The 55484-nt window shown below is 64.6% G+C and carries 37 protein-coding genes, 1 other RNA gene and 3 pseudogenes (1 of these 41 only partly in view); 10 read left to right on the forward strand and 31 right to left on the reverse strand.

What is annotated here, in order from left to right; genetic code table 11:
* The 6 genes from AC0AII_RS08065 to hisS all read right to left on the reverse strand — a co-directional run.
* Nucleotides 1–1032: the 5' portion of an amino acid ABC transporter permease gene (locus AC0AII_RS08065; RefSeq protein ID WP_490446753.1), read on the reverse strand. 159 nt of this gene lie to the left of the window's left edge; the window shows 1032 of its 1191 coding nt (coding positions 1–1032); the start codon lies at nt 1030–1032; its stop codon lies beyond the left edge, outside the window.
* A 6-nt stretch (nt 1033–1038) separates the two neighbouring features.
* Nucleotides 1039–1716 carry an amino acid ABC transporter permease gene (locus AC0AII_RS08070; RefSeq protein ID WP_024627819.1) on the reverse strand — a complete coding sequence of 226 codons (678 nt, stop codon included), beginning with the start codon at nt 1714–1716 and terminating at the stop codon, nt 1039–1041.
* Between the two features lies 1 nt (nt 1717).
* Nucleotides 1718–2548 carry a glutamate ABC transporter substrate-binding protein gene (locus AC0AII_RS08075; protein WP_186279459.1) on the reverse strand — a complete coding sequence of 277 codons (831 nt, stop codon included), beginning with the start codon at nt 2546–2548 and terminating at the stop codon, nt 1718–1720.
* Nucleotides 2549–2591: 43 nt separating this feature from the next.
* Nucleotides 2592–3407, reverse strand: a complete 816-nt coding sequence (locus AC0AII_RS08080; protein ID WP_269748547.1) for an amino acid ABC transporter ATP-binding protein — start codon at nt 3405–3407, stop codon at nt 2592–2594.
* A gap of 183 nt (nt 3408–3590) precedes the next feature.
* Complete coding sequence (aspS, locus tag AC0AII_RS08085) at nt 3591–5393, reverse strand: aspartate--tRNA ligase (RefSeq protein WP_313839360.1); 1803 nt, start codon at nt 5391–5393, stop codon at nt 3591–3593.
* A gap of 39 nt (nt 5394–5432) precedes the next feature.
* Nucleotides 5433–6818: a histidine--tRNA ligase gene (gene hisS, locus AC0AII_RS08090; protein ID WP_490446754.1), complete on the reverse strand. Its 1386-nt coding sequence runs from the start codon at nt 6816–6818 to the stop codon at nt 5433–5435.
* An 84-nt stretch (nt 6819–6902) separates the two neighbouring features.
* Between hisS and AC0AII_RS08095 the strand changes: the two genes are divergently transcribed.
* The gene (locus tag AC0AII_RS08095) at nt 6903–8402 is read left to right on the forward strand and encodes a DUF349 domain-containing protein (RefSeq protein WP_490446755.1); all 1500 of its coding nucleotides are present in this window, start codon (nt 6903–6905) and stop codon (nt 8400–8402) included.
* Nucleotides 8403–8587: 185 nt separating this feature from the next.
* Here the strand turns inward: AC0AII_RS08095 and AC0AII_RS08100 are convergent, their stop codons facing one another.
* From AC0AII_RS08100 to AC0AII_RS08110, 3 genes are all read right to left on the reverse strand, one after another.
* Complete coding sequence (locus AC0AII_RS08100) at nt 8588–10948, reverse strand: RelA/SpoT family protein (protein ID WP_232342002.1); 2361 nt, start codon at nt 10946–10948, stop codon at nt 8588–8590.
* 83 nt (nt 10949–11031) lie between these two features.
* Nucleotides 11032–11496, reverse strand: coding sequence for a dUTP diphosphatase (dut, locus tag AC0AII_RS08105; RefSeq protein WP_144086008.1), 465 nt, complete (start codon nt 11494–11496; stop codon nt 11032–11034).
* Entirely contained in the window at nt 11496–11789 is a 294-nt protein-coding gene (locus tag AC0AII_RS08110; RefSeq protein WP_101432216.1) for a DUF4193 domain-containing protein, read from the reverse strand. The genes dut and AC0AII_RS08110 overlap by 1 nt, the downstream gene beginning before the upstream one ends.
* A gap of 167 nt (nt 11790–11956) precedes the next feature.
* Here AC0AII_RS08110 and sepH point away from each other — a divergent pair, with 167 nt between their 5' ends.
* Nucleotides 11957–12991 (forward strand): septation protein SepH, encoded by a 1035-nt coding sequence (gene sepH / locus AC0AII_RS08115; protein WP_490446756.1) that lies wholly within the window; start codon nt 11957–11959, stop codon nt 12989–12991.
* Here sepH and AC0AII_RS08120 read toward each other — a convergent pair whose 3' ends face one another.
* A complete protein-coding gene (locus tag AC0AII_RS08120) occupies nt 12992–14215 on the reverse strand; it encodes an alkaline phosphatase family protein (protein ID WP_490446757.1) in 1224 nt (407 codons plus the stop codon).
* Between the two features lie 114 nt (nt 14216–14329).
* Here AC0AII_RS08120 and AC0AII_RS08125 point away from each other — a divergent pair, with 114 nt between their 5' ends.
* Nucleotides 14330–16966: a DNA gyrase/topoisomerase IV subunit A gene (locus AC0AII_RS08125; RefSeq protein WP_490446758.1), complete on the forward strand. Its 2637-nt coding sequence runs from the start codon at nt 14330–14332 to the stop codon at nt 16964–16966.
* A 17-nt stretch (nt 16967–16983) separates the two neighbouring features.
* Here the strand turns inward: AC0AII_RS08125 and AC0AII_RS08130 are convergent, their stop codons facing one another.
* The 4 genes from AC0AII_RS08130 to AC0AII_RS08145 all read right to left on the reverse strand — a co-directional run bounded on the left by AC0AII_RS08130 (nt 16984) and on the right by AC0AII_RS08145 (nt 26569).
* Entirely contained in the window at nt 16984–21903 is a 4920-nt protein-coding gene (locus AC0AII_RS08130; RefSeq protein WP_490446759.1) for an ATP-dependent helicase, read from the reverse strand.
* Between the two features lie 48 nt (nt 21904–21951).
* Nucleotides 21952–24300, reverse strand: a complete 2349-nt coding sequence (locus AC0AII_RS08135) for a DNA gyrase/topoisomerase IV subunit B (protein ID WP_490446760.1) — start codon at nt 24298–24300, stop codon at nt 21952–21954.
* Nucleotides 24301–24430: 130 nt separating this feature from the next.
* On the reverse strand, nt 24431–25831 hold the full coding sequence (locus tag AC0AII_RS08140; protein ID WP_490446761.1) for an RNA polymerase sigma factor: 1401 nt from the start codon (nt 25829–25831) through the stop codon (nt 24431–24433).
* 114 nt (nt 25832–25945) lie between these two features.
* Nucleotides 25946–26569, reverse strand: coding sequence for a DUF4192 family protein (locus AC0AII_RS08145; protein ID WP_490446762.1), 624 nt, complete (start codon nt 26567–26569; stop codon nt 25946–25948).
* 166 nt (nt 26570–26735) lie between these two features.
* On the opposite strand from AC0AII_RS08145, the gene AC0AII_RS08150 reads away from it, so the two are divergent.
* On the forward strand, nt 26736–27962 hold the full coding sequence (locus AC0AII_RS08150) for a polyprenyl synthetase family protein (protein ID WP_490446763.1): 1227 nt from the start codon (nt 26736–26738) through the stop codon (nt 27960–27962).
* Nucleotides 27955–30153, forward strand: a complete 2199-nt coding sequence (locus tag AC0AII_RS08155) for a protein kinase domain-containing protein (protein ID WP_490446764.1) — start codon at nt 27955–27957, stop codon at nt 30151–30153. The genes AC0AII_RS08150 and AC0AII_RS08155 overlap by 8 nt, the downstream gene beginning before the upstream one ends.
* 12 nt (nt 30154–30165) lie before the next feature.
* Here AC0AII_RS08155 and AC0AII_RS08160 read toward each other — a convergent pair whose 3' ends face one another.
* Nucleotides 30166–30864 (reverse strand): lysophospholipid acyltransferase family protein, encoded by a 699-nt coding sequence (locus tag AC0AII_RS08160; protein ID WP_101432207.1) that lies wholly within the window; start codon nt 30862–30864, stop codon nt 30166–30168.
* 48 nt (nt 30865–30912) lie between these two features.
* On the opposite strand from AC0AII_RS08160, the gene AC0AII_RS08165 reads away from it, so the two are divergent.
* On the forward strand, nt 30913–31458 hold the full coding sequence (locus AC0AII_RS08165; protein WP_490446765.1) for a hypothetical protein: 546 nt from the start codon (nt 30913–30915) through the stop codon (nt 31456–31458).
* Nucleotides 31459–31554: 96 nt separating this feature from the next.
* Here the strand turns inward: AC0AII_RS08165 and trpD are convergent, their stop codons facing one another.
* The 4 genes and pseudogenes from trpD to hpf form a co-directional block, all read right to left on the reverse strand.
* Nucleotides 31555–32655 carry an anthranilate phosphoribosyltransferase gene (gene trpD, locus AC0AII_RS08170; protein WP_198189457.1) on the reverse strand — a complete coding sequence of 367 codons (1101 nt, stop codon included), beginning with the start codon at nt 32653–32655 and terminating at the stop codon, nt 31555–31557.
* A 230-nt stretch (nt 32656–32885) separates the two neighbouring features.
* A pseudogene (locus AC0AII_RS08175) lies at nt 32886–33080 on the reverse strand (SEC-C metal-binding domain-containing protein); the annotation flags it as partial.
* Nucleotides 33081–33286: 206 nt separating this feature from the next.
* Nucleotides 33287–35846: pseudogene (gene secA, locus AC0AII_RS08180) on the reverse strand (preprotein translocase subunit SecA); the annotation flags it as partial.
* A gap of 238 nt (nt 35847–36084) precedes the next feature.
* Nucleotides 36085–36768, reverse strand: coding sequence for a ribosome hibernation-promoting factor, HPF/YfiA family (gene hpf, locus AC0AII_RS08185; protein WP_490446766.1), 684 nt, complete (start codon nt 36766–36768; stop codon nt 36085–36087).
* 177 nt (nt 36769–36945) lie between these two features.
* On the opposite strand from hpf, the gene rnpB reads away from it, so the two are divergent.
* Nucleotides 36946–37322, forward strand: an RNA gene (gene rnpB, locus AC0AII_RS08190) — RNase P RNA component class A.
* A gap of 50 nt (nt 37323–37372) precedes the next feature.
* Here the strand turns inward: rnpB and AC0AII_RS08195 are convergent.
* From AC0AII_RS08195 to AC0AII_RS08230, 8 genes are all read right to left on the reverse strand, one after another.
* Nucleotides 37373–38425, reverse strand: a complete 1053-nt coding sequence (locus AC0AII_RS08195; RefSeq protein ID WP_490446767.1) for a DNA-processing protein DprA — start codon at nt 38423–38425, stop codon at nt 37373–37375.
* A 231-nt stretch (nt 38426–38656) separates the two neighbouring features.
* Nucleotides 38657–39571, reverse strand: coding sequence for a regulatory protein RecX (locus tag AC0AII_RS08200; protein WP_490446768.1), 915 nt, complete (start codon nt 39569–39571; stop codon nt 38657–38659).
* A 4-nt stretch (nt 39572–39575) separates the two neighbouring features.
* On the reverse strand, nt 39576–40730 hold the full coding sequence (gene recA / locus AC0AII_RS08205) for a recombinase RecA (RefSeq protein WP_313839335.1): 1155 nt from the start codon (nt 40728–40730) through the stop codon (nt 39576–39578).
* A 228-nt stretch (nt 40731–40958) separates the two neighbouring features.
* Complete coding sequence (locus AC0AII_RS08210; protein WP_024627845.1) at nt 40959–41192, reverse strand: DUF3046 domain-containing protein; 234 nt, start codon at nt 41190–41192, stop codon at nt 40959–40961.
* Between the two features lie 145 nt (nt 41193–41337).
* Complete coding sequence (locus tag AC0AII_RS08215; RefSeq protein WP_372338668.1) at nt 41338–41856, reverse strand: helix-turn-helix domain-containing protein; 519 nt, start codon at nt 41854–41856, stop codon at nt 41338–41340.
* Between the two features lie 166 nt (nt 41857–42022).
* Nucleotides 42023–42592, reverse strand: coding sequence for a CinA family protein (locus AC0AII_RS08220; protein ID WP_144085992.1), 570 nt, complete (start codon nt 42590–42592; stop codon nt 42023–42025).
* On the reverse strand, nt 42589–43194 hold the full coding sequence (pgsA, locus tag AC0AII_RS08225) for a CDP-diacylglycerol--glycerol-3-phosphate 3-phosphatidyltransferase (protein WP_490446769.1): 606 nt from the start codon (nt 43192–43194) through the stop codon (nt 42589–42591). Before pgsA ends, AC0AII_RS08220 begins: the two co-directional genes overlap by 4 nt.
* A 107-nt stretch (nt 43195–43301) precedes the next feature.
* Nucleotides 43302–46025: a DNA translocase FtsK gene (locus AC0AII_RS08230; RefSeq protein ID WP_490446770.1), complete on the reverse strand. Its 2724-nt coding sequence runs from the start codon at nt 46023–46025 to the stop codon at nt 43302–43304.
* A gap of 101 nt (nt 46026–46126) precedes the next feature.
* On the opposite strand from AC0AII_RS08230, the gene AC0AII_RS08235 reads away from it, so the two are divergent.
* The gene (locus AC0AII_RS08235; protein WP_490446771.1) at nt 46127–46837 is read left to right on the forward strand and encodes a Fic family protein; all 711 of its coding nucleotides are present in this window, start codon (nt 46127–46129) and stop codon (nt 46835–46837) included.
* Nucleotides 46838–46847: 10 nt separating this feature from the next.
* On the opposite strand, the gene AC0AII_RS08240 is transcribed toward AC0AII_RS08235, so the two are convergent.
* From AC0AII_RS08240 to miaB, 3 genes are read right to left on the reverse strand one after another with little or no spacing between them, the layout of a single operon-like run.
* On the reverse strand, nt 46848–47369 hold the full coding sequence (locus AC0AII_RS08240) for a MerR family transcriptional regulator (RefSeq protein WP_490446772.1): 522 nt from the start codon (nt 47367–47369) through the stop codon (nt 46848–46850).
* Between the two features lie 34 nt (nt 47370–47403).
* Nucleotides 47404–48408: a tRNA (adenosine(37)-N6)-dimethylallyltransferase MiaA gene (miaA, locus tag AC0AII_RS08245; protein ID WP_490446773.1), complete on the reverse strand. Its 1005-nt coding sequence runs from the start codon at nt 48406–48408 to the stop codon at nt 47404–47406.
* Nucleotides 48395–49813 carry a tRNA (N6-isopentenyl adenosine(37)-C2)-methylthiotransferase MiaB gene (gene miaB / locus AC0AII_RS08250; RefSeq protein ID WP_258326537.1) on the reverse strand — a complete coding sequence of 473 codons (1419 nt, stop codon included), beginning with the start codon at nt 49811–49813 and terminating at the stop codon, nt 48395–48397. The genes miaA and miaB overlap by 14 nt, the downstream gene beginning before the upstream one ends.
* Nucleotides 49814–49907: 94 nt before the next feature.
* Between miaB and AC0AII_RS08255 the strand changes: the two genes are divergently transcribed.
* Nucleotides 49908–50657: a GTP pyrophosphokinase gene (locus tag AC0AII_RS08255; RefSeq protein ID WP_110412679.1), complete on the forward strand. Its 750-nt coding sequence runs from the start codon at nt 49908–49910 to the stop codon at nt 50655–50657.
* A gap of 120 nt (nt 50658–50777) precedes the next feature.
* Here AC0AII_RS08255 and AC0AII_RS08260 read toward each other — a convergent pair whose 3' ends face one another.
* Nucleotides 50778–51617, reverse strand: a complete 840-nt coding sequence (locus AC0AII_RS08260) for an aldo/keto reductase (RefSeq protein ID WP_490446774.1) — start codon at nt 51615–51617, stop codon at nt 50778–50780.
* A gap of 285 nt (nt 51618–51902) precedes the next feature.
* Between AC0AII_RS08260 and AC0AII_RS08265 the strand changes: the two are divergent.
* Nucleotides 51903–55484: pseudogene (locus AC0AII_RS08265) on the forward strand (RCC1 domain-containing protein); the annotation flags it as partial.

The raw sequence follows: 55484 nt of genomic DNA on the forward strand, positions 1-55484 counted from the left end.
CTGGGTCCGGTCATAGCCCTGGATGTAGCGGGTCTTCCTCCAGTGCTGGATGGAGGCGTTCGATCCACGGTGATGGGCGTGGTACTGCAGCGGCGCGCCGCCGTACCGGTCCTCGTCAACCTCCTTGGCCACGGCTATCTGGTTGACGTTGGAGGGATCCATGATGGCCACCGGCGCCGCCGGCTCCACAAAGTCGGCTGGGGCGGCAGTGCGCTCCTGCATCTTCGTGGGCAGCCAGCGGGCAAAGTGGGACAGCAGGAAGCAGACGAAGAAGTAGACCACCGAGGCCACCACCAGGGTCTGCAGGATGTTGAAGTACATGGAACCCAGACGACGGGACTCCTGCAGCAGATCCGTGTACATGATGATGGAGCCCAGAGCCGTATCCTTGAGGACCACGACCAGCTGGGTCACAGCCGCCGGCAGCATGGCGTAGACGGCCTGCGGAACCTCGATCTGCATCAGCGACTGGGTCCTGGTCAGCCCCAGGGCCAGGGAGGCTTCGCGCTGACCGTTGGGCAGGTTGCCCACGCCCGAACGGATCAGCTCAGCCACCACGGAGCCGTTGTAGAGGATCAGGCCCAGCACGACGGCCCAGTAGGAGGCCTGGCTGATTCCGGCAAAGGCAAACCAGCGCCAGAAGAAGATCATCATCATCAACACCGGAACGGCCCGGCAGAACTCCACTATGATGCCTGAGACTGCCCTGACCAACCCGTTGGGCAGCAGACGGCCGATGCCGAAGATGAACCCGAAGATGACCGAGCCGATCACTGCAACGACCGAGGCCTTGATGGTCAGCCAGAGCCCGGGCAGGTAGAAGTCGGACCAGGCTTCGTAGTCCAGGGCCGGACGCCAGAGCTCCCAGCTCAGCTGGTTCTCACCCTCCGGCGGGTTGTGCAGCCGCATCAGCACCAGGATGACCACTACGGCGAAGATGACGGCAGCTATCCAGTTGGCGATTCGTATGGTGCGCCGGCCCTTGGGACCGGGCTGATCGAAGAGCAGCGAGCTCTCATTGTCCTGTGCCATGGCCGCTCACCTCCTCACTGCCAGCTTGTTGGACAGGTACGTGGTCAGCGCCCCGATAGGCAGGACCAGAATCACGTATCCCAGGGCGAAGATCAGGAAGATGGCCACAATGGCGTTGGCGTGGAACTCGATCATCTCGCTCATCAGGGAGGAGCTCTCGGAAGCCACGGAAGCGGCTGCAGCCACGGTGGAGTTCTTCAGCAGGGCGATGAAGGTGTTGCCCAGGGGCGCCACCGACCCGCGGAAGGCCTGGGGCAGAATGATCTGTGAGGCCGACTGGAAGAAGCTCAGCCCCAGAGCGCGGGCCGCCTCGGCCTGGCCCAGGGGCACCGTGTTGATGCCCGAGCGCAGGGACTCGCAGACGAAGGCCGCCGTGTACAGGGACAGGCCCGTCACCGCCAGCCAGAAGAAGTTGACGGAGAATTCCGGGGAGAAGCTGATTTTGAGCTGGGCGAAGGCCCCCAGGACCATGAAGACCATGATGATGGTCAACGGCATGTTCTGGAAGAACTCCACATACCCTCGGCCGACGGCTCGCAGGGAGGAGATGGGCGAGATGCGCATGATCACCAAGATGATGCCCAGGATCAGCGAGAAGAGGGCCGACCAGAGGGTCAACTGGATGTTGACCCAGAAAGCTGCCGGGATGTCGTAGTCGGAAAACAGTTCGATGATGGTTGACATCTCACTCTCCTTCCGTGGGCTTGGGCGGATTGAAGCGTGGGTCGGGTTTGTAGTGGGTGCCCCGGGTGTTGTTCTCCAGCGCCCGCTGCCAGGAGCCGTTGGCTTCCATGTCGGCCAGGGCCGCGTTGATCTTGTGGGCCAGCTGGGTATTGCCCTTCTTGATGCCCACACCGTAGTACTCCTGGGTGAAGGGCTTGCCCACCAGCCGCAGTCTTCCCCGGGAGGCGGAGGCCAGGCCGGCCAGGATGATGTCGTCGGTGGTGACCGCATCGACGATGCCGGAGAAGAGGGCGGTGGCGCATTCGGCGTAGCCGGGCTGCTCCATCAGCTGGACCTCCTTGGCAAACTTTTTCTTGACGGTGACGGCCGAAGTGGATCCGGTCACCGAGCACAGCCGCTTGCCGTTGAGATCCTCGGGGCCGCGGATATGGTGGTCCTCCTTGCGCACCAGCAGGTCCTGGCCGGCCACGATGTAGGGCCCAGCGAAGGAGACCGCCCGCTTGCGCTCGTCCGTTATGGAGTAGGATGCCAGGATCATGTCCACGTCGCCGTTCTGGAGCATGGCCTCCCGCTGCTTGGAGGGGGCCTCCTTCCAGACGATGTCGTCGGCGCTGTAGCCCAGCTTGTCAGCGATGTAGGTGGCCACGTCCACGTCGAAGCCCACATAGGTCCCGGCCTTCTTGAAGCCCAGACCGGGCTGGTCGAACTTGATGCCCACCCGGATCTTGCCTGCCTCCTTGTCGGAGCCGCAGGCCGCCAGGGAGACCAGGCAACCCAGAGCGCACAGGATCGCGGTCAGATTCCTTGCCAGCCGTTTCAGCGGCCGGCCCATGCCATGCATGCTTGCATTCATGCGGATACGCTTCCCTCCTGCTTCAGTGGGTCAGAATCTTGGACAGGAAGTCAGCGGCCCGCTGGGTCTTGGGGTGGTCGAAGAAATCGTCGGGATCGTCCTTCTCCAGGATTCGCCCATCGGCCATGAAGACGATGTGGTCGGCCGCCTGACGGGCAAAGCCCATCTCATGGGTCACGCAGATCATGGTCATGCCCTCCTTGGCCAGCTGGATCATGACATCCAGCACCTCGTTGACCATCTCGGGATCCAGCGCTGATGTGGGCTCGTCGAAGAGCATGATCTTGGGCTGCATGGCCAGAGCGCGGGCGATGGCCACACGCTGCTGCTGCCCGCCGGAGAGCTGGGAAGGCATCTTGGAGGCTTGGGATTCCACGCCCACCCGGGCCAGGAGGTCCATGGCCAGGTCCTCGGCATCCTTCTTGGGCATGTGGCGCACCTTGATGGGCGCCAGGGTCATGTTCTCCAGGATGGTCTTGTTGGCGAACAGGTTGAAGGACTGGAAGACCATGCCCACCTCGGCCCTGAGCCGAGCCAGGTCGCGTCCCTCCTGGGGCAGGGGCTCCCCCTCGATCCTGATGACGCCGGAGTCGATGGACTCCAGACGGTTGATGGTCCGGCACATGGTGGACTTGCCGGAGCCTGAGGGTCCGACCACCACCAGCACCTCGCCGGTGTCGACCTGCAGGTTGATGTCCTTGAGGACGTGCAGGCTGCCAAAATGCTTCTCGACGTGGGCCAGCTCGACCAGCGGCCCGGACTTGTCCTTGACGGGGCGATCCGAGGCAGGTTTTTCCGGCAGAATCCGCTCCGACGGCTGTTTGGTTGTTTCGCTCATATTGGGCAGTTTACTCATCCTTTGTTGCAGAACGGCCATAGAAACGGTTCTCCGGTAAAGCAGCGGCAAGAGCAAACCCCGGCCGACTGGTCCGCAGCACATGACCAGGCATACATAAGAAGGGCCGGAACCCCGCAGGATTCCAGCCCTTTACGACTCTCGTCGATCAGCGGCGGGATGCGCTCAATCGGCATCCTCCTGATCCGGCTCCCAGTCCACGCCGGTCTCGGCGCGTTGCTGGTCGGAGATGGGCGCCGGAGCCCCGGTCATGGGATCCTGGCCGCCGCCGGACTTGGGGAAGGCGATGACATCGCGGATGGAGTCGGCCCCCGTCAGGATCTGTGCGGTCCTGTCCCAGCCGAAGGCGATGCCCGCGTGGGGCGGAGCGCCGTACTTGAAGGCATCCAGCAGGAAGCCGAACTTCTCCTGGGCCTCCTCGGGGCCGATGCCCAGCACCTTGAAGATCCTGTCCTGGATGTCGTCGCGGTGGATACGCACCGAGCCGCCGCCCATCTCCTCGCCGTTGCAAACGATATCGTAGGAGTCGCTCATGGCATGCTCGGGATCCTTGTCGAAACGGTCGATCCAGTCGGCCGAGGGCATGGTGAAGGGGTGGTGCATGGAGGTCCACTTGGAATGGCCCACGGCCACATCGTCGTCATCCGGGTCGTCGGTGGGCTTGAAGAGCGGGAAGTCCACCACCCAGGTCAGGGCGAATTCGTCGGGCTTGAGCAGCCCCTGGCGGCGGGCGATCTCCACGCGGGCCGCACCCAGCAGGGTCTGCGAAGCCTCACGGGGACCGGCTGCGAAGAAGACGGCATCGCCATCCGAGGCACCCACGGCCTCCTTGAGGCCTTGGCGCTCGGCATCAGACAGGTTCTTGGCCACAGGGCCTTTCAGGGTGCCGTCGCCGGTGAACTGGACGTAGGCCAGACCCTTGGCACCCCGCTGGCGGGCCCACTCCTGCCAGGCATCGAACTGCCTGCGGGGCAGGTTGGCCGCGCCCTGGTAGACCACGGCGCCCACATAGGGGGCCTGGAAGACGCGGAAGGGGGTGTCCTTGAAGTAGTCGGTCAGCTCGACGATGGGGTTGCCGAAGCGCAGGTCAGGCTTGTCTGAGCCATACTTGTCCATGGCCTCCTGCCAGCTGATCCTGGGGATGGGCAGGGTGACCTCGAATCCTGCAGCCTTCCAGACCTCGGCGATGACCTGTTCGGCCATGGCCATGACGTCCTCCTGGGAGGCGAAGCTCATCTCGATGTCCAGCTGGGTGAACTCGGGCTGCCTGTCGGCACGGAAGTCCTCGTCGCGGTAGCAGCGGGCGATCTGGTAGTAGCGCTCGAAGCCGCCCACCATCAGCAGCTGCTTGAGCAGCTGGGGGGACTGCGGCAGGGCATACCAGGATCCGGGCACCAGACGGGCCGGCACCAGGAAGTCGCGGGCACCTTCAGGGGTGGACTTGATCAGGGTCGGCGTCTCGATCTCACAGAAGTCCATCCTGTCCAGGGCGGCACGGGCGGCACGGTTCATGGCGGCCCTCAGGCGGATGTTGCGCTGCATGGAGGGGCGGCGCAGATCCAGATAACGGTAGCGCAGCCGCACATCCTCGCCGGGCAGCTTGTTCTCGGCCTCGTTCTCCAGGGCGGTGGACACCTGGAAGGGCAGGGCGGCCGACTTGGCCAAAACCTCGATCTTGTCGGCCACGATCTCGATGTGCCCAGTGGACAGATGCTCGTTGTCATTGCCCTCGGGGCGTTCGCGGACCTTGCCGGTGACCTGGATCACGTACTCGCTGCGCAGGGGGCGGGCCTCTTCCTCGTCGTAGATGACGATCTGCACCAGACCGGAACGGTCACGCAGGTCGATGAAGGCCACGCCTCCGTGATCCCGGCGGCGATCCACCCACCCGGCCACCGTCACCTGGCGACCGACCATATCCTGCGTGACATCCGTGGCGTAGCTCGTTCTGTAAGCCGACTGGCCCATGCTTTCCTGTACCTCCATAATGCTCGGCCTGCCCCTGCGTCAGGCCTGGTATTCCACACTCTGCCGGGCATACAGGCTATCCGGCGTCCACGACACCAGGTCGGCCGGAACCTGTTCGCCGGTAATGATGTTCTTGACCTGGTCGCCCTCCTGCTGGCCCTCCTTGGCCGGGAACCAGACATATGGGATGCCCAGGTGGTCGGCATAGCGGATCTGCTTGCCGATCTTGGCTGCGGTGGGAGCCACATCGGCAGCGATCCCCCTGGCCCTCAGGTCCTGGGCGATGTGGTTGCTGGCGGTGCGATCCTCCTCATCCCAGACGGCGACCATGACCGCCGCTGGGGAGACCCGGGAGGCCTGGGCCCCCTGGGCCAGCAGGTAGGAGAGCAGGCGCGAAAGTCCGATGGACAGCCCCACACCCGGGTAGGTGCGGTTGCCTTGGCTGGCCAGGTTGTCGTAACGGCCGCCTGAGCAGATGGACCCCAGGGACTGCGCCCCCTCCAGGAAGGTCTCGTAGACCGAGCCGGTGTAGTAGTCCAACCCGCGGGCGATCTTCAGATCGGCGATGACCGAGCCCGGCCGGATGCGCGCGGCCTCGTCGATGATCATGGCCAGCGTCTCCAGCCCCTCAATGGCCAGGGCATACGCAGGAGACTCCTTGTCGATGCCAACCTTGTCGACCAGGGCGTCGAAGCGCCGGCGCAGCTGCTCGCCATCGTCGGCGGTCAGCTCGGCCAGATCCAGGCAGGCCCTGGCCTGGTCCTGGTTGGCGCCGCACTCACTGACCAGCAGACTGGCCACCTCGTCAGGGCCGATCTTGTCCAGCTTGTCGATCTCGCGCAGAACGCCTTCGATGTCCTCCAGGCCCAGACCCCGGTAGAACCCCTCGGAGAGCTTGCGGTTGTTGGCGTGCACGGTGGGCTTGGGCAGGCCGAAGGCCCGCAGCTCCTCCAGGGCGCTCAGCATGACCAGGGGCACCTCGACCTCGTAGTGGTCGGGCAGCTCCCCGTTGCCGATCACATCAATATCAGCCTGGACGAACTCCCTGAACCGTCCCTCCTGAGGGCGCTCCCCTCGCCAGACCTTCTGAATCTGCCAGCGCTTGAAGGGGAAGGTCAAGTCGTTGCTGTGCTCCACCACGTAGCGGCTGAGCGGCACAGTCAGGTCGAAATGCAGGCCCAGCCGGCGCTCCACCGGCACATCCTTTTCCTGGCCCAGATCCTGCAACCGGGAGAGCAGGTAGATCTCCTTGCTGGTCTCCCCCTTCTTGAGCAGGCTGGAGCCCTCTTCGACGGCCCTGGTCTCAATGCCGATGTAGCCGTTCAATTCGAAGACCTTGCGGAGCGTGTCGATGATGCGCTGCTCCACCACTCGTTGTGAAGGAAGCCATTCAGGGAAACCGGATAGAGATGTGCCTTTTGCCATAAGAACCTATACTATAGGAGGTCAAGGAAAATGGTATTGCCATATTTTGCGATCTCTCCAACACACAAGCCTAAGGAGCTGGCCATGGCCGACAACACCGCCATCACACCCGAGAACACCTCGACACCGCAGGAGGACCACACCGTGGATGCGGCTGGCCAGGTCGCCGCTGCGCCGGCACCCGAGGCCGCACAGGAACAACCTGCTCCCACTGAGGATGCACCGACCCAGAGCGCACCGGTAGCGCCTAAGCCGGCAAAGCCCAAGGCAGTCCCCTCCCCTGCGGCTCTGGCCCACAAGGCCCCTCACGTCAAGGCCGCTCCGGCCGCTCCCACCTACAGCCAGGAGGAGATCGACAAGGCCGAAGCCTTCGGCCGGGTGGACGAGCAGGGCAACGTATTCGTCCGCGAGGGCGATCAGGAGCGCCAGGTGGGTCAGTTCCCCAACGCTGAGGCCAAGGAGGCCCTGAACCTCTATGCCCGCCGATACCTGGACCTCAAGGAAAAGCTGAACCTCTTCGCCTCCAGGCTGCGCAGCCCCAAGATCAAGGCCCACGAGATCGACGAGTCCCTCACCTCGCTCAAAGAGGAGACCAAGCAGCCCGAGGCCGTCGGTGACCTCGCCGCCCTACGCACACAGCTGGATCAGCTGGCTGAGCAGGGGCAGGCGCGCAAGGCCGAGTTGGCGCAGGCCCGCAAGGACGCCATGGCCAAGGCCATCAAGGAGCGGACTGCCATCGTGGAGAAGGCCGAAGAACTGGCCGCATCCCTGGGCGACTCCACCAACTGGCGTTCCACAGCGGACAAGTTCCGTTCCCTCTTCGAGCAGTGGCAGCAGCACCAGCGCACCACCATCCGCATCGACAAGGCCGACGCGGATGCCCTCTGGAAGCGCTTTTCATCCGCCCGCACCACCTTCAACCAGGCCCGCCGCAAGTGGGCCCAGCAGCGTGATGCCCAACGGTCCGAGACCAAGCGGATCAAGGAGGAGATCATCGCCGAGGCTGACCAGATCAAGGACTCCACCGACTGGGGACCCACCTCCCACCAGTTCAACGAGCTCATGGACCGTTGGAAGCAGGCCGGAAGGGCAGGGCGTCAGGATGACGATGCCCTCTGGGCCCGGTTCCGTCAGGCCGCGGATGTCTTCTTCAACGCCCGGCAGGCAGACCGGGACAAGACCTCGGTCAACGAGCGCGAGAACCTGACCAAGAAAGAAGCCCTGGTGGCCAAGGCCGAGGCTCTGCTGCCCGTCAAGGATGCCAAGGCCGCCAAGCAGGCGCGGCAGGAGCTGGCCAAGATTCAGGAGGAATGGGACGGCATCGGCTTTGTCCCCCGTGACGACGTGCGCCGGATCGAGGGCAGGATGGATGCTGTGGACCGGCAGATCAAGGCGGTGGAGGATGCGGCCTGGAACCAGTCGGATCCCGAGGCCGATGCCCGCGTCTCCAGCTTCGAGCAGCAGCTGGCCGCCCAGCTTGAGGACCTGGACCGTCGGATCGCCGCCGAGCAGGATCCGGCCAAGAAGCAGGAGTTGGAGGCCGAGAAGGCCACCAAGGAGCAGTGGATGAACGCCGTGCGCTGATCGCATCTGTTCCACTAGGACCCCCGACCTGGTCATCGACCACCGGGGGTCCTTTCGTATCCATCCATGAGGCCTTGTTCCAGCAGGACTTCCAGACAGGCAGCCGCCGACTGGAACAGCATGCAGAGATCACAAGCCGGAAAAGCAGGTCAGGGAAAGGGCTATAAGCCTGGTTGCGGAGGAGGTCAGATGGCCCGCATATGGGGGCTGGCCGAACCCTTGGCTCCTGTCAGACGGTAGGCATCGAAGACCCCGTCAATCTTCCTGACGGCCGACAAGAGGGTGTTCAGATGCTGGGGGTCGCCCATCTCGAAGACGAACTGGCTGACGGCCACCCGGTCACGGCCAGTGGACTGGCTGCCCGACAGAATGTTGACGCCGTGGTCGGACAGCACCTGGGTGATGTCAGAGAGCAGATGTGGCCGGTCCAGGGCCTCCACCTGGATCTGGACCATGAAGGTGCCCTGTTTGCCCGTCCAGGAGACCTCGATGATCCGTTCGGGCTGCTTCTTGCGCAGGTCCAGAAGGTTCTGACAGTCGGACCGATGGACCGAGACGCCCTGGTTGCGGGTGATGAACCCGGTGATGGGATCTCCCGGCACTGGGGTGCAGCAACGGGCCAGCTTGACCCAGACATCGTCCACACCCTTGACCGAGATCCCCTGGGAGGTCTCCGGACGGCTGGATTTGGCCACCCGCTGCAGAGGTATGGCCTCCTGCTCCACTTCGTCCTCGAGGGCTGACCGGCCGGCGTCATGAACCAGCCGGGAGATCACGTTCTGGGTGGAGACCTGTCCGTCGCCAATGGCAGCGTAGACCGCCTTCTCATTGGGATAGTTGAGCTCGTCGGCGGCCCCCACCATGGCTTCGGGGGTCAGCAGGGTGGCCACAGGCAGGTTCCGCTTGCGCATGGCGCGGATCAGCTCGTCCTTGCCCTCCTCGATGGTCTCCGAACGGCGCTCCTTGCTGAACCACTGACGGATCTTGCTGCGGGCGCGGGGGCTCTTGGCGAAGCTGAGCCAGTCGCGCGAGGGCCCATCGGTGTCCGACTTGCTGGTCAGAATCTCCACCGTGTCCCCGTTGCGCAGCTTGGTGTCCAGGGGGACCAGACGGCCATTCACCCTGGCGCCCATGGTTCTGTGCCCCACCTCGGTGTGGACGGCGTAGGCGAAGTCCACGGGGGTGGATTCGGCCGGCAGGGAGATGATCTTGCCCTTGGGGGTGAACACATAGACCTCGGCCGAACCCAGATCGTCCTTGAGGGAGCCCAGGAACTCATTGGAGTCAGGGGTCTCGCTGGTCCAGTCAGCCAGCTGCTGGATCCAGGTCAGGTTGTCCTCCTGGCTCAGCTCCCCCTCCTGGCGCTCTCGCTTGACGTCAGCCTTGTCAGGCTGGGAGAGTTCGCGGCCGGCAGACCCGTTCTCCTTGTACTTCCAGTGCGCGGCGATGCCGAACTCAGCACGACGGTGCATCTGCCAGGTGCGGATCTGAATCTCCACCGGCTTGCCGCCCGGGCCCACCACCGTGGTGTGCAAGGACTGGTAGCGGTTGGTCTTGGGCATGGCGATGTAGTCCTTGAACCGCCCAGGCACCGGGCTCCAGCGTGCATGGACGGCGCCCAGGGCCGCATAGCAGTCGCGGATGGTGTCCACGATGATGCGCACCCCGACCAGATCGTAGATGTTGGCGAAATCGTGCCCGCGCACGATCATCTTCTGGTAGATGCTGAAGTAGTCCTTGGGCCGTCCGGTCACCTGGGCCTTGATGCCCTGGGCATCCAGATCCTCGTGGATCTCGTCCAGGATCTGCTTCAGGTAGACCTCCCGCTGGCCTGCCCTGCGGGAGACCAGCACTACGATTTCGTTGTAGATCTTGGGATAGAGCGTCTTGAAGCTGAGCTCCTCCAGCTCGGTCTTGATGGCGTTCATGCCCAGACGGTTGGCAAGAGGGGCGTAGACATCGAGGGTCTCGCGGGCCTTGCGCTGGGCTGATGAAGCCTTGACGTAACGCCAGGTGCGGGCGTTGTGGACCCGGTCGGCCAGCTTGACCACCAAGACGCGCACATCCCGGCTCATGGCCACGATCATCTTGCGGATGGTCTCGGCCTGGGCCGAATCGCCGTAGTCCATCTTGGATATTTTGGTGACCCCATCCACCAGGCCGGCCACGGTGTCACCGAAGTCATTTCTGCACTGCTCCAGGGTGTAGTCGGTGTCCTCCACGGTGTCGTGCAGCAGGCCGGCCGAAACCACCGTGGGACCCATGCCCAGGTCGGCCAGAATCTGAGCGACAGCCAGCGGATGAATGATGTAGGGCTCGCCGGACTTGCGCCTTTGGTTGGCATGCTGGACTACAGCCCGGTCATAGGCGCGCTGGAGCATGGACAGGTCCTCGCCGGGATGGTGGGCGGCGCAGATCTCCCGGATGGGCATCAGGGGGTTGAGCGGATCGTCGCTGATTTCACAGCCCAAGGCTCTGGAGGACAGGCCGGACGGGGCCTGCTCGCCGACATCATTGCTGCAGACGCTGCCCTCCGGAGTGACCATTCAAGCCTCCAATGTCCTGATATAATGCACCAATCCTACACTTGCGCCTGACCCATTCAGGCCGTCCGTGTCCGAAGGATGCCTCAGCGGCCAGTCGAGCCGAATCCGGCATCCGAACGCACCGAGCCGGGCAGACGTTCTGCGGGCACGAAACGGGCCTGTACGTAACGCTGAATGACCAGCTGGGCAATGCGCTCCCCAGGCTCGAAGTGAACCGACTCATGCGGATCCAAGTTGATCAGCGGCACCTTGATCTCGCCCCGGTACCCGGCATCGATGGTTCCGGGCGCGTTGAGCACGGTCACCCCCATCTTGACTGCCAGCCCTGAGCGAGGGTGAACCAGGCCGACGTACCCGTTGGGCAGGGCCAGAGCGACACCAGTGGGAACCAGCGCCCGCTGGAAGGGGGCCAGGTCCACGGCCACCCTGGCTCGCAGATCGGCTCCTGCATCGCCAGGCATGGCGTATTCCGGCACCTCGGCCCCATCCAAGGATTTGAACAGGACCTCGACCGTTTCCGGCTCGTTGTAGGACTCGTCGTAGGCCATCAGGCGGCGCACTCCTTGCAGACGGGCTTGCCGTCGGGAGTCATATAGGCCAGCTGGCTCCGGTGTTTGACCAGGAAGCAGTTGGAGCAGATGAATTCATCGCCCTGCATGGGGATGACGGTCACCGAAGAGTCCTCATTGCTCAGGTCAGCGCCCGGCAGCTCATAGTCCTCGGCGATGGCGTTCTCGTCGTCGTCCAGGTCGGCCCCGGCATCCTGGCCGCTTTTGCCCAGCTCCTGCAGGGATTCCTCGTCTTCGTCCTTGTCTCGCGGGGTATCGTAATCCTGTGCCATCGTGTACCCTTTCCTTGTTCGACCAGCCACCTCGTATACCGGTCATTTCACACGATATGTACTGCGCATAGGATACACGATTTCAAAAGCACGTAAAATACGAACCATAGGGCACAATGGAAATACCTGAGGCCGTGTAAAGGAACCGTAAGAGGATAGGGGCGTGCATGTCTGAGAATGGGACCAGGGTGGCCAGCTTTGACCATGTCGATGACAGGGGCGATCTGGTCTTCGTCTGTGACCACCGGCACTTCGCCGTAAGAGTCGACGATGCGCTTGATCGCGCCATTCTTGAGGCCAAGCAGGTCAAGGAGGAAGAGGACGTGGACCCCCAGACCGGCAAGTCCAAGCCCCTGCCCGTCTCAGCGATTCAGGCCGCTGTGCGCGCCGGCGCCCGCCCCGAGCAGGTGGCACAGCAATACGCTGTCAACGAAGCGCTGGTACGGCGTTTCGCGGCTCCTGTGGAAACCGAGAAGAAGTACGCCATCGAGCAGTTCCTGACCATGCCGGCACCCAAGGGGTCGGGGGGACGAAACTATCAGGAACTGATCGGCAAGGTGCTGGCCCGTGCGGGGGTCAGCCTGACCCAGGTTTCCTGGCAGGCCACCAGACGAGGGTACGAACCCTGGAACATCAACGGCGTGTTTACGCTGGACAAACGGATTTTCAACGCCCGCTGGGCCTGGAACATGCATGACAACACCGTGACCTGTTTGAACGGGGCGGCAAGGATGCTGCTGGACGATTCCTCAGACGACCACGGACAGGAGCGACCCGCTGGAGACCAGGGACCCGCCGAAGAAATCGACGATCAGACCGACAGACGGCCCCCAAGCCAGCAGGATACCGTTGCCCCAATCGAAGAAGAAAACGGTGAGCGCCAGGCGGCACTCACGGCCTGGCTCTATGGCAAGCCCAAGGAAGGCCAGGAGCGGACAGCCGACCGAGAGCCCAGTCAACCCCGTGCCGAGCTGAGCGAGGACCCCGACACGGCCGAGCATCCTCCCATCAGAGACAACGAATCCACCATGGTCCTGCCCGTACAGAACCATGGGCAGCACCAGCAAGAGGATCAAGGCGATGATGCCGGGCAGGACGAGCAGGAGGATCAGCCCAAGGAGGGCCGCCGCAGCAAGCGGGCCAAAAAGCACTCCGGGCGGTCGGCCGTACCCAGCTGGGATGAGATCCTCTTCGGCAAATAGTCAGACCAGATCGATCAGGCAGGGGATCTGCGTCTCCAGACGGGTCCATGAGCCATGGACGCCAGGCAGCCTGGTCGCTGCATCGGTCTGATCAGCCGAATTCACTAAGGTAATCCGATCGCCGGCCAGCACCAGCAGGTCGCCGATCATGGGTCGAATCCGGGCATCCACAGGACCGAAGATTCCCCGTTCGATGGCCTGGTCCCGGGTCAGCACCCAGGCTCGCTCCCCCAGACGCTCCCGCCAGCGGGCGGCCACGACCTGGGGATCCGCCCCTTTGTCCAGATAGAGCATGACCGCCCTGGGCTCGCCGCCCACCAGTCGCACATCCCGGCTCAGCTCCGGGTCCTGGGCGATGTCAATGCGCTGGTTCGGATCGGACTCAATCATGCCATGATCGGCCACGATCACCGTCAGTGTCCCGGCGGGCAGGCGGCGATGAAGCTCGGCCAGCTGTGCATCGGTCGCTTCCAGAGCGGCCACCCATTCCTCGCCCTCCCAGCCGCTGTGGTGGCCCACCTTGTCCACATCGCGGATATAGAGGTAGGTCAGCCCCGGCTGGCGGGCAGCCTGGCAGGCAGCCAGAAGACGCTGACGGGAGTGATTGTGGGCCAGGTACTCCCCGCCGCGCAGAGCCGCACGGGTCAGGGCTGAGTCGCGAAAACGCGGCAGGCCCGAGGAGGTCACCCGGACCCCCTGCGCCTGGAGGGTCTCGAAGACCGTGGGACGGCGTTGCAGACGCTCGGGATCCTGAGCCCCCCTGAATTGGATCATCTGACCCAGCTGGCCGGTGTCCGGGTTCAGCTGGGTATAGCCGGTCATGCCGGTCAGCCCCGGGCTGGTTCCGGTGCCGAAGACTCCCATGGCCGCCACGGTCGTCGAGGGCAGACTGGTGTAGAGGGGACGCTGGTTGATGGGTTCGGACAGCAGCGAGCGCAGATAGGGCACATGGCCCTGCCGGCTGACCAGATTCCAGAATCCCAGCCCATCCACCAGGACGACGACCACCGACCGTGCCTCCGGCAGTCCCAGGGCCTCCTGGAGGGCCTTGGCAGACGGATGGACATCAGTGGCCACAGGCGTTCCCAGACAGGCGCTCAGGGCCGGCAGGACGGCGGACAGATGCCTGGCCCCGCCAACATGGTTATTCCCCGCCCGGTCCCCGTATTGGATAGGCAGACTCGGCTGCAGCAGTTCCTTCATGTCAGGTGTATCCAGACCCATGCCTTCCATTCAAGCACGGTCAGACCCCAGGCCGACACCGCATGCCTGCTGTGAATGCTTTGGCGGACCGTCCGGTTATCATAAGGCGGAACGTGAAGGAGCAGGAGCTTGAGCATGGCAACTCATCGCAGGAGCAAGGCGGCGGGGTACGACCCCCGGCAGGTCAAGGAGCACATCGTCGAAACCCCTCTGAACGAGGAGATGAGCAAGTCCTTCCTGGAATATGCCTACTCGGTCATCTACGCCCGGGCCCTGCCCGATGCCCGCGACGGACTCAAGCCTGTTCAGCGGCGGATCATCTACCAGATGGGCCAGATGAACCTCAACCCCGACCGCCCCTACATGAAGTCCGCCAGGGCGGTGGGCGAGGTCATGGGCAAGCTGCACCCCCATGGCGACTCTTCCATCTACGAGGCCATGGTCCGGCTGGCCCAGCCCTTTGCCATGCGCCTGCCCCTGGTCGACGGCCACGGCAACTTCGGCTCCCTGGACGACGGACCTGCCGCCTCCCGCTACACCGAGGCCAGGCTGGCTCCTGCAGCCCTGGGCATGAACGCCGACATCGACCAGGACACAGTGGACTTCTCCCCCAACTACGACAACAAGCTCAAGGAGCCCCAGGTCCTGCCCTCGGCCATCCCCAACCTGCTGGTCAACGGGGCCTCGGGCATCGCCGTGGGCATGGCCACCAACATGATCACCCACAACCTGGGCGAGGTGGTGGCCGCCGCCAAGTATCTGATGGCCCACCCGGACGCAGGGCTGGACGAGCTCATGCGCTACGTGCCCGGCCCGGATCTGCCCGGCGGCGGAGTCATCGTGGGGCGGGACGGCATCCGCAAGGCCTACGAGCACGGCCGAGGGGCCTTCGTGACCAGGTCCGTCACCCACCTGGAGAACGTGACCGCCCGCAAGAAGGCCATCGTGGTCACCGAGCTGCCCTTCATGGTGGGCCCTGAGCGGGTTCTGGAACGCATCTCGGATGGGGTGCGCAACCACAAGCTGGAGGGCATCTCCAGCGCCATCGACCTGACCGACCGGCACAACGGGACCCGCCTGGTCATCGAGATCAAGACGGGATTCGACCCGGGCAAGGTGCTGGGCAAGCTCTTCAAGTACACGCCCCTGGAGGACTCCTTCACCATCAACAACGTGGCCCTGGTCCATGGACGGCCCAGAACCATGGGGCTCAAGGAGCTGCTGGAGGTCTGGGTGGAGCACCGGCGCACGGTCATCCATCGGCGCAGCGAGTTCCGCCGCAAGAAGGCCCTGGAGCGTCTGCACCTGGTCGAGGGGCTCCTGCTGGCCCTGGTCGACATCGACGAGGTCATCCAGGTCATCCGCAGCTCGGACGACGCGGATGCGGCCAAGACCAGGCTGATGGCGGTCTTCGATCTGGATCAGACCCAGGCCCAGTACATTCTTGACCTGCGGCTGCGGCGGCTGACCAAGATGAGCCGAATCGAGCTGGAGGGCGAGCGTGACGACCTCAACAAGCAGCTGGAGGAGCTGGAGCGGATTCTGGGCTCCTCGGCCGAGCTGGACCGGGTGGTCATCCAGGAGATGGATCAGGCGGTGGCCCAGTGGGGCACGCCCAGGCGCACGGTCATCCTAGACCAGGAGCCTTCCGGCGACCTGGCCCCCGTACAGTCAGCAGCAGCTGGCGATCAGCAGACCGCTCAGCAAACCTCCGGCAAAGCGGGCGCTGGGTCGCAGGCTGCGCTGGTAGCCAGCGGAGGAACCAGCCGCGGCAGTGGCGACGGCGACCTGCACATGGAGGACAAGCCCTGCACGGTCATGATGAGCGCCACCGGCCTGCTGGCACGCAGCACCCCGGGCGCCCTGGATGCCTGGCGGTCGCGGCCGCGCAACCAGGACCGGGGGCATGACGACCAGATCATCGCCATATTCGCCACCACCACCCTGGCCACCTACGGCCTGGTCACCACGGCCGGACGGCTGATCACCGCCCCCGTGGCCGACCTGCCGCTGATCCCCGCCACCGCCAACCCCAACCTGAGCGGGGGCATCGTGGCTGACGAGCTCCTGGGCGGGACCGCCAGCACCGAGCCTCAGGCCGACGAGCACGCCGTCACCGTCATCGACATGGCCGACACCCGCCCCTTGGCCCTGGGCACCCGGCTTGGCACGGTCAAGCGCTGGAACCGCGAATCCCCGACCACCATGGACTCCTGGTCGGTCATCGACCTGAAGGACGGCGACCAGGTGGTCTTCGCGGCCCCCTGCCAGGACGGGGACCGCATGGTGCTCATCTCCTCGGATGCCAGCCTCTTGACCTTCACCGGGGACAAGGTTCGCCCCCAGGGCCGCAATGCGGCCGGCATGGCCGGCATCCGTCTGGCCCAGGGCTGCCAGGTCGCCGCCTTCGCGGTCGTGCCGGCCGGGGAGATCGGCTGGACCTACCAAGAGACCGGCGAGGATGGCATGAGCACCCAGGCCGGGGCCGTGGTCCTGACCGTGGCCGGCGACTCCGAGGCCCTGCCCGGCACCGAGAACGGCTCGGCCAAGCTGACCCCGCTGGAGATGTATCCAGTCAAGGGCCGTGGAACGAAAGGCGTGCGCTCCCAGCGCTTCCTCAAGGGCCAGGACAGCCTGCTGCTGGCCCGGGTGGGCGCCTGGCCCCTGCACGCCAGCACCGCTGCCGGTTCTCCGGTCGAACTGCCCGATGTGGACATGCGCCGGGATGCCTCCGGTCAGGAGCTGGCAGCGCCCATCGCCTTCGTGGCCTAAGGGCGCTCAACAAAGACTCAGTAGAGGGCCATACCGCCCGGCCCGGCCGTGAATCCGGCGGCGGCCAGGGCCATGCCCACCGGTTCGCGCATGGTTAGGGGCCGGCCATTGGCATCACTGAAGAGGATGCGTCCCTGTCCGCCCCGCCTCAGCCAAGAGGCCAGCTGGGCGAAGGCGGCCTCCAGCAATCCACGCTCGGGCTCACCGAAGACCAGCAGATGATGCCCCTTGGGTGCCGCGTAGACCAGGGCGCGGCCTCGATTCTGCACCAGGAGGTTCCCCATGCGCCGAATGGGACGACCGCCGCCGTCCCCTGATGTGGCCGGCCAAGCAAGGGCCGTGCCATAGAGGTTGGCAGGATCCGTCACATCCATGACCACGGGCTCGGGCGGCCGCAGCTTCGATCCGCCTTCGCCATCGTCATTACGCTCATCCTCTTGGAAGCCTCTGAGCTGGTCGATCACCTCCCGGGGGGCGAACTGGGCGCCGCCGAAACCGTCGACGATGACCCCACGCGTCAGCTGGCCGGCCTCCTCCATGCGTCTGCAGACCTGATAGAGGGCCGAGAATCCGCCGGGCAGGGATCGCACTTCTGGCAGGACCGGGGCCAGGAGCCCATAGCGGTCCAGAATGGCCTGCTCGTCGTGAACCAGGCGGACGGTCCGCTCCCGGTCATCATCCTGGCCACCGCTGAGCTTGTCGTTTGCATCAGCCATGCCAGTCCCCGCTGCACCTCTCGCTGCTGAGCGCTCATCCGCAACCAGGGTCCAGAATCCCTCCGCCGCCGCTGACAGCGCTGACGAGCCGGTCGCCCGCGCCACGGCAGCGCGCGCCAAGGACCTGCCGTGTCCACGCAGACCATGGGGCAACCGGCGCGTCCTACCCGAGGTCGGTGAGCCTGATCCTCGAACCAGGCGCCGAACCGGAGCCAGGGAGGCATTGGTGACCAGCCCACGCCTGACCAGGCCCCAGAGCGACCGGGCCATGGCCTCCTGGTCGGGGGCCTCAGAAACAGGGGACTCAATGTCGTCCCCGCCCCGACTGGCACAGGCGCGCAGAAGCCGATCGAAGCGGTAGGCTCCCCCATCGGCCAAAACACCCAGCAGGATCGCTTCCCGATCGCCCGCCTTGCCCGGGTTGCCCGACTTGCCGACCCCATTCGTGACTGACGGAGGGCCGGCGGATTGTGCTGGAAGCTCCTCGTCCAGGTCCTCGGCCAGATAAAAGGTCATGGCGCCCAGCGGGCCCTCCCCCTGGTCGGACCCCACCCAGACCACCTGGCCCGAGGCCAGCAGGTCGTCCATCAATGCGGGACCGTAATCACGCACCCTGGCCGGGAAGATGGCCGACTCCCAGAGTTCAGGCGGCAGAGCCAGCCCCTCCAGCTGCCCGACTACCTCCAGCAGTCCTTCGGCGCCCATCAAGGGCTCCTGGCCCAGGGGTGCCAGACCCTGCCGGTGAAGAAGAAAGTCGCTGTAGACATGGCCGGGGACGGGACTGGCGGCCTTGCTGGCCTTGGCCAGGGACCGCGAGCGCAGCCGACGGAAGACCTCGGGATCCAGCCATCCTCGGCGGGGTTCGCCTCCCTCCCATCCAGGCTCGCCATAGGCGCTCAGGTCGGGACGGGGGAAGACCCCGGTCATGAGCAGCTCGTGTGCGACCAGGGAACGCAGTCTGTCCTCCAAGAGAGCACCGCCCATGCCCAGGTGGCCGGCCAGGTCCTCGGTGGTGAACGGCCCATGGACTGCGGCGTATTGCCTGACCAGCTGATCGAAGGCCTCGCTGTCCGATTCCGATTCCTTTGTCGGCTGGGCGGATGGCTGGATGACGCCTGGGCCCAGGACCGCCGTCAGCCGTCCTGCCTGGCCGGCCCATACCCAGCAGTCGCGAGCGCCTAACCTGACCGGAACCACCCTGGAATGGGCCTGCAGCCCCTCCAGCATGGCCCGGACCTGTGCCTCCGTCACCGGTTCGTCCTCCTGACCGCGCATGCGCCGACCAATGCCGGCCAGGTCCATGGGGCCCATAGTGCGCAGCAGGTCGGCCAGTCCTTCGGCCCCCCTGGCCCGGGTCTTGGGCGAAAGCCGCTGCAGGTCAGCAGTCACCTGATCGACGGTCTCCTGGTCCAGGAGGTCAGCCATGTCCACTTGGCCGACCATCTGCTCCAGCAGGTCGGAGTCGATGGCCAGCATGGCGGCGTCGCGCTCGGCCTTGGGCATGTCGTACTGGTACATGAAGGTCCCCAGGTAGCCGAAGAGCAGTCCTGAGGCCATGGGCGAGGGGGTCTTGGTGGAGGCCGGGACCAGACGGACGCTCCCCTGCTCCAGGTCGGTCATGAGCTCGCGCAGGGCAGGCATGTCGTAGACATCCTGCAGGCATTCGCGCAGGGTCTCCAGAACCAGGGGGAAGTCGTCCTCCTTCAGGGCCGCGTCCAGCAGACGGGAGGCCCGCAGACGCTGCTGCCAGAGCGGAACCCTGCGGCCCGGCTCCATCCTAGGCATGTAGAGCGAGCGGGCTGCGCACTGGCGGAAGCGGGCCTGGAAGAGCGCCGAGCCGACCAGATGCCGGCGGACCTCGCGCTCCGCCTGATCAGGGGTGAATCCGAATATGCGCTGGTCTTCCAGGAAGGCATCGGTACCCGGGATCTGCACGACGATGCCGTCCTCCCCCGCCCAGACGGATCCGTCGTATCCGCGCTCACGGGAGAGCCGGGCGGCGATGGCCAGGGCCCAGGGCTCGTTGACCCTGCGCCCGTACGGCGAATGGAGGATCAGCCTCAGGTCGCCCTCCTCGTTGGGGCAGCGCTCGACCACCAAATGCCGGTCGTCGGGCACCCGGCCGGTGGAGGCCTGCTGCTCGGCCAGAAAGGCGGCCAGATTGTTGATGGCAGGACGGTCCAGCCCGTCCTCCAGCAGACGAGCACAGACGGGTTGCGTGAAGCCCGGCCGACCGGAGGCAGTCTGGACTGCCGGTATCAGGCCCTGGGACAGTTCCCTGGCCAGCCTGCCCAGACGACGGCCGAAGACAGGGTCACGGCCGGTGCCCTCCCCGTGCCAGAAAGGCAGTCTGGCGGAGCGCCCCGGAGCGGGCACCACCACCACACGGTCGCGGGTGATCTGCTGGATCCTCCAGGAGGTGGTGCCCAGAGTGATCACGTCCCCCTTGCGGGACTCGTAGACCATCTCCTCGTCCAGCTCACCCACTCGTCGTGGCTTGCCGCCGGCGGCCTCGGAGGGCATGACCACGCTGTAGGAGCCACGGTCGGGAATGGTGCCTCCGGAGGTCACCGCCAGTCGCTGCGCGCCGGGTCGGGCCGTCAGGGTTCCGGTCTGGTGGTCCCAGACCAGGATGGGGCGGAAGGCGGTGAAATCCTGGGAGGTGTAGGCGCCGCTGAGCATGCCCAGCACCGCCCGGTAGACCTGCTGGTCCAGGTGGGCGAAGGGCGCGGCCCGTCTGACCGTGGCCAGCCAGTCCTGCTCCCTGAGCGGCCCCATGGCGGCCGCGGCCACCGTCTGCTGGGCCAGAACATCCAAGGGGCTGCTGGGCATGATGGTGGGTTCGATGTCGCCCTGGGCCATGCTTTCCATGCTGGCTGTGCACTCCAGGATCTGCTCGCGGGTCAGGGGGAAAAGCCTGGCTTGGGATACCCGACCGACCTGGTGATCGGCCCGGCCCACCCGCTGCAGTCCCGAGGCGGTCGACAGCGGGGCGTTGACCTGGATGACCAGATCGACCGAGCCCATATCGATGCCCAGCTCCAGGCTGGAGGTGGCCACCACACAGCGCAGTCTGCCGGCCTTGAGGTCATCCTCCACCTGACGGCGACGTTCCTTGGACACCGAACCATGGTGGGCCATGGCAATGGGTTGGTCGACAGTCCGGCCAGAGGTTCTCTCGGAGGTGGACCCGGTGGCCGAATCGTAGTGGGCGGGCTCCCTGGCCGGCTCGGACTTGTCAGAGGGACCTGACCGGTCACGCCCGTTCCAATCACGGCCGCCCTGGCTTACATCGGCTTGGTGCAGGTCGTTCAGCCGGGCGGTCAGGCGTTCGGCGAGCCCTCGGGAGTTGACGAAGACCAGGGTAGTGCGATGGGACAGCACCTGGTCCAGAATGGCCCGCTCGACGGCTGGCCAGATGGATCCGCTTCTTTGGTCGCCCTCCTGACCCTCCTGGCCGGACTCGCCGGGCGGCGCCGCCAGATCGGCCATGTCCTCCAGGGGCTCGATCAGGCGCAGGTCCATGGCTGTGGACGACTTGGGCTGGATCAGACTGACCGGACGGCTGCCACCCAGGAAACGTGCCACCTGCTCGGGCGGCCGGACCGTAGCCGACAGGCCGATCCGCTGCACGGGCCCTCCGACCAGGTCGTCCAGCCGCTCCAGACTCAGGGCCAGATGAGCCCCGCGCTTATTGCCCGCCAAAACGTGGATTTCGTCCACAATAACGGTTTGCACGTTCTTCAGCGTGCTAGCCGTTTTGGAGGTCAGCATCAGATAGAGGGATTCAGGGGTGGTGACCAGAATGTCCGGCGGATGGGCGGCCAGGGCTCTGCGGCCGCGGGCATCGGTGTCTCCGGTGCGGATGCCCGTCCGGACCTTGGGTGCCTGGCGTCCCTGTTGTTCAAATCGCTCGGCGATGCCCTCCAGCGGAGCCTGCAAGTTGCGGGCCACATCCGTCCCCAGGGCCTTCATGGGCGAGATGTAGAGCACGGCGACCCCAGGCTTCCGGGAGCGCCGGGGCCTGGTCATAAGCTCGTCGATGGCCCAAAGAAAGGCGGCCAGGGTCTTGCCCGAACCGGTGGGCGAAATAATCAGCGCATCGCCGCCTGCGCGGATGGCCGGCCAGGCCTGCACCTGGGTCGGCGTGGGACCCTCAGGAAAGGTCTGGCGAAACCAGTCGGCCGTCTGCGGGGAGAAATTGTCCAAGGGATCGCCCATATGCGTCATACTCCCCTCCCCGCCCTTTTGGGCCTTGCTGAAAGTCGATCAGGTGTCGATCTTGCTCCGGTCGAAGTCGTCGGCATTGTCCACGATGAACTGCTTGCGCGGCGGCACGTCGTCCCCCATAAGCAGTGGGAAAATGCCGGCCGCCTGTGCGGCATCCTCCATGCGGATGCGGCGCAGCATGCGGGTCCTGGGATCCATGGTGGTGTCGGCCAGCTGGTCGGCGTCCATCTCGCCCAGACCCTTGTAGCGCTGCACATCGGGATTGTAGTCGATGTGCTTGGCCTGCAGGTCAGCCAGCTTGCCCTCCAGCTCATCGTCCGAATAGGTGTAGATGAACTTCCCCTTGTTCTTGCCTGCCAGAGCGATTCGATGCAGGGGCGGCACGGCTGCGTAGACCCGCCCGTTCTCGATCAGGGGACGCATGTAGCGGTAGAAGAGGGTCAGCAGCAGGATGCGGATGTGGGCGCCGTCCACGTCGGCATCGGTCATCATGATGACCTTGTTGTAGCGGGCCTGGTCAATGTCGAAGCTGGCTCCCGAGCCGGCGCCGACCACCTGGATGATGGAGGCGCACTCCTTGTTGGTCAGCATCTGGGACAGGGAGGCCTTCTGCACGTTGAGGATCTTCCCGCGGATGGGCAGCAGAGCCTGGAACATGGAGTTTCGTGCCGCCTTGGCCGTGCCCAGGGCGGAGTCGCCCTCGACGATGAACAGCTCGGCGATGTCGTCGTTGCCGGGCATGGAATCCGAGAGCTTGGAGGGCATGGAAGCCGACTCCAGAGCGTTCTTGCGCCTGGTGACCTCCTTGGTCTTGCGTGCCTGGACGCGGGCGTGCATCTCGCCCACGATCTTCTCCAGCACCTGGCCGGACTGCTCCTTGAAGCCGCGCTTGGAGCCGCTGATCATCTGGCCGAACTGGTCGTCGGTCATCCGGGTGACGATGGGTTTGACCTGGGCCGTACCCAGCACGTCCTTGGTCTGGCCCTGGAACTGCGGCTCGGCGATGCGCACGGTGACCACGGCCACCAGACCGGCCAGGACGTCGTCGCGCTCCACCTTGGTGTGGGAGTCCTTGAGGTTGACCTTGAGGCGGCGGGCGTTGGCCTCCACGGCCTTGCGCACCTGACGGGTCATGGCGTTCATGAACCCGTCCACGTGCATGCCTCCGCCAGGCGTCTCCACCACATTGACGAAGCTGCGGACGACAGAATCGTAGTCATTGACCCAGCGCAGGGCGATATCCACTCCGCAGACCCGTTCCACCTGCTCGGCGTGCAGCTCCCCGTCCGAACCCACACGCTGGGTCTCCTCCTGGTAGGTGTCCTGGCCGCTGATCCGCCAGATGTCGCTGACCGGCTCCCCCTTGGACAGGAAGTCCACGAAATCCGTCACCCCGCCAGTGTGCAGGAACTCCTCCACCCGTTGATGGCCGGACTCGTCCTCCGGCTGCAGCATGGCCCGGTCGGCCTGCTCGGTGGCCGAAAGGCTGGCATCGTCCACCTGCGCATCCTCGGCAGGTTGGTCTTCGGCGCCTTCTTCTGGCCAGTCCCCGCTGTCAGACGGTTCACCAAGGTTCCCCTGAACGTCCTGATCGTCCGGTTCCGCAGCAGGTTCGCCGTCAACCTCCAGGCGCAGGTCCTGCTCGGCGCTTCCTGTGGCGGGGATGCGGTCGTCGACCACGGTGATCTTGAGGCCGGGCACCAGGAAGCTGGTCTGACGCACCCGGTCGATCAGCTGGGCGTAGCTGAACCGGGCCGTTGAGTTGAAAATTTCCGGGTCGGCCCAGTAACGCACCCTGGTGCCGGTCCGGGACTTGGGCACGCTGCCCACCACCTCCAGGGGCGTAGGCCGGTTCTTCCTGGTGCGCTTGAAGGGCGAATCGGGCGAAGGATGCTCGGGATCAGGGTCCTGATAGGTGCCGGGATGGCCCTGGTGGAAGCGCATCCGGTGGGTCTTGCCGTCCCTGTCCACCTCCACGTCCAGTCGGGAGCTCAAGGCGTTGACCACCGAAGAGCCCACGCCGTGCAGGCCGCCGACAGCCGTGTATGAAGAGTTGCCGAACTTGGCGCCCGCGTGAAGCTTGGTCAGAACCACCTCCACGCCGGTCAGCCCGGTCCGCGGCTCAGTATCGACGGGGATGCCTCGGCCGTTGTCGTCCACCTCGATGGAGCCGTCCCTGTGCAGGATGACCTTGATGTGGTCGCACTGGCCGGCCAGGGCCTCGTCCACGGCGTTGTCGATGATCTCCCAAAGGCAGTGCATGAGCCCCTGGCTGTCCGTGGTTCCGATGTACATGCCCGGACGCTTGCGCACTGCGTCCAAGCCATCCAGAACCGTCAGACTGCCGGCACCATAGGACTTTCCCGTATCAGGCTTTTTCGCCACCATTTACCTCGCCGTTCACCTCATGGCGCCCAGGGGGACAGGGATCCCCGCATGGGCGGTCGCTTACGCACCGATGACCATTTCTAGCAAGGAGGCCTCGACAGCATCAGGGCTTCCCCGTCGGGCGCAGAGGTCACTGGTCCAGGAAGTCACGCAGGGTCTGCGAGCGTGAGGGATGCCGCAGCTTGGACATGGTCTTGGACTCGATCTGGCGGATGCGCTCACGGGTGACCCCGTAGACGCGGCCGATGTCGTCCAGGGTCTTGGGCTGTCCATCCTCCAGGCCGTAGCGCATCTTGATGACGCCGGCCTCACGGGGGCTCAGGGTCTCGAGAACCTGCTGGAACTGCTCCTGCAGCAGGGAGAAGGCCACAGCATCCGAGGGGGCGATAGCGTCGGTGTCCTCAATCAGGTCGCCGAACTCCGAGTCGCCGTCTTCACCCAGCGGGGTATGCAGGGAGATGGGCTCGCGGCCGTACTTCTGGACCTCCTGAACCTTCTCGACCGGCATGTCCAGCTCCCTGGCCAGCTCGTCGGGGGTGGGTTCGCGGCCCAGATCCTGCAGCATCTGACGCTGGACGCGGGAAAGCTTGTTGATGACCTCGACCATGTGGACGGGCACGCGGATGGTGCGGGCCTGGTCGGCCATGGCGCGGGTAATGGCCTGACGAATCCACCAGGTGGCGTAGGTGGAGAACTTGTAGCCCTTGGTGTAGTCGAACTTCTCCACGGCACGAATCAGACCCAGGTTGCCTTCCTGGATCAGGTCCAGGAAGAGCATGCCCCTGCCGGTGTAGCGCTTGGCCAGGGAGACCACCAGTCGCAGGTTGGCCTCCAGCAGATGGTCCTTGGCCTTCTTCCCGTCGTTGGCGGCCCACTTGAGCTCGCGGCGACGCTTGAAGTCCATGCCTTCGCCCTCGGTATCCAGCAGATGCTGGGCATAGAGGCCGGCCTCGATGCGCTCCGAAAGGTCCACCTCCTGCTCGGCGTTCAGCAGGCTGACGCGGCCGATCTGCTTGAGGTAGTCCTTGACAGGATCGGCAGTGGCGCCGGCGGTGACCACCCGACGCTTGGGATTGCCAGAGGGGGTGACATTCTCGTCGTCATCGGAATCGTCGACGACAAAGGCGCCCTTGACCTTGGCTGCGAGGGCATGGGCGGCCTTGCGGTCCTCTTCGGCCTCGTCCTGGACCTGGGAGGCCTCGTCCTCCTCCTGATCGTCCTCGTCGGGCTCGTCCTCCAGCTGGTCGTCGTCCTCCTGATCCTCAAGCAGATCCTCGTCGGGCTCCTGCTCATCCTGCTGCAGGATGGGCTTCTCTTCGACCTTCTTGGCGGTCTTGGAGGCCGGACGGCGGTTCGTCTTGGTCGCCGAGGTGCTCGTAGTGGCGCTCTTGCGGGACGCGGTCTTGCGGGACGCCTTGCTGCTGGTCTTGGACCTGGTGGCGGTCTTGGTCTTGCCGGCAGTTGAACTGGTCCGGCCCTTTGCGGTATCCACTGCGGCTGTCTTGGCTGACTTGGTGTCCTTCGTGGCCAAATTCTCCTCCTGGATCATCCCACCCGCCGACACTGCTTTTAGGGCACAGCTCTGGCAAGGTCAAATCGTAGACTCATTAAAGTGAACCACCCCAGGGGGACGATTATTCCCGATTCAGCTCAATTGCCTCCAGGCCGGGTCGATGCCGCGGCCTATCAAAGCCAGGACGATGGCGGCCAAGGTGCAGGAACGGTCGTCTGCCAGGGCTTCCTCGGCAAACTCCGATGCCCGGGATCCCCCACTCCACCAGTCGACATAAGCCGCGACCGCCAGCGGCTGGGACCGAAACCCCGGCGGAACCTGATCGGCCAGCGCTTCGAGCATGGCCAACCCAGCATGGCAACGGGGCTGGTCCGGCCGCGTCGCAGGATCCTTGAAGACCGCATCCAGGATGCTGCAGAGCGCCGTCACATTCGATGGATCGTTGGGACGAACACACAGGTCCATCAACCGGTCGCTGTCCAGACCAGGCCCGGGTGCCAGAATGGACAAAATAAGCCCGTCGCGTATGGCCAGCGTCTCCTTAATGGCCACGGCCAGGCAGTCGGCCGAGTCTGAGTCCAACCGCTGGCACGCCTGCGGCCCTTGCAAACCAGCGGTCCAGTCTGTCAGAGGTTGCTGGAGCCATCGTCTGTCGGCCTCTTCCACACCCCATCGTCGCCGGCCCTCTCGGTAGTGCTCCACCAGTTCTTTCATGCCGTCTTCATGCGCATCGTCCATGCCGTCATCGCCTCCCATCCGCTCCCGGCATGAGGACCGGGAGCCTTGGTACCATCCTGATCCAGTGGGAACCGTGAGGAAGGCCGCAACCGATCATGTGGTCAAGTGAGGCCATCCATCCACCATGGTCCTGGCAGCCTGTCCGCTGGGCAGATATGCGGATAGGCTCTAAGGCATGAAAAGCGTGACTGCAGCACGGGTCGAACAGCGCATGGAGGAACTGCTCCAGCGCCGTTGCGACCACCTGATTGCTCCAGAGCCCGGACCGGACTCCCTCCTGGATCAAGACCCCTCCCGGCAGGCTTTGCAGGAGGTCATCCTCCAGGCAATCGAGGCTGGCCGCGGCGGCAAACGCCTGCGCGCCCTGCTGCTCTGCGACGTCTGGCGGGCTCTGGAGTCCGAGCAGCATCCTGACCGTGAACAGGCGGTAGTGGATCTTGCCTGCGCCTTGGAGGTCTATCAGACCAGCGCGCTGGTCCATGACGACATCATCGACGGCTCCCCCCGTCGTCGGGGCCGCCCTGCCGCCCATCTGGCCCTGAGCCGGTCGGCTGCCGGCAACGGTTCGAGCGGCCGGGCACCCGCAAGACCTGATGCCCGCGGCACCGGCCTAGGCATCCTCCTTGGCGACCTGCTGGCTTCGCTGAGCACGGACATGGCCCTCCAGGCGGCTGCCAAACTGCCTCAGGGGGCGGCCATCGGCAGGGCCTTTCAAGCCATGCAGACGGCTGTGGTCACCGGTCAGGTCCTGGACATGGGCATGGAGGAGGCCTGTCTGGACGATCCGGAACGCCTGCGCCGCCAGGCCCTGCACACCATGGCCTGGAAGACCGCCTCCTACACCACCCTGGCCCCGCTGGCTCTGGGTTTGCTGGCCGCTGGAGCAGACCTGGAAGAGCATAAAGCATCGGTGCGCGCCCTGGGCCTGGACCTGGGGCTGGCCTACCAGCTGGCGGATGATCTGCTGGATGTGACAGGCGACGACCGACGCACCGGCAAACCTGTGGGTGGCGATATCCGCGAGGGCAAGCGGACCGTCCTCCTGGCCGACACCCTGGCCATGGCCGATCCTGATCAGGCCAAGGAAATCCGCCGACTGTACGGTTCCCCCTCCCAAGGCCGCAACGACACCCAGGTGAATATGGTCCGCGACCTGATGCAGTCCTGCGGGGCCGTAGAAGCCAGCCGCCAACGCATGGCCGACCTGTCCGTCCGGGCCCAGGCCCAAGCCCAGGCCCTGGCCGATCATCTGCATCTGTCGACAGGGGGCCGAACCATATTCCTCAAGGCCTGCCGACGCTTCCTGCCGCTTGCCACCACCGCCGGGTATCATGAACGTGTATCTTCCATTGATGCTGAGGCCGGTCAGGCCTCCGAGGTGCAGAGGGCCGGACAAGACGAGCATGAGTGAAGCGGACGAGAGGACCAGCGACCGGATCATCGACGGGCGCTACCGCATTCTGCGTGAGATCGCGCAGGGTGGCATGGCCACGGTCTACGAGGCTTTGGACCAGCGGCTGTCCAGGCATGTGGCGGTCAAGATCATGCACACCATGCTGGCCCAGGGGCCGCACAGGGCCCAGTTCGAGGAGCGCTTCCGCCGGGAGGCCAGGTCCGCGGCAGCCATCGCCAACCCCCACATCGTCCAGGTCTACGACACGGGCGTCGATCAGGGGCTGGATTACCTGGTCATGGAGTATGTCCACGGTATCAGCCTGCGGCGGGACATGGCCCGGCAGGGCGTCTATCCCCTGAAGGAGACCCTGCGCATCGTGGGCGAGATCCTGGACGGTCTGGCCTCCGCCCACCGAGCCGGCGTCATCCACCGCGACATCAAGCCGGAAAACATCCTCATCAACGACCGCGGCCACGTGGAGATCACCGACTTCGGCCTGGCCCGCGCCGCCGCTCAGGCCACCCTGTCCTCGACAGGCATGCTCATGGGCACTGCCGCCTACCTGGCCCCCGAGACCATCGAGAACAACGAGGCCTCCCCCCAGAGCGACCTCTACGCCGTGGGCATCATCGCCTACGAGATGCTGACCGGCACGGTCCCCTTCGCCAGCGACAATCCGGTGACCATCGTCTTCAAGCACGTCCACGAGGACGTCCCCTCCCTGGCCAGGGTCTGCCCGGGAATCGACCCATCGGTAGCCGCCCTGGTTGCCGAACTGACCGACCGCTCCCCCGAGCATCGCCCGGATGACGCCGGCAAGGCCCTGGAGAGCCTGAGGAAGGTGGTCAAGGGACTGGACCGACAGGCCATGGACTATGTGCTGCCCGCAGGGGCCGCAGCGGCCGCAGCCGGCGGACAGCCCGAATCCGCCATCGCTGGAACCGCTGGGCACGACCCTGAGGTGACCGGGTCGCCAAGGCAGACGGCTACGGCACCCAGCGACGACGCCGAGGAGGCGGCCACAGACCCGGAGAATTCGGACACGGTTCTGTCTGTGCCCGTCCCGCCAGAAACCGATGCGGGCGCAGCGACCAGACGCTATCAGCTCAACGACGTGGACACCCCCTCCCGAGCCGAGACCACGACCGTTCTGCAGCCTCAGGATCCGGCAGCATCTTCCGCCGATGCAACGACCATGCAGCAAGGCGCTGAAGCGGCTCAACCCAAGCACCGGCATCGCGGCTTGATCATTGTGTTGGCGGTTCTGCTGGTGCTGGCCCTGGCCGGAGGCGGCGGTGGCGCCTGGTGGTACTTCCTGGGTCCGGGCAGCTATGTCGCGCTGCCCAAGCCGGATGACATCTCCTGCGCCGAAAACCAGGAGTGCAAGGTCATCGGTGCCGCCTTCGCCAAGTACGCCCGTACACTCAAGGTCACCGGCATCGAGGTCGACACGGCCTATGACTTCAGCGACCAGGTGGCCAAGGGAGCCGTCATGGCCGCGGATCCCGATACTGTCGGAGCCCATATCAGCAAGAGGGGCGGCAGGCTCAAATTGACCGTCTCCAAAGGGGTGCGCCAGGCCACGGTGCCCAAGGACATCCTCACGCCGGACACATCCAACGGCAAGGATCCGGTGCAGGCTCTGAAGGCAGCCGGGTTCGACAGGATCGACCACGACGCGTCCAAGGACCAATACTCCATGAACATCCCCGAAGGAGCGGCCATTTCAGTGGATCCGGCCCCAGGGACCAAGACCCGTCACGATGCCAAGGTCAGCCTGATCCTGTCCAAGGGTCGAATGCCCGTGGCCATGCCCGACATCGTCGGCAAGGCCAGGGATGAGGCTCAGGCGGCCCTGGAAGCCCTGCGACTCAAGGTCAGCTACAGCGAGGACTGGTCCGACAAGGTGCCGCGCAACCAGGTGATCTCCGCCTCCCACCAGGCCCAGGAACAGCTGCATTGGGGCGACGCCGTCAACGTGGTGATCTCCAAGGGGCCGCAGTCCATCACCATGCCCGACGTGAAAGGCAAGAGCCAGGACGAGGCCACCCGGATTCTGGAGGGATACGGGCTCAAGGTCAACATCTCCGCTCCCTTGGGCAATCTGACCCACACGGTGCGCATCCAGGATCCCAATCCCGGCAGCCAGGTCAAGGTGCTCAACGATGACGGCTCGCCGGCCGTCGTGACCCTGACCGTGGTCTGAACCCCTGGGAAGTCAGTCCAGCTCCTGGTTGTTCTCATGGTTTTCATGCGCCTTGATGACCTGGGCATACACGTCCACGTAGCGTTGCCCGCTCATCTCCTGGATCTCCTGCATGATCCTGTCAGTCAGGTTGCGGATCTCCTCGTGGGTGAGGCTGTTGACCGGAACGCAGGGCACGGTGATGGGCTTGCCGTAGATGACCTTGGTCCTGCCCTTATGCGGAATCACATGGCCGGGCTCCTGAAGCTGCCTGGTGCCGATGATGGCTGCCGGCACCACCGTCGTCCCGGTCTCGAAGGCCAGCCGCGCCGCACCGGTGTGCCCCCGGTAAAGCCTACCGTCAGGGCTGCGCGTGCCCTCCGGATGGATGCCGAAGATGTGCCCGTGCTCAAGGATGGAACGAGCCGTTTCCATGGCGCCCAGCGACTTGGAGCCGCCTGACCTGTCCACGGGGAAGACCCCGACCGAGCTGAACCACCACTTTTTGAACTTGCCCTTGATCCCCTTGCCGTTGAAGTACTCGGCCTTGCCCATGAAGTGGATCATCCTAGGGCAGGTGATGGGCAGGAGGGCGTCGTCGATGACGGCCAGATGGTTGGAGGCGATGATGGCAGCCCCCTGCTTGGGAATGTTCTCCGTGCCCTCAACGGTCGGTTTGAACCAGGTACGCGCCAACGGACCGAGCAGTTTGACGAAGAACCAGTACAGCACAGAGACTCCTTGGTAGCGAATGCGTGCGGCCGAGGTTACGATGGTTCTATGACCGAGCACAAGCATAACGACGCCGGGAAACAGTATAACAGCGAGGCGGGAACCGGCTCCCCACAGGGGGACGAGGAGTGGGCGGACTTCCTGAACTCGCATGCTGACGAGCTGGGTTCGCTGGAATCGTCCAGGGCGGCCAAGGAATTCGAGAAGAAGGCTCGAAAGTCCGAGAAGAAGGCGGCGCTGAGGGCCGAGGACTTGAAGCGCGACTCTTTCGTCGGCGGCTCCGGACCGCGCGATTTCCAAGGCAGCAGCTGGCTGGACACCGACGAGGTCATGGACCGGTCGTCGAACTTTGTGCCGCCCAACCCCGACCTGAGCGACTTGGGCGGAAGGCGGGTGGCCTTCATGATCATGACGGTGCTGGGCCTGGTCTGCTTCTTCCTGACCATCTTCCTTCCCCGCTGGTCCGGCTTGACCGGCCTGCTGGCGGGACTGCTCCTGCTGATAGGCATCGCAGGACTGATCATCGACCGGAAGAATTTCCGCGACGATTCAAGCGGGCTCTTCGATGACGACCAACGACACTACCGGCGATGATGCCGTGTGCCGCCGTATACAAGCCTCCAAAACAGTCGGGCCTCGCTGGCAGAGAGATCAGCCAGCGAGGCCCGAACAGGCTTGGCAGCCGCGAACTTACACCAAGACCGGACGGCGTGTCCGATGCTCTTGCTGGCAGCGGGACTGCGCTTCCTGGGCTCCATGGATCCAGGCTGCCAGCAGGTCGGCGGCCCTGCCCTGATCCACAACCTCGGTAGCCAGTTGATAGGCCTGGGCAAACCGCACGTTCAGATCAGCCTCGGGACCGGCGTCGATCTGCGTGCCGTCAGCCACGATGGCCGAGGCCGCATTGAGCAGGGCCGTGGAACGGGAGGGAACCGACTTTCCAGCCAGGAAGTCCCTGACGACACTGGCGTTGAAGGCGGGATCGCCACCGCGCAGGTCATCCAAATCCACCGGGTCGATGCCCAGTTCACGAGTCGGGTCGAAGGAGCGTTCTTCCACCTTGCCCTGGTGGATCTCCCAGATGGAGACTGGCCCGGTCGGGGCCATCTCGTCAAGGCCTTCGGCCGAGGTGTAGACCATGCCCTCCTGGCCGCGTGAGGCATAGACCTGGGCCAGCATGGGGCTCAGCTGGCGCTGAGCGCATCCGATGGCCACATAGCGGGGGTTGACCGGATTGGTCAGGGGTCCCAGGAGGTTGAAGACCGTCGGGATGCCCAGCGACGAGCGGACAGGTCCGGCAAACCGCATGGCGGGGTGGAAGGTCTTGGCGAAGACGAAGGTGATGCCGTAGCGGTCAGCCATGGCAGCCACCTCCTGCGGCGGCAGATCCAAGGGCAGGCCCAGCTGCTCCAGGCAGTCGGCGGTGCCGCTCTTGCTGGATGCGGCCCGGTTGCCGTGCTTGACGATCCTGACCCCCGCAGCTGCAGCTACGATGGCGCCCATGGTCGACAGGTTGACCGTCGCTGCCCCGTCGCCGCCGGTGCCGACGATGTCAGTCACATCACCGCTGACCTTCAGCGGCACCGCATGGCCCACCATGGCCTTGGCGGCCCCTTCGACCTCCGGGCTGGTCAGCCCCAGGGTGGATTGCATGGACAGGGCGGCGCCCACCTGCACCGGGTCGGCATTCCCGTCCATCAGGTCGTTCATGCACCACTCGGCCTCATCCGCGCTCAGGTGTCGACCGGACACCAAGGAGTTCAGGACGGATTTCCAGCTAAGTGGCCGCATGATGACTCTTTTCCTTTGAAGAAGCGGGGCTGGATGCCCCGCTGTTTGCTCTAGGTTTACTGCCCTGCCCCTCCCCTGCACAAGGCCATCCCATATTTTGGTCATTTTGCTACCAATATATGAAAGAAGGCAATTCACTATATGGAAACGGCCACCGCCCTGGTGAGCGATGGCCGTCAATCAGATCAGCAACCCTATCTGCAAAAGCCGCTACTGATTACGCGTACCTGTCATTTCTTCTCGTTCTGACCGTGGCACATCTTGTACTTGCGCCCAGAACCGCAGGGGCAAGGCGCGTTGCGAGGCGTGCCCGGGAAGGTGCGGCCATCGGCCCAGGGCGAGTGGTCCTCTACGGCCTTGGGCCTCTTATTGGCAGGAACCTTGCCCTCGGCATGGCTGATGGGCGCGGGCCCCACCGGAGCCGGGCTCGAAGCGTCGGGTGCTTCCGAGTCCTCGGCGGACGTGCTCAGACCCGACTGGGCGTCATCGGCATCCTCGGCGGAGTCCTCCTGGACGCTGCCCGCCGGAGCATCTTCATCACGCTCCTCGGCCGTCTCGTCAATGTCGGTGGTCTCATCCTCGGCATCAGGCTCTTCAGGCGCCTGGTAGTTGACCTCTTCGGACTGGCTGGCCTCGTTTTCTTCGCGTTCTTCGCGGGCCCGCCGCTCGTTCTCCTGGCTGGCGGCAATTTGCTTGAGGTCCACGTTGAAGAGCAGCTGCACGGTCTGCTCCTTGATGGCGTCGATCATGGAGTTGTACATCTGGTAGCCCTCGCGCTGGTACTCGACCAGGGGGTCGCGCTGACCCATGCCGCGCAGGCCGATGCCGTCCTTGAGGTAGTCCATCTCGTAGAGGTGCTCACGCCACTTGCTGTCCAGGACGGAGAGGACCACCTGGCGCTCCAGCTGCCTTGAGCCCTTCTCGCCCAGTTCATCCTCGCGCTTCTGGTAGATGGACTCGGCGTCCTTCACGATCTTGTCCGCCAGGGCCTTGACGGCCTTGTCACCCTTCAGAGACTCCAGGGAGTCCATGGTCTCATCCTGGTCGAGACTGATCGGATAGACCGAGGCCAGCGCCTTCCAGAGCCCGTCAGCATCCCATTCCTGAGGCTTGTCCGAGCCGTTCTGCGCCCCACGGATGTATGAAGTCACGGTCTCGCGGATGAAGCGGAGGATGTCCTGGTGGATGTCCTCGCCCTTGAGCACGGCCTGACGCTCGCCGTAGATGACCTGGCGCTGCTTGTTCATCACGTCGTCGTACTTGAGCACGTTCTTGCGGATCTCGTAGTTGCGGGATTCGACAGACTTCTGTGCATTGCGCACACCCTTGGAGACACTCTTGGTGCCTATGGGCTGACCTTCGGGCAGGCTCGTGGAGGACATCATTCGAGCCACCAGCTGGGTGTTGAACAGGCGCATCAGGTCATCTTCCAGGCTCAGGTAGAACCTGGACTCACCGGGGTCGCCCTGACGGCCGGAACGACCGCGCAGCTGGTTGTCGATGCGGCGGGACTCGTGCCGTTCGGTGCCCAGCACGTAGAGGCCGCCCAGCTTGACGACTTCCTCGTGCTCATCCTTGACCTGTTCCTTGACGGAATCCAGCATCTTGGGCCAGCGCTTCTCATACTCCTCAGGGGTGTCGTCGGGCGAGTAGCCCTGCTCCTTGAGCTTCTGATCGGCGAGGAACTCCACGTTGCCGCCCAGCATGATGTCGGTGCCGCGCCCGGCCATGTTGGTGGCCACGGTCACGGCCCCCTTGCGCCCTGCCACGGCTACGACAGCAGCCTCGCGCGCATGCTGCTTGGCGTTGAGCACCTGGTGGTCGATGCCGGCTACGTCCAGCAGGGAGGAGACCACCTCGGAGGACTCCACGGATGCAGTGCCCAGCAGGATGGGCTGGCCCTTGGCATGCCGCTTGGCAACGTCCCGGACGATGGCGGCCAGCTTCTCCTTCTTGGAACGGTAGATCAGATCGTCCTGATCCTTGCGGATCATGGGCTTGTTGGTGGGGATGGGCAGCACGCCCAGCTTGTAGGTGTTCATGAACTCGGCGGCCTCGGTCTCGGCCGTGCCGGTCATGCCCGCCAGCTTGTCGTACATGCGGAAGTAGTTCTGCAGGGTGATGGTGGCGAAGGTCTGGTTCTCGGCCTTGACCTCCACGCCCTCCTTGGCCTCGATGGCCTGGTGGAGGCCCTCGTTGTAGCGGCGGCCCTTGAGCAGACGGCCGGTGTGCTCGTCCACGATCAGGACCTCGCCGTTTTGGACCACGTAGTCACGGTCGCGCAGGAAGAGCTCCTTGGCCTTGATGGCGTTGTTCAGGTACCCGATCAGGGCGGTGTTGGCGGGCTCGTAGAGGTTGTCGATGCCCAGGTAGTCCTCCACCTTGGTGATGCCCGGATCCAGGATGCCGACGACCTTCTTCTTCTCGTCGACCTCGTAGTCCTCATCCCTGGTGAGCTTGGGAACCAGCTTGGCGAACTGCCGATACCATCGGGTCACGTCGCCCTCGGCGGGTCCTGAGATGATCAGAGGAGTTCGTGCCTCGTCGATCAGGATGGAATCCACCTCGTCCACAATGGCGAAATGGTGGCCGCGCTGAACCAGCTCGTCCTTGTCCCAGGCCATGTTGTCGCGCAGGTAGTCGAAGCCGAATTCGTTGTTGGTACCGTAGGTGATGTCCGCCTGGTACTGCTTGCGGCGTTCGTTGGGGCGCTGGTCGGTGATGATGCAGCCCACGCTCATGCCCAGGAAGCGGAAGATGCGCCCCATGAGCTCGCTCTGGTAGGAGGCCAGGTAGTCGTTGACCGTGACCACGTGCACGCCCTTGCCCTCCAGGGCGTTCAGATAGCTGGGCAGGGTGGCCACCAGGGTCTTGCCCTCGCCGGTCTTCATCTCGGCGATGTTGCCCCAGTGCAGGGCCGCGCCGCCCATCAGCTGGACGTCGAAGTGCCGCTGGCCCAGGGTGCGCTTGGAAACCTCGCGGACCGTGGCGAAGGCTTCGGGCATCAGGGAATCGAGGGATTCGCCGTTCTCCAGTCGCTGCTTGAACTTGGGCGTCTGCGCCTTGAGCTCCTCATCGCTCATGGCCGAGATCTGATCCTCGAAGGCGTTGGTCGCCTTGGCCACCCCCTGAAGCTTGCGAATCTGACGACCCTCGCCCATACGGAGGACCTTGTCCAAGACTGCTACCACGTTGCGCTCCCTACCGTTCTTTTATGGCCTTCGCACGCCCTCAGCTGACGTAGGCCCAGACCTTGATTATCTTACGCGAATGCACCGATTTTCTCGAAACCGATGGTTCCGCAAACCCGGCTGCGGCCTTGGCAGCCGGACAGGGCATTGAAGAAGGGCGATTCTCCGGAGGTCAGGCCAATTTGCCGCCGGGGAATCGCCCCACAGTTCAATATCCGCTCGTCTATCCGTTTTGCTGTTACTTCTTCTGGCCTACATGCTCAGGCGTATCGATCTCGAAGACGCCGTAGCTCCATCCGTGCCGGCGATAGACCACCGACGGCCGCTGGGTCTCCTTGTTGACGAAGAGGAAGAAGTCGTGGCCGATCAGCTCCATCTCGTAAAGGGCCTCGTCGATGCTCATGGGCTCGGCGATGTGCAGCTTGCGGCGGATGACGATGGGGGTGTCGCCCACCTGCACCTCGACCGACTGGCCCGGAGCCAGGTCCGAGGCCACGGCGGTTTGGGCGCTGTTATCAGGGTTGGACTCCTGGCCCTGATCACCCTGATCGCCCTCATCGCCTGTCTGGTCATCCACGGGCAGGTCGGCGGGCAGGGGCGGATGCTCAAGTCCCCGGCGGTGGTCCTTGCGGCGGTCGCGGACCCGGCGCAGACGCTGGGTCAGCTTGTCCAGGGCCATGTCCAGTGCGCTGAACTCGTCGGCGCTGGAGGCCTCGGCGCGGATCACGGTCTTGCCGGCCTGAACCGTGAGCTCCACCCTCTTGGCGCTGTCAGCCTGGCGGGGATTGCCTTCATGTGTCAGAACGACCTGGATGCGCTGGGCATCGGGGGCGATGGCCGTCACCCTATTCATCTTGCTGTCCACAACATCGCGGAACCGCTGCTTGATTTGGGTATGTCGACCGGTAATGACGATCTCCATGGGAATCTCCTTGCACTTGTGAGCGGACGAACCGCTGGTGCGATGGCGGACTTGGTCACCATCGACTGTGCTTCCGATTGTATCCGAAGAGCAGGGCTGACTCACTGATTGAGCTTGAGGCCAGAGCGGGATCATGACCGCCGGTCCGGTCGTTCAGTTCCGCTATGCTGAATCCCCGAGACCTCTCGGATGGCCGCGGCCCCTCCTCCTGGGAAGGGCTGAGGAACTTCCGGGCTCCACAGAGCACGATGGCGGATAACGTCCGCCCAGGGCGACCTGAGAGATAGCGCAACAGAGAACAGACCGCTCGCCTGGCAAAGGCGGGCAAGGGTGAAACGGCGGTGTAAGAGACCACCGGGTCGACGGTAACGCCGACCGCATGGCAAGCCTCATCGGGAGCAAGGCCAAGCAGAAGGCATTCAGGGGCTGCTCGTCCCGCCTTCGGGTAGGCCGCTAGAGCCTGGCGGCAACGTCAGGTCGAGATGGATGGCCATCCGTCGTCCGGATATCATCCGGTCGATGACAGAACCCGGGGTATATGAGAGGTCTCATTTTCTTTCCCTCAGCTGCTTTGATGCTTGCCATCATTAAAAGTCAGCAATGGTCAGACCAGTAAGACACGTTTGGCATAGGCACTCGCTTGTGCAACCAGACCGTTGATGGCATCTTGCAACTCGCCGTTGACTCTTTGTATCGAATTGATGGCCCTGGCCACATCATCCACATTGGATACGACGTAAACATTGGGCTTGTCGACCAGACGCTTGCCCCATTCAGTATGGTCAACGACGGCATCGCGAATTATGATTGGCCGACCATGATGCTGAGCCTGCCGAGCCTGAACACGGGTGCCGGAATATTCATGGGCTTCAACAATGACCGTAGCGATACCATAGCCACTCATGGTGGCATTACGCGCCGGAAAGGTCCACTTCGTGGGCCCCTGCCAGGGCCAGAACTGCGAAAACACTTGGCCGTTATGCTCGATGAGCTCCTGCAGATGGCGATTTTTTGCGGGATAGTACTTCCCTATGCCCGTACCGATGAAAGCCACCGTACGGCCATGCTCCTGCAGGGCACGATGATGGGCTTCAGCATCCACTCCCAAAGCCAAGCCGGCGATAACGGTCAGGCCTTTGCTCACCAGCATCGTTGCCACATCAGAAGCGAAATGCAAAGCCTCCGGTCCTGCATTGCGCGAACCCACCACGCTGACACCCATATCCTGTTGATCGGGGCTGAGGAAACGACCCTTGGAAAACAGGAACGGAGGCATATCGACAACCTCGAGCAGACTCAACGGATACCGCTCATCGAGGACCGACACCATATCCAAACCCTGCTTGTCCCAGTCATGAACCATGGCTTCGGCCTCTTTGTGAGCCTGCAAGAGCTGCACACGACGTTGCGCGGTAATGGGTATGTCATCCTCGCCCAACAGGGCCGTCTGAACACGGTCGTCATATTCGTCATCTTCGTCAGGGTCATCCAGCCGATGATGCTGCGGGTCAAGCTCATGTTCAAAGACTTGAATAGCGCTACCCTGGCGTACAACCTTTTCAGCGATGGAGCTCCAGGTGTCATGCGATTTGTCGATGGTTCTCAGCAGGGCGACCAGTGCTGCATTCTCCTGCAGAAGTTCACTCTTATCGAGCATCCGACACCTCCACCTTCTGACAGACTTGAACAACCGCGGCAGCCCGTTATATCCAGGCTAGCCGCTCTATGTGAAAGCAAGACCACAAGGTCTTGGTTCATGATTCGCCTATGCCGACTGAAGAGCTCCGAATGGTGCAAGCATCCAGCTAGAGCAGCTCGGCGATACAGTCATAGCTGCATATTGCCGTGCATTTTTTCATTGTGAATACCAATACATCCACGAGACACCTCAATCGAGAGGGTCGTCAGAGACGAAAAGATCAGCTGCGACCTGGTTGAGGAGGCCAGGACTATGGCCCTTGCGGGATCCAGCACTCCAGAATCGCCGTTTGCGCACTTTAAGATCAAGTCCCGCTGTCTTCCGGGCCACCTTGCGGCCGAGCTCGTAGGCGGAGTCGACGAAGAGTCCCTCACGAGAGGCCTGTGCCACCACCTGCGCAGCCAGTCCTGGGTCTAGTCCCTTGCGGGTCATCTCCGAGAGCACGCCCCGCTCCCCCATGGTGCGATGCAGACAGGAACGCAGAAGATCCTGGGCATAGGCCTGGTCATCCAACAGGCCCAGCTTGGTCAGCCGGTCGATCACTTGATCGACCACGTCCGTATCAAACCCCTTGTCGACCAGGCGACGGGCCAGAGCCCCGCTTGAACGCGCTGCCGCATCCAAAAGGGTCAGAGCAGCCTCCCGGCAAGCATCCGCATCATCGGCATCTGCTCGCGGAGCTGCAGGCGCGGAACCTCCACCAAAGCCACCGGCACGTGGGCGACGGCCACGGCGGCGGGTTCTTCTATCGGAACCACGGGCAGAACGGTGACCACGAGAATGGCGACCTGCCAGGGATTCGTCACCCATATCAGCATTGGCAGCACTGTCTGTATCTTCCAGACTGCCTCCGAATCGGGCGCCATGCCCCAGACCGAGGACAGGAGACTGCACCAGGCGGCTGTCCTCCTTGAAGCTGTCATCCTTCTGCTCAAGGGCAGGATCAAGGACTGACACCGACTCTGCTGGAGCAGGCGCACCCGCAGAGTCTGGCAGCAACCGGTCCGACCGGGAATCCACCGATTCTGTGATAGAGTCGGCAGGATCCCCGGTCTGCGCCAGTCGGACAGGATTTTCCTTGAGAAAGTCCTCGGCCGAGATCATAGGGTCATGCAGCCTGGGCCGTGGGCACAGTGGTGTTGACGTCGACAGGAGCCGAGTCGTCTTCCTTGCTGTCTTGGCCAGCATCAGCCTGATCGGCCTTGTCGTCCTCGGAAGGAGCAGGGATAAGGCCGAAGGCGACCTTGACCTTATCTTCGATCTCCTTGGTCAGACCGGGGTTGTCCTTGAGGAACTGACGGACGTTCTCCCTGCCCTGACCCAGCTGATCGCCCTCGTAGGTGAACCAGGAGCCCGACTTCTTGACGATGTTGGTCTGCAGAGCCATGTCCAGAACCGAACCCTCCTTGGAGATGCCCTCCCCGTAGAGAATGTCGAATTCGGCCACCTTGAAGGGCGGGGCCATCTTGTTCTTGACCACCTTGACCTTGGTGCGGTTGCCCACCGCCTCGTCGCCGTTCTTCAGGGTCTGGATACGGCGGATGTCCAAGCGGACCGAGGCGTAGAACTTCAGGGCCTTGCCGCCGGTGGTGGTCTCCGGGCTGCCGAAGAAGACGCCGATCTTCTCCCTGAGCTGGTTGATGAAGATGGCCGTGGTGTTGGCCTGGGACAGGGCACCGGTCATCTTGCGCAGGGCCTGGCTCATCAGCCTGGCCTGCAGACCCACGTGGCTGTCGCCCATATCGCCCTCGATCTCGGCCTTGGGCACCAGGGCGGCCACCGAGTCGATGACGATGACATCCAGGGCGCCCGATCTGATCAGCATGTCGGCGATCTCCAGCGCCTGCTCGCCGTTGTCCGGCTGGGAGACGATCAGGGAGTCCGTGTCCACGCCCAGCTTCTTGGCGTACTCAGGATCCAGAGCGTGCTCAGCATCGATGAAAGCGGCCACTCCACCGCCGGCCTGTGCATTGGCCACCGCGTGCAGGGCCAGGGTGGTCTTGCCCGAGGATTCGGGACCATAGATCTCGACGATGCGGCCGCGGGGCAGTCCGCCGATGCCCAGGGCCATGTCCAAGGCCAAGGACCCGGTGGGAATGACCTCCACATCCTGGGCAGGCTTGTCGCCCAGGCGCATGGCCGAACCCTTGCCGAAGCTCTTCTCCACCTGCGCGAGGGCCGTGTTCAAGGCTGCCTGGCGACGGGGGTCGATCCCGCCCTCCTCTTCCTTCTTCGCCTTGCCACTGTTGCTCTGACGTGCCATATGGCTCTCCTTCTTCGTAACCGACCTCACGATGACGACATCCTGATTGACGACCTCACGATTGACAGCCTATCCGCCGTCGGAACCTGTCAGCGGTCCCGGCGCCCGATGTGGTCAAACGTGCCGATGGTCACCGGACCATGGGTATCAGTATACCCGACTATGCGAACAAATGTTCGAAAATCGCCTGGAATGGGCAATAAATTCGCGGAGGATAAAACCCGCCGATCAGGCTGCCGGCAGGGGCGGCGCATTGTGGTCCTTCCCCCAGCGCCGGGAGTCGGGAATCTCCATCTGATCGCAGAGCACGTTCCAGACCACGCGCGGCTCCACACCCGCATCCAGGGCCTCTATTACGGTCATGGCATCCAGGGCGGTCAGCCTCTGGTCACGGGCCAGACTGCGTCCGTAGACCCGGCCGAAGACCTCCTCCAGCAGCTGCCAGAATTCCCGTTCACGCACCCGACATCACCTTTCGTCCAAGACCCACCCTGTCACACCCCTTCTACGGTAGCAACCGACAGTCAGCAGAAGAGGGCGCCTGGTTCCTCAGAACCGGACGCCCTCAAGAACGGTCCGCCGATTCAACCGGCGGAACCTGACATGCTTACTCCTGAGTGGACTCCAGGTAGTCCGCCACCATCCGCAGGGTCTGCGGCACACCCAGGCCCAGCGCGTCGGCGATGGAGCTCAGCAGTTCGGAGCTGGCCTCCTTCTGGCCGCGTTCCACCTCGGACAGATAGCCCAGGGACACGCCGGCCTTCTCGCTGACCTCACGCAGGGTCTTGTGATCGTTGGTCCTCAGCTCGCGCAGCACGTGGCCCAGGGCCTCGCGCAGGGAGACGGTATGGGTGACGGCCCGGCCGTCGTTGTTGGAGGCTGCCCGCTGACGGCTGGCTTCCATGCCGTCCTCCTCCATCCACATCTTGTTCAGGTTGGCCTGGCGCTCCTCCTTGGCCTTCTTGGCGGCCTTGGCACGGATCACCTGCTGCTGGGCGAAGACGACGGCACGACGCTGGGCGGGGGTCAGATCACGAACCCGCGCGTTGCGCTCCACTCCGGGTGCGGCCGGCTTGACATCATAGGTATCGTTGGTTCGAGTCATCACGGTCTCGGTGCTGGCCATAGCAGCCCCTTTCGCCATTATCGTGTTCAACTTCTTACACACTGACCAACAGACGAGCCGGTGGATTATTCCAGGGGAGGAACCCGAAAGGCCCGCTTTGTGACCAAGGTCACGTATGCACAAGGTCCGACAGCGGTAAGTGGAAGCGACTCACCGCATCAGGCCGTCAGCCCCGCGAGTGCAGGGCCCGATCCAGCTGGTCCAGAATCCGCATGACCGTGCCCCGGCGCACCTGTTCCCGGTCGCCGTCCAGATGCAGCTCGTAGGCATAGGTCCGGTAGGCGTGGGATTGAAGGCCGGTCTCGATACGCCGACCCAGCACCCGGACGGGCAGGGCCAGACCGATGTAGACCAGCCCGGCAGGATCATCCCCGTCAGGGCCCGGCCCGGCCACGCCCGTCGTGGCCATGCCGATGACCGTGTCCTCGTGCCCCGGCCTAGTGTAGAGCCTGGCCGTGCCCTCGGCCATCTCCTGGGCGACCCTTGGATGGACCGCACCCTGGGTGGCCAGCAGGTCCTGGTCCACCTTGAGGATGGCGGCCTTGGCGGCGATGTCGTAGGTGACGGCCGACCCAAGGAAAACGTCTGAGGCCCCGGGAATCCTGACGAAAGCATCGGCCAGCAGCCCCCCGGTCAGCGATTCGGCGGCGGCCAGGAACAGGCCCGAATCACGGCAGGTATCGATGATCCGTCCAGCCAGGTCGTCGCAACGGCCCTGCACGCTCTTGCCGATCATCGCCGCATCCCCATCACGTATTCCGCTCCCGAGTAGAGGCAGAGGGCCAGGGCCACCAGGATGACCACGCGGGTGGCTACCAGGTACCAGGGCCAGACCGTCGACAGGGGCGTCATGAGCATGCCCAGGCCGATGCACTCAAACAAGGTCTTGTACTTGCCAGCCTGGGAGGCGGCGATGACCCGGCCCTGCTTGTTGATGACCAGGACCCGCAGCAGGGTGATGCCCAGTTCCCTGACCAGGAAGAGCACGGTGACCCACCACCAGAGCTCGCCGAAGACGGAGGCCACAATCAGCGCCGAGCATATCAGCAGCTTGTCGGCAATGGGATCCATGAGCTTGCCCAGCTCGGTCACCTGGTTGTACCGGCGGGCCAGCCACCCGTCCAGCTTGTCGGTCGAGGCGGCGAGGATGAAGAGCACGGCCGCGGTCCAGCGCATGCCAGGCCTGCGTTCGCCCCAGGGACCGGCCATCAGATCCAGGGCGATGAAGACCAGGACCAGGAGAATACGGGTGTAGGTGACCAGGTTTGGGGGTGAATTCCATCCTTCGAGAAGCCTGCGCCTCTCACGACCGGTCTCTGACTCGGCATGCTCCTGCATTGCCACTCCTTATACGCGATACTCGTGCGCTCGGGCCGTCCAACAAGAGATGCCGGGCGGCAGTTTCATCATAACGGTAGACCAGGCCCAGCTTTTTGGGCCGATGTTCAGCCCTGCGCTTGCTCATCCGGGGCGGGATCCATGGAGGAGGCGTCGCCTCGGATGAAGGCCAGGGCCTGCTGCAGCTGCGGCGGCTGGATGAGCACCTCGCGGGCCTTGGAACCCTCCGACGGCCCCACGATTCCCCTCGACTCCAGCAGGTCCATCAGCCTCCCTGCCCTGGCGAAGCCTACACGCAGCTTGCGCTGGAGCATGGAGGTGGATCCGAACTGGGTGGTCACCACCAGCTCGGCCGCCTGGAGCAGCTCGTCCATGTCGTCGCCGATCTCCTCCTGGATCTCGTTCTTGTGGTCGGCCTTGTCGGCCATCTGCTCGATGTCCTCACGGTAATGGGGCTTGCGCTGGGTGCGCACATAATCCACCGCCTTGCGGATCTCGGACTCGGAGACCCAGGCCCCCTGGACGCGGGTGGGCTTGGCCTGGCCCATGGGCAGGAAGAGGGCGTCGCCCTGGCCGATCAGGGTCTCGGCGCCGGTGGCATCCAGAATGACTCGGGAATCCGTCGAGGAGGATGTGGCGAAGGCCAGCCTGGAGGGAATGTTGGCCTTGATCAGGCCGGTGACCACATCCACCGAGGGCCGCTGGGTGGCCAGGACCAGGTGGACGCCGGCGGCACGCGCCAGCTGGGTGATCCGCTGAATGGAGCTCTCCACGTCGTTCTTGGCCACCATCATCAGGTCGGCCATCTCGTCGACCACCACGACCAGGTAGGGGTACGGGGCCACCTTGCGGTTGGAGCCGGCGGGGGCGTGGACCTTGCCCTCGCGCACGGCCTTGTTGAAGTCCTTGATGTGCCGGAATCCGAAGAACTGCAGGTCGTCGTAGCGGGCATCCATCTCCTTGACCACCCATTCCAGGGCCTGGGCGGCCTTCTTGGGTTCGGTGATGATGGGCGTGAGCAGGTGGGGGATGCCGGCGTAGGCGCTCAGCTCCACACGCTTGGGGTCCACCATGATCAGGCGGACCTGTTCCGGCGTGGCCCGCATGATCAGCGAAACCAGCATGGAGTTGATAAAGCTGGACTTGCCCGAACCCGTGGCGCCGGCCACCAGCAGGTGGGGCATCTTGGTCAGGTCGGCGGTCACATAGTGGCCCTCCACGTCCTTGCCCACGGCGGTCATCATGGGGTTGTCGTCCTGCTGGGCCTTGTCGGAGCGCAGCACGTCGCCCAGGTGGACGATCTCGCGGTCCACGTTGGGAATTTCGATGCCGATGGCCGACTTGCCAGGGATGGGCGACAGGATGCGCACGTCCGAGCTGGCCACCGCGTAAGCAATGTTGCGCTGAAGGTTGGTGACCTTCTCCACCTTGACGCCCGGCCCCAGCTCCACCTCGTACTGGGTGACCGAAGGCCCGCGCAGGAAGCCGACCACCTTGGCGTCCACGTCGAACTGCTGGAAGGTCGATTGCAGGGCCTTGATGACCGCGTCGTTGGCCGAGGTCCTGACCGCGTGGGGCTTGCCCTTGACCAGCAGGTCCGTGCTGGGCAGCACATAGGGCCGGCTCTCGTCCACCTGGCGGTCATCGGAGGAACCTGACGCACCGGGAGTCTGGGTTCCGGCAGCCTGGGCTTCGGCCGTCTGGTTCCCTGCAGCCGGAGCGGGCTGGGCGTCCATCTGCACGGTGTCGGCTGCGGCTGCGGCAGCGGCCCAGGGGTCCGAAGCTCCCACGCCGGACAGCGCGGCCGGATCCACCTTGGGATGCCCCTGCTCCCTGGCATCCAGGAGGGCGGCGGTGGCCGGGGCCTCTACAGCGGGCATGTTCTGCGTGGACACCTGGTCCGATTCGGCAGCCTGCGCCGTCTGGTCACCCTGGTCAGCCCCCTCCAGCGAGGCCGCCTGGGAGAAAGGCTCGTCAGCCTCGTAACGCTCCAGATGGGTGTCCGTGTCCTTGCCGATGCGGCCATGCAGCAGGCGGCTGAACCAGCCGGCCACCCCGCCACGGCCCGAATCCTTGGCATCCTCCTGGTCCGATTCCTGGTGGGTGGGCACGCCGGGGGCCAGAGGCAGGGTGTCATCCCCCAGCCTGACCTCGTTGGGAGCGGTCTGCGCCGGAGCCGAGCCGGAGGCATGGGTCCTCTTGCCGCGCAGCAAGGCAACCAAGTCGCTCATATGGAATCTGAAGGTGATGAAGAGGCCGAAAATGCCCACGAGGACGAAGATGATGACGGCGAAGACCTTGGACAGCCCCCAGGCCAGCGGCGAGCCCAGAACGAACCCCAGAAGGCCGCCTGAGCCGCTGATGGCCCTCATGTCGAAGCCTCGATGGTCCGAAGCCATGAGCACGTCCAGAATGGAGCAGACCGACCAGAGCACCACCATGAGACCGCCCACCACAGGCAGGTTGCCGGCCTCGCGCCCGGTGTAGCAGACCAGCCGGAAGGCCGCAAAGAGCAGGACCACCGGCAGGATGATGCTGCAGAGCCCCAGAACGCCCGCAGCCAGGGCATGCAGCCCCCGCCCCAGGAAGCCGTTCACGCGGAACCATTCGCTGGCACTGAAGAGCACGGCCAGGATGACCAGCACGAAGCAGAGCCCGTCCTTGCGGTAGGCGGAGTTGTCGCCGTTTTTGCCGACCACGGCACGCACCAGGGATCCCAGGCCCCGGGGCAGGGCCAGCAAGGCCTTGTGCCAGAAGGGTTCTGGGTCTTGGCTGTCCTTGGCTGCGGTCCGGCCGCGACCGCGTGCGTCTGCTTGCTGCTTACGTGTCATAACCCTTTCAGCCTACCCAGAACCCCGGTCCGCGTCGGGCCCGACGGGTCAGTGTGCACAACTCTTTCAGACGGTGGGCCGCCAGGGCTAGCATCGTTGGCATGACACCAGCCGAACGTCAGAGCGCCGTGGCCTTCGCCCTGCGCAACCTGCTTCTGGATGACCGTCAGCCCGGCCCTTCGGCCCTTCAGGCGGCCAGCGACTTTGTGGCGGGCAGAAGGCAGGCCGAGGTTCTGGCCGACCAGGCCCGGCGCTTGGAGGCCAAGGCGGCTGCCCTGACGGATGCCCTCTTTCTGCGGACCATCCTGGTCTGTCAGCGACCCTGGGCGACCGAGGGCGATCTTGCGGAGCTGGAGGCCATCCATCGCCGACTGCTTCCCGGCCTGCCGGAAGAGCGAGCGCTGCGCCGACCCCAACCGGAGGACGACGCCAGCCTGTATCCGGCATCCATGCTGGAGCAGGGAGCGGCAGCCATCGGCCAGGAGCTGGCGGCCGAACACAACCTGGCCAGCCTGGACCGTCCGGTCTTCGTGGAGCGCCTGGCCCATTACTATGACGAGCTCTCCTACCTGCACCCCTTCGCCGACTGCGACGGCATGACCCTGCGCATCTTCCTCTCACGCCTGTCCCACGATGCCGGATGGGACCTGGACTGGGGACGGGCTAATCCGACCGCCCACCGCCGGGCCCTCCAGCGGGCGCTCCGGGGCGACATCGACGGCCTGCAGACCCTGATTGCGGGCATGGTCCGCCCGGTCAACCCAACCCGAATATTTCTGATCGCCGGATGGGACCAGGGCCCAGCCCACTGAATTGGCAGCCTCAGCTTGGCAGCCGCTCGTTGCCGCTGCGCTTGGCGGCCTCGATGATCCGGGCACTCTGATTGATCAGTTCTGCCGCCCCGGCCTGGTCGTGGTCGCGGACGCGCCCCCAGTATCGTATTTTGAGCTGCACATACCGCTTCCGCGCCCGCAGGTCGGCCATCCGCTGGTCCAGCCGCCGTCCCTGCTCGGCCAGGAGCTCGATCTGCCGTCCGGCGGCCTCGGCTCCCGCCGCACGGTTGCCCAGATACTCCCGCATGTGCTCCAGGGACATGCCCGTGGCGCTCAGGCAGGAGATGGTCTCCAGCAGATCCAGATCCTCCTGGCTGTAGCAGCGGTGGCCGCTTGAGGGGTCCCTGGCAATGGGCGGAATGATGCCGATGGTCTCGTAGTAGCGCAGGGTGGTCTCCGGCATCCCCGACATGAGCGAGGCCTGGCGGATGGTGTACCAGGGCCCGGATCCCTGGGCGGTCTGGGTTTGGTCGGTCTGGGTTTCAGCCTGGGGCTGCGTGATGGTGGTCATACCCGTTCAGCTTAGGAACTTCAAGTACTTGAAGTCAAAGCTCGCCCAAATGGTGTCTGGTCACCCTCCCCTGATCCGACTGGTCGGCCTGGGCGTCCGCCTGGTCGAAGCGGCCTTGGTCGGCCTGGTCCACCAGGTCCAGGGCCTGCTGGGCCAGGTCCGGGGCCAGGGCATTCAGCCAGTGGATGCGCGGGTCCCGGCCGAACCAGCCCATCTGCTTGCGGGCCAGGCGCTTGGTCTTCTGCGCTATCAGACCGAAGGCGGCATCCAGGTCGGTGCGGCCGTCCAGGTAGTCCAGAATCTGCTGGTAGCCCAGGGCGCGTGAGGCCGTGGTCCCCAGGCGGTTGCGCAGTCTGCTCACCTCCTCGACCAGCCCCTGGTCGCGCATGGCCTGGGTGCGCTGGTCGATCCTGCGATCCAGCTCCTCCCGGGGCAGGTCCAGCCCCAGCTGCAGGGCGGGCAGCAGGTAGCGGTAACGGGGCAGGCTGGCCGAATAGGGCCGTCCGGTGATCTCCATGACCTCCAGAGCCCGCACGGTCCGCCGCACATTCCGAGGGTCCATCCGCTCCGCAGCCTCCGGGTCCCGCTCCTGCAGCTGACGGAAGAGCAGCCCGGGGCCTTCCTCTTGGGCCCGCTCCTCCAGCCTGGCCCTGACCGCCGGGTCGGTGCCGGGGAAGGACAGATCGTCGATGACAGCCCGGGTATAGAGCCCGGAGCCACCGACCAGAATGGGTCTGATTCCCTTCGCCCGCAGGTCGGCTATCAAGGACCGGGCCATGGCCTGGAAGCGGGCCACGCTCATGACCTCCTCCGGCTCGATGATGTCGATCAGGTGGTGAACCACCGCCTGCCGCTCCTGGATTGACGGCTTGGCCGTGCCCACATCCATCCCACGGTACATCTGGTAGGCGTCGGCATTGACGATATGTGCCTCCTGCCCGCGCTCCTCAAGAGCCTGTGCCAGGGCCACGCCCAGGGCGGTCTTACCCGAGGCTGTAGGGCCCACGATGGAGACGATGCGGGGTTCAGCGGATGTCATAGACCTGCCCCGCCCGGGGATCCGGGTCAGCGATCAGATAGTGGGGCCCGGCCTGGGTGACGGTGCAGGTCACCAAGTCGCCAGGCTTAGGTGCAGGCATCCCCTGGGGCACGCCGACGTGGACCAGCACCCCGGTGCGCTCATGCCCGGTCACCCGGTGGGTGCTGCCGTCGTGCCGGCCGTGCCCGTCGCCGATCAGCACCTCCACCTCCTTGCCCAGGAAGGACTGCATGTGCTCCATGGTGATGGACTCCTGCAGGGCCTGCAGCCGCTCGAACCGATCCTGGACCACGGCCTTGGGCAGCTGCGGCATGCGCGCGGCCGGAGTACCCGGACGGGGCGAATACTCAAAGATGAAGGCCGACGAGAAGCGTGCCCGGCGCACTACATCCATGGTGGCCTGGAAGTCCTCCTCGGTCTCCCCGGGGAATCCCACGATGATGTCGGTGGTGATCAGGGCATCGGGCATGGCAGCCCGCACCTTGTCAAGTATGTCCAAAAAGCGCTGGGACCGGTAGGAGCGCCGCATGGCCCGCAGAATCCGGTCGGAGCCCGACTGCAGGGGCATGTGCAGCTGGTGCATGACCGTGGGGGTCTCGGCCATGGCCGCGATCACATCGTCGGTGAAGGCCGCCGGATGGGGCGAGGTGAAGCGGATCCGTTCCAGCCCAGGCACCCGGCCGCAGGCACGCAGGAGCCGGGCAAAGGCATAGCGGTCCCCCGTGGACCAGCCGTAGGAGTTGACGTTCTGCCCCAGCAGGGTCACCTGGCGGGCCCCGGAGCGTACGCAGTCCTCAACCTCCTGCAGGATGTCGTCCATGGACCGGTCCCGCTCCCGCCCGCGCACCGAGGGCACGATGCAGAAGGTGCAGGTGTTGTTGCAGCCGACCGATATGGACACCCAGGCCTGCGAGCGCGAGGCCCTGACCGCCGGCAGCCGCCCGGGCAGATCCCGCAGCTCCTGCGTAACCCCCACCTGCGGCCGCCCGTCCTTGCGGGCCTTGTCCAGCAGACCCGGCAGCGAGCCGATGTCCCTGGTGCCGAAGACCGCATCCACCCATGGCGCCGCCTTCACAATCCGCTCCCGATCCTTCTGGGCCATGCAACCGCCCACGGCGATGCGCGTGTCGGGTTTGTGCTGCTTGAACCTGTGCCAGCGCCCGATGGTCCCGTACATGCGCTGGGTGGCGTTGTCTCGCACGGCGCAGGTGTTGAGCACCATCACGTCCACCTCGCGCGCGCGGACCTGCTCGGGCGTGGCCTGCTGGTAGCCCTGGGCCCGAAGCACCCCGGCGATACGTTCGGAATCGTGCTCGTTCATCTGGCAGCCCAGGGTCCGCACATAGTAGACGCCCCTGCTGTCCTTACGCTGAGCGGTCACGCTCATGCCCTCGCCTGCTTCCATAAGCCATGATTGTATGCGCAGGTCGGGTCCCGCGGCCATCGGGGCCTGTGCGTACCATGAGTCATGGTTACGAACGGCGGCATGGGAGGTTCATGTGATACTCGACCGTAACAGTGCCATGAGCGCATCCGAAATGAAGCAGCGACTGTCGGACTTGGACGAAAAGGACCGTCCCAAGCTGGACATCGACGAGATAACGGAATTCGTCAATCTCATGCAGACCTACGAGGGGGCCATGTACGAGATTTCGACCAAGCTGGACGTGCTGGACACCGAGTTCCAGGTCCGGTTCAGCCACAACCCCATCCACCACATGGAGCGCCGGCTCAAGAGCGTGGACTCCCTGATCGGCAAGCTGCACCGCAAGAACCTGCCCGTCACCATTCCCTCGGTGCGCGATCACATCTTCGACGTGGCCGGCGTGCGCGTCATCTGCAACTACCGGGACGACGTCTACTCGGTCTCCCGCTACCTCTCCGACCAGTCAGACATCCAGGTGCTGAGGGTCAAGGACTACATCCGCAACCCCAAGATGAACGGCTACCGCAGCCTGCACGTCATCTACGCCGTGCCGGTCTTCCTGACCTCGGGACCCCACTACACGCCGGTCGAGGTGCAGTTCCGCACCATCGCCATGGACTACTGGGCCTCCCTGGAGCACCAGCTGCGCTACAAGTCAGACCTGCCCGACGCCCGCCTGGCCGAGCATTCCCAGACCCTGCTGGACTGCGCCCGCTCCCTGCAGAACATCGAGGTGCAGATGCAGTCCATCCACCGCGACATCTCAGGTTCGCCCCAGGAGCAGGAGACCGACGACGAAGCCATCAGCGGCAATACCGATTAGCTGAATCCTCACAAATCCTTTACCATAGAAACCAGGCCAGGTGGAAGGGTTGGGGCTTCCGCCGGGTCCCAGGAGGAGGCCCCGCCTTCAAGGTCGGGTCTCCTCCTGTACCACCATCTCTCAGAAGTCGAAGTTGTCGGGATCCGCGCCGGTGCGCTCGTCCCTGTTCATGGCGGTGATGGTCTTCATATCCTCATCACTCAGCTCGAAGTCGAAGACCTGCGCGTTCTGCTCGATCCGCTCCTTGTGGGTGGACTTTGGGATGACGATGACCCCGCGCTGCAGGTGCCAGCGCAGCACGATCTGTGCCGGGGAGCGGTCGTAGCGCTCGGCCATGGCCTTGAGCCTGGGGTCGGCCAGCAGGTTGCCGCCGGTGCCACCCAGAGGACTGTAAGCCTCCACATCCACACGCAGGGTGCCGTGGCAGTAGTCGATCAGGTCGCCATTGACGAACTGGGGCGAGGACTCGATCTGATCGACGGCCGGCTTGGTGCCGCTGATGGTATGCAGCTCGTCCAGGTGGTGCTTCTGGAAGTTGCAGACCCCGATGGCCCGTACCCGCCGCTGGGTGTAAAGCTCCTCCATGTCCTCCCAGGCCTGCTGCCAGCCCTCGGCGGGCCAGTGGATCAGGTAGAGGTCCAGATAGTCCACGCCCAACCGGTCCAGGCTCTCCTTGAAGGCCTCCTTGGCCCGTCCCGCACGAATGTCGTCATTCCAAAGCTTGGTGGTCAGGAAGACATCCCGCCGGTCAACCCCGGAGCGGCGCAACCCCTCCCCCACGGACTGCTCGTTGCCATAGATCATGGCGGTGTCGATGTGGCGGTAGCCCGCCTGCAGGGCCCAGGTGACGGCCTGGCTGGTCGCCTCGCCATCGGGTGTTTGGAAGACCCCGAGCCCCAGCTGGGGAATGCTGACCCCGTTGTTGAGGGTGATGGTGGTGTCGGTGACGTTTCCGGTCATATAGGCATACTCCTTGTCGGTAGTTCAGAGGCCGTGACGTGTTGTCTGTCCATTCTATCTGCCAGGCAAGATGGGAGGAGCTGTTGCTTAGGCCTACCGCTGTGCATTTGCATCTCGTGTGTTGTTTTCTGGCTGGGTGGTAGGGTGAAAGGCGGGGGATGTCGAGAAGACGGCTGGCTTGCGCCATTGGCTCATGCGATGTGATGCAGGGTGGGCGCTGGCAGGCAAAAACTTTGGCAAACGGTGTTGATTCCGTTTGGTGTTTGGTGAAGGGGTTTTGGTTTGATGCATCTGGTTTCCCGTCTGCGTCGCATCCTGGCGATGGCTGTCATCCTGCTGGGAATGCTTGCGGGCCTGGGCGTCGCATCCGCCCAGGCGGATGCTCCTGTCCTCACCGGGGGGGGGGGGTCGTCAGACCCCTCGCGTAGCTGAGCAAACCCCCGGCATTTCCCCCAGCAACACTCCAGGCACTCCACTGCCCTCGCCATCGCCGATACAAGCCACCACACCATTAAGCCCCACACCAGAACCCCCGTCATCGACGACGGGAACACCCGGCAGCACAGACGCCGCTCCTGCCAAACCATCTGGCAAGACGGATAATCAAGCCACGCACGTAGTACGCTTCGACATGGTTGATGGAAACAAGCCCACCCAGTCAACCGTGAAAACCGGCACCCTCGCCGCTCCCCCGCAACAGAACCCTCAGCGTGAAGGCTTCCGGTTCGACGGGTGGACGCTTGACGGCCAGCCTTTCGACCTCCGGACCCCCATCCTCCAGGACACGACCCTGAAAGCCCAATGGTCGAAAGCCGCGGACTGGACGCTGAGCCCTGACCATGGGCCCGCCTCCGGCGCCCGGCTGACCATCAGCCCGCCCCACAGGCAGGAACCTCAATTCGCCAGCATCCATGCCGCTGGAGACCGGTTCCTCGGCTTGACCGGCGACGGCCGCATCCACACCTGGACGCAGGACGGCACGCCCAAACAGGTGCCTTCCCCCGCCCAAGCATCCGACGGGTTCCACTACCTGCAGGTTGCAGCCGACAGCCGATCGCAGGCCGCATTAGGATCAGACCAGCACATCTACACCTGGAACAGCCAACAAGCAACACCCGTGATCCTCGACACCGGCAAGGATGCCGGGTTCACCAGCATCAGCATGAACGATAATCGGCTCCTGGCCGTGGACCAACAAGGACAAATCCACGCTTTCCGGACCAGCCAGGCCGACAGCCAAAGCCTGAACCCGAAATTCTTGGAGCAGGCCGCAGCCAGCCTGCCCGGAAAGGCGCAGGCCGTCACCGCTGCGGCCTCCGCCAGCCAGGCGCTCATCGTGGACGCTGACGGGCTAGCCTGGACCTGGGAGATGAGCAAGACCGGGAAAGCCAAGCCCGAACGCGTCAAGCAGCAGCCGGAAACCCGTATCGTCCAGGCCCAGGCCCTCAACCAGGGGTTCCTCCTCCTGGACACAAACGGGCAGGCCCGGTACCTGCCAGACGGCACTGCCGCCATGATCCAGCTCAGCCTGCCGGACGGCGCGCAGGCCAGCTCGACCGCCGCCAACAAGGACCAGGCCGCCATCACTGATGCGGACGGCCACGTCTGGGTCTGGCATCCCGGCAAGACCCCCAAGCGCGCGGACAGCAGGAACCAAGCCTACGTGCAAGCCGCAAGCACCGGCGGCGGGATCGCCGCCATCAGCAGACAGGGCAGCCTGTACAGGTGGAGCCTGGACGGGCATGGCCAGCCCGGCAAACCCGACAGGCTCGACACCACTGCTGCGCCCATCCTGGCATCAGCCAGCCTGAACGACCAGGCGTTGCCGCTCAGCAGGAGCAACGGCTCCTGGCAGGCTGAAGCTCCCGCCCGCAAGCCCGGACAAGCCGCCATCCTTATCACTGGCAGGCAGGACGGGCAGCCTTTCGCCAGGAGCCTTGCGTACACGGTCGACCAGCCGCCGGCACGAGCTGCGGAACCAGGATCCGCGTTCACGGTCCGCTTCGACACGGGAGGCGGAAACCCCAAACCAGCAGACCAGCATGTCTCCGCCCCGTACGGGAGGGCGAAGCGCCCCTCCCCAGACCCGACGCGCGATGGCTTCCTGTTCGACGGCTGGTTCACCGGTCAGGTCGCCTACGATTTCAGCAGGCCCGTCGGCAAGGACCTGACCCTGGCCGCCCACTGGACGCCGACAAGCCGGAGCACCAAGTGGAGCATCAGCCCCAATAAGGGCAGCCAGCTGGGCAGGGAACCCGCCACCATCACCCCGCCAGACAACGCCAGCCGAGGCATCAGATTCAGCCAGATCAGCGGATCAGCAAACGGTTCTTTTTCCTTGGCGGTGGGCAGCGACGGCAACGCCTACGCATGGGGATACAACAGCAATGGCCAGCTCGGCAACGGGACAAGCAGCTACAGCGGCCAATCTACGCCGGTCAGGGTGAAGACGCCCGACCGCAACACCTACCCGGACCTGCCAGCGGACTTCACCTACCTGCAGGTCAGCGCCGGAGAGCTTCATTCGCTGGCCCTGGGCAGCGACGGCAACGTTTACGCCTGGGGATACAACGGCTATGGCCAGCTCGGCGACGGGACGACCACCGAGCGGCATGCGCCGGTCAGGGTGAAGACGCCCGACCGCAAGGCGTACCCGGACCTGCCAGCGGACTTCACCTACCTGCAGGTCAGCGCCGGACAATATCATTCCCTGGCCGTGGGCAGCGACGGCAACGTTTACGCCTGGGGAAACAACGGCTATGGCCAGCTCGGCGACGGGACGACCACCGAGCGGCATGCGCCGGTCAGGGTGAAGACGCCCGACCGCAAGGCGTACCCGGACCTGCCAGCAGACTTCACCTACCTGCAGGTCAGCGCAGGAGCCGCCCATTCCCTGGCCCTGGGCAGCGACGGCAACGTTTACGCCTGGGGAAACAACTACAATGGCCGGCTCGGCGACGGGACAACCAGCTACAGCCAGTCTACGCCGGTCAGGGTGAAGACACCCGACCGCAGCACGTACCCGGACCTGCCGGAGGACTTCACCTACCTGCAGGTCAGCGCCGGAGGCTCTCATTCCCTGGCCCTGGGCAGCGACGGCAACGTTTACGCCTGGGGATACAGCGGCGATGGCCAGCTCGGCGACGGGACGACCACCGAGCGGCATGCGCCGGTCAGGGTGAAGACACCCGACCGCAAGACCTACCCGGACCTGCCAGCAGACTTCACCTACCTGCAGGTCAGCGCAGGAGCCGCCCATTCCCTGGCCGTGGGCAGCGACGGCAACGCCTGGGCATGGGGATGCAACGGGTCTGGTGACCTCGGCAACAACAGCAGCGGCAGCTATGCGAGTTCGTCTGTTCCTGTGCGCGTGCGCGACCCCGCCAGCCCCGGGGACAAGAGCAAAGGGCTCAAAGCCGCACAGGTCAGCGCCGGATACCATGATTCCCTGGCCGTGGGCAGCGACGGCAACGCCTGGGCATGGGGAGGCAACTACAGTGGCCAGCTCGGCGACGGCAGCACAAACGACAAGTCGGCTCCTGTGCCGGTGTCGTTCAACCTGCAGCTGGTGATCACCGGCGTCAGGTTCGACCAGACCGCTGTATCAGGGCTGACGCGCGGCGACGGCAATAGTGTCAGCGTGCTCACGCCTGCACACCAGCCGGGCACGGTCACGGTCAGCGTGGACTACACGCTGGGCGGCGCACCCCAAACGCCCGACACATCCTTGAAGTACACGTACCTGCCCGCAGGCGTGCTCCCCAAGGCAGGCGGGGAAGGCATCCTGCTGGCCCTGGCCACCGGCATGACCGGCATGGGCGGGATCCTGGCCTCACGCCGCCACCGGAGGGAACAACATAGTCTGTC

Source organism: Bifidobacterium sp. VU/mBH4 (B4), from assembly GCF_058199535.1.

Bases quoted from the DNA above. Each gene is read 5' to 3' on its own strand.
- AC0AII_RS08095 (WP_490446755.1), top strand. From the start codon at position 6,903: ATGGCCGACAACACCGCCATCACACCCGAGAACACCTCGACACCGCAG.
- AC0AII_RS08120 (WP_490446757.1), bottom strand. From the start codon at position 14,215: ATGGGTCTGGATACACCTGACATGAAGGAACTGCTGCAGCCGAGTCTG.
- recA (WP_313839335.1), bottom strand. From the start codon at position 40,730: ATGGCACGTCAGAGCAACAGTGGCAAGGCGAAGAAGGAAGAGGAGGGC.
- AC0AII_RS08195 (WP_490446767.1), bottom strand. From the start codon at position 38,425: ATGCTCGATAAGAGTGAACTTCTGCAGGAGAATGCAGCACTGGTCGCC.
- AC0AII_RS08135 (WP_490446760.1), bottom strand. From the start codon at position 24,300: ATGGTGGCGAAAAAGCCTGATACGGGAAAGTCCTATGGTGCCGGCAGT.
- AC0AII_RS08260 (WP_490446774.1), bottom strand. From the start codon at position 51,617: ATGACCGGAAACGTCACCGACACCACCATCACCCTCAACAACGGGGTC.
- AC0AII_RS08075 (WP_186279459.1), bottom strand. From the start codon at position 2,548: ATGGGCCGGCCGCTGAAACGGCTGGCAAGGAATCTGACCGCGATCCTG.
- AC0AII_RS08220 (WP_144085992.1), bottom strand. From the start codon at position 42,592: ATGATCGGCAAGAGCGTGCAGGGCCGTTGCGACGACCTGGCTGGACGG.
- dut (WP_144086008.1), bottom strand. From the start codon at position 11,496: ATGGCCTACGACGAGTCCTACAACGAGCCGGAAACGGTCGAGGTCCTG.
- AC0AII_RS08200 (WP_490446768.1), bottom strand. From the start codon at position 39,571: ATGATCTCGGCCGAGGACTTTCTCAAGGAAAATCCTGTCCGACTGGCG.
- AC0AII_RS08070 (WP_024627819.1), bottom strand. From the start codon at position 1,716: ATGTCAACCATCATCGAACTGTTTTCCGACTACGACATCCCGGCAGCT.
- AC0AII_RS08155 (WP_490446764.1), top strand. From the start codon at position 27,955: ATGAGTGAAGCGGACGAGAGGACCAGCGACCGGATCATCGACGGGCGC.
- sepH (WP_490446756.1), top strand. From the start codon at position 11,957: ATGTCTGAGAATGGGACCAGGGTGGCCAGCTTTGACCATGTCGATGAC.
- AC0AII_RS08130 (WP_490446759.1), bottom strand. From the start codon at position 21,903: ATGGGCGATCCCTTGGACAATTTCTCCCCGCAGACGGCCGACTGGTTT.
- miaB (WP_258326537.1), bottom strand. From the start codon at position 49,813: ATGGAAGCAGGCGAGGGCATGAGCGTGACCGCTCAGCGTAAGGACAGC.
- trpD (WP_198189457.1), bottom strand. From the start codon at position 32,655: ATGCGGCCACTTAGCTGGAAATCCGTCCTGAACTCCTTGGTGTCCGGT.
- AC0AII_RS08145 (WP_490446762.1), bottom strand. From the start codon at position 26,569: ATGGGAGGCGATGACGGCATGGACGATGCGCATGAAGACGGCATGAAA.
- aspS (WP_313839360.1), bottom strand. From the start codon at position 5,393: ATGGGCCAGTCGGCTTACAGAACGAGCTACGCCACGGATGTCACGCAG.
- AC0AII_RS08125 (WP_490446758.1), top strand. From the start codon at position 14,330: ATGGCAACTCATCGCAGGAGCAAGGCGGCGGGGTACGACCCCCGGCAG.
- AC0AII_RS08215 (WP_372338668.1), bottom strand. From the start codon at position 41,856: ATGGCCAGCACCGAGACCGTGATGACTCGAACCAACGATACCTATGAT.
- AC0AII_RS08080 (WP_269748547.1), bottom strand. From the start codon at position 3,407: ATGAGCGAAACAACCAAACAGCCGTCGGAGCGGATTCTGCCGGAAAAA.
- AC0AII_RS08235 (WP_490446771.1), top strand. From the start codon at position 46,127: ATGACACCAGCCGAACGTCAGAGCGCCGTGGCCTTCGCCCTGCGCAAC.
- hpf (WP_490446766.1), bottom strand. From the start codon at position 36,768: ATGGAGATCGTCATTACCGGTCGACATACCCAAATCAAGCAGCGGTTC.
- pgsA (WP_490446769.1), bottom strand. From the start codon at position 43,194: ATGCAGGAGCATGCCGAGTCAGAGACCGGTCGTGAGAGGCGCAGGCTT.
- hisS (WP_490446754.1), bottom strand. From the start codon at position 6,818: ATGGCAAAAGGCACATCTCTATCCGGTTTCCCTGAATGGCTTCCTTCA.
- AC0AII_RS08110 (WP_101432216.1), bottom strand. From the start codon at position 11,789: ATGGCACAGGATTACGATACCCCGCGAGACAAGGACGAAGACGAGGAA.
- AC0AII_RS08230 (WP_490446770.1), bottom strand. From the start codon at position 46,025: ATGACACGTAAGCAGCAAGCAGACGCACGCGGTCGCGGCCGGACCGCA.
- miaA (WP_490446773.1), bottom strand. From the start codon at position 48,408: ATGACATCCGCTGAACCCCGCATCGTCTCCATCGTGGGCCCTACAGCC.
- AC0AII_RS08165 (WP_490446765.1), top strand. From the start codon at position 30,913: ATGACCGAGCACAAGCATAACGACGCCGGGAAACAGTATAACAGCGAG.
- AC0AII_RS08240 (WP_490446772.1), bottom strand. From the start codon at position 47,369: ATGACCACCATCACGCAGCCCCAGGCTGAAACCCAGACCGACCAAACC.
- AC0AII_RS08100 (WP_232342002.1), bottom strand. From the start codon at position 10,948: ATGGTCACTCCGGAGGGCAGCGTCTGCAGCAATGATGTCGGCGAGCAG.